This window comes from Streptomyces sp. NPDC024555 (genome assembly GCF_055559335.1).
Genome location: NZ_JBVHKV010000004.1, coordinates 173014 through 230360, shown reverse-complemented (window position 1 = coordinate 230360; position 57347 = coordinate 173014). Strand labels below are relative to the sequence as shown.

The window sequence follows — 57347 nt, the reverse complement described above, 5'->3', positions numbered from 1 at the left end:
GATCGCTCAGCAACGCGTCGTCGGGGAGGCGCAGTTCGAGGCGCGGGGTGCGGATGCGGAGCCCGTACAGGGGCCAGGCGGGATGCGTCATGGACCGACTCTGCCGAGGCGGGGCCGGGGGTGTCGAACGAATTGCGGCGGCGGGGGATCAGTGTGCCGGCGCCACCGGACCGATGAACTCCGCCAGCCGCTCGGCGAGCCAGTCCGGTTCGTCGAGCGACACGAACGCGCGGGAACGCTCAGCGACGACGACCGAGCTGTCGGGGAAGCACGCGGCCAGCCTCTCCCCGTGGCCGAACGGGAACAGCGGGTCCTTCCGCGACCAGACGATCAGCACCGGCCGCTCGAACCGGCCCAGCTCCCCGGCCACCGCGCGGGTGACCTCCGGCCGCAGACCCCGTACGAGCTTCACGAAGTCCCGCTGCACGCCCCGGTCCCGGGGCAGTTCGCCCACCATCGCGTCGATCCGGTCCGCCGGGACCCTGCTGCGCGCCACGAGCGCCATCACCGCCCGCTGGACGGGGCCCAGCCGCAGCAGCGGCGCCACGGCCCGCATCGCGCCCGGCACCGCGAGCAGCGGGCGCATCGGGAGGAGCGGCCGGGGCGGGCAGTTGCCGAAGGCGTCCGACGGCAGCAGCACCAGCCGCGCGAACAGCTCCGGTTCACGCGCCACGGCGATCTGCGCGATCGCCCCGCCCGTGTCGTTCCCCACCAGCACCACGGGACCCTCCAGCCCGCGCGCGATCTCCCGTACGCGCCCCGCGTGCGCCTCCAGCGAGCAGTCGGCGTCCGGCGCGAGCGGGGTCCGGTGCCCGCCCAGCGGCATGTCCGGCATCACCATCCGGCACCGCCCCCGTAACCCCTTCACCAGCGGGTCCCACACCTGTCCGTTGACCATCAGCCCGTGCACGAACAGGACGTTGACGCCCTTCCCTGTCTGTCTGACGTCGATCCGTCCGCCCGTCGTCTCCACCGACCCGGCCTCGATGTGCACGCGGAACCCCCCTCCCCACGGACGGCCCCGGTGGGGCCGCCCTTTCCGGTACTCCGAGAGGTGAACGAACGGGCGGGCGTTCGCGTTCGCACGCACCACACCGAGTACCTCGGACTCCTGCTCCGGCGCCACGGTTCGAAGGAGTCCTGAAGGAAGCTTCGGAACAGCGTCACTCAGCACTTCGCGGGCCGCGGATCGTCTCCACCGACAGAACCGGATCGACAGGTGGTACCAGCTCTCTGTCGGCGATGTCCGCAAGGTGCTTCGGAGGATCGCCGTCGTGGAGAGCGGTCACGTACTCGACGACTTGGGCATGCGTCAGCACCGGAAGGCCCCGGCGCAGGGCGTGCATGGCATGGATCCGTCCGCGCGTTGCCGCGACTGCCCGAACCTCGTCGTGCAGATCGTCGACCGCGGTGCGCACGGCCTGGCCCCGTATGCGCACCCGGTAGTCCACCACCCAGGCCTCCGTCACCGCGGAGACGACCCCGATCCGGTGAAGGCCGCCGTCGCGGCGGTCGACCAAGTACGGTCCGTTCCCGGCGAGCAGGAAGTCGGGATTCCCGGTCCGCAGGTACTCCTCGGACGTCCAGGAGACCACCCAGGCCAGCTCGTGCCGCTCCACATGCGCCACGGCCATGCGGATCGGCTCCAGTCCCGCGGCCAGGTCACGCCGGTAGTCGCGTTCCAGCTCCTGTTCAACGATCCGGACCGCGGTATCTCGCTCAATCACGCGTGCAGCATCCCCTGCGGACCGCGACGGTGACCAGCACCTTGCCCGGGAAGGACTGGAGAGGCCTTCGGCCGGGCGGGCCCGAGGGCGCGCCCGGCCGCGCCGTATCTCAGGCCGGCAGCCCCAGTTCGCGGGCGATCAGCATGCGCTGGACCTCGCTGGTGCCCTCGCCGATTTCGAGGATCTTGGAGTCGCGCCACATGCGGGCGACCGGGTACTCGTTCATGAAGCCGTAGCCGCCGTGGATCTGGGTGGCGTCGCGGGCGTTGTCGACGGCGACGGTGGAGGAGTACAGCTTGGCGATGGCGGCCTCCTTCTTGAAGGGCTCGTCGGCGACGAGGCGGGAGGCGGCGTCGCGCCAGCCGATGCGGGCCATGTGGGCGCGCATCTCCATGTCGGCGATCTTGAACTGGATGGCCTGGTTGGTGCCGATGGGACGGCCGAAGGCGTGGCGTTCGGCGGCGTACTTGACGGACTCGTCGACGCAGCCCTGGGCCAGGCCCGTGGAGAGGGCGGCGATGGCGACGCGGCCCTCGTCGAGGATGCGGAGGAACTGGGCGTAGCCGCGGCCCTCCTCGCCGAGGAGGTTCTCCAGGGGGACGCGGACGTCGGAGAAGGAGAGCTCGCGGGTGTCGGAGGCGTTCCAGCCGACCTTGGAGTAGGGGGCGGCGACGGTGAAGCCGGGGGTGCCGGAGGGGACGATGATCGAGGAGATGCGCGGGGCGCCGTTCTCCTTGCGGCCGGTGACGGCGGTGACGGTGACCAACTCGGTGATGTCCGTGCCGGAGTTGGTGATGAAGCACTTGGAGCCGTTGATGACCCACTCGCCGGTGGCCTCGTCGCGGACGGCCGTCGTACGGGTGCCGCCCGCGTCCGAGCCGCCGTCCGGTTCGGTGAGGCCGAACGCGCCCAGGGCCTCGCCCGAGCAGAGCTTCGGCAGCCACCGCCGCTTCTGCTCCTCCGTGCCGAAGCGGAACACCGGCATCGCGCCGAGCGAGACGCCGGCCTCCAGGGTGATCGCCACCGAGGAGTCGACCCGGGCCAGCTCCTCCAGGGCGATGCCGAGGGCGAGGTAGTCGCCGCCCATCCCGCCGTACTCCTCGGGGAACGGCAGCCCGAACAGGCCCATGCGGCCCATCTCCCGCACGATCTCGTACGGGAACGCGTGGCGCTCGTAGAAGTCGCCGATCTTCGGCGCGACGACGTCGTGGGCGAACTCCTCGACGGTGCGTCGCAGTTCCTCGTGCTCGGCGGTCAGCCGGTGGTCCAGGGACATCGGTGGATCACTGCTCCTCGTGGGACAGGGCGCGGACGGTGCGGGACGGGCTGGGTCGGCCCAGGTGGCCGGCGAGCCACACGCTGGTGGCGGTGAGCTCGCCGAGATCGACGCCGGTCTCGATGCCGAGGCCGTCGAGCATCCAGACCAGGTCTTCGGTGGCCAGGTTCCCCGTCGCGCTCTTCGCGTACGGGCAGCCGCCGAGGCCGCCCGCGGAGGCGTCCACGGTGGTCACCCCGTGCTGGAGCGCGGCGAGGGTGTTGGACAGGGCCTGGCCGTACGTGTCGTGGAAGTGCACCCCGAGGACGTCGGTGGGCACGCCCGCCGCGTTCAGCGCGGACAGCAGGGCGCGGACATGGCCGGGGGTGGCCGTGCCGATCGTGTCGCCCAGCGACAGCTCGTCGCAGCCCAGGTCGCGCAGGGCCCTGGCGACCCGGACGACCTGGGGGACCGGGACCGGGCCCTCCCACGGGTCGCCGAAGCACATCGACAGGTAGCCGCGCACCCGCACGCCGTCCGCCTTGGCGCGGGCCACGACCGGTTCGAACATGGCCAGGGACCCGTCGACCGTGCGGTTCAGATTGCGGGACGCGAAGGTCTCCGTAGCGGAGCCGAACACGGCGATCGAGCGGGCACCGAGCGCCAGCGCCCGGTCGAGCCCGCGCTCGTTGGGCACCAGGACCGGGAGCTCCACGTCGCCCACGTCCGCGATGTCGCCGAGCATCGGGAACAGCCGCTCGGCGTCGGCGAGCTGGGGCACCCACTTCGGGTGGACGAAGCTCGTCGCCTCGATCGTGGTCAGTCCGGCGACCGCGAGCCGGCGGATGAACTCCGCCTTCACCTCGGTCGGGACGACCGCCTTCTCGTTCTGCAGCCCGTCGCGGGCGCCGACCTCGTGGATCCGGACCCGGGCGGGCAGGCCCGGCGCCGCCACGGTCATGGGCAGGGTGCGGCCGGTGTCCGTCATGCTTCCTCCCCGGCGGGGACCACGACCGCCAGTACCTGGTCCATGGCCACCGTGGTCCCGGCGGTCACGTCGAGTTCGGTCACGGTGCCGGCGTGCGGCGCGGAGATGACGTGCTCCATCTTCATCGCCTCCACCACCAGCAGGCTCTGCCCGGCCACGACCTCGTCCCCGACCGCCACCTTCACCACGGTGACCGTCCCGGGCATGGGCGCGGCGAGCGTGTCGGCGCCGGAGCGGGCGGCCCCGGTCAGCGAGGCCTCCACCGGATCGTGGTCGCGCACGTGCCAGGTGTCGCCGTCCCGGCCCAGCCAGTGGCCCTCCGGGGACTCCGCGTACGCGAACACATGGGTGACCCCGGCCAGTTCCAGCGTGATGCGGCCGCCGTCGACGGAAAGGGTCCTGGCCGTCTCCGGGCCCCCGGGCAGCGGGCCCAGCGGGCCGCAGGAGCCCGAGGACGGGGCCGGCGGGGCGGCGCCCTCGCCGACATGGCCGAAGGTCAGCTCCGCGCCCGCCCCGCACGGCCGCAGCCCCACCTGGACGGGCTCGTGGCCCGGGATGTGGAAGGAGCGCACCGTACGCGCCGGGACGCCGCCCATCCGCCAGCCGTCACCGGCCGAGAAGGGGTCGGCCCAGACGGCCGGGTCCGGGGCCTGGGCGGAGTGCTGCCGCAGCAGCGCCGCCGCCGCGTACACCTCCTCCGGCACGCCGTCCGGGACCAGGCCGTCCACCTCGCGCTCCACCAGGCCGGTGTCCAGCTCGCCCGCCGCCACGGCCGGGTGGCCCAGCAGCCGGCGCAGGAAGCCCGCGTTGGTGGGGACGCCGAGGACCACGGTGTCCGCGAGGGCCGTCCGCAGCCGGCGCAGTGCCGTGGCCCGGTCGGGGCCGTACGCGATCACCTTGGAGAGCATCGGGTCGTAGAGGCTGCCGACCTCGCCGCCCTCGGCGAGCCCGGAGTCCGTGCGCACCCCGTCGCCCTGCGGTTCGCGCAGCGCGAGGACCGTGCCGCCGGAGGGCAGGAAGCCGCGCGCGGGGTCCTCGGCGCAGATCCGCGCCTCGACCGCGTGACCGGTGAGGGTGATGTCGCTCTGGTCGTACGGGAGGTGCTCGCCCGCCGCGACCCGCAGCTGCCACTCCACCAGGTCCAGGCCGGTGATCAGCTCGGTCACCGGGTGCTCGACCTGGAGGCGGGTGTTCATCTCCATGAAGTAGTACGAGGACGGGTCGTTGCCCGGGACGATGAACTCCACCGTGCCCGCGCCGACGTAGCCGCAGGAGCGGGCCGCCTGGACGGCCGCCTCGCCCATCGCCGCCCGGGTCTCCTCGTCGAGCAGGACGGACGGCGCCTCCTCGATGATCTTCTGGTGGCGGCGCTGGAGCGAGCACTCGCGCTCGCCCAGGTGCACCACGGTGCCGTGGCCGTCGGCCAGGACCTGGATCTCGATGTGGCGCGGCCGGTCGATCCAGCGCTCCACGAGCAGGGTGTCGTCGCCGAAGGAGGCCCGTGCCTCGCGCCGGGCGGCCGCGATCTCGTCCGTGAGCAGCGCCGCGTCCCGCACCAGGCGCATGCCCTTGCCGCCGCCGCCCGCCGAGGGCTTCAGCAGCACCGGGACGCCGATCTCCCCGGCCGCCGCGGCCAGTTGGGCATCGGTCAGCCCGCCTCCGGTGGAGCCCGGCACCACCGGGACACCGGCCGAGGCCACCGTCTCCTTGGCCCGGATCTTGTCGCCCATCAGCGCGATGGCGTCGGCGGGCGGGCCGATGAAGGCCAGGCCCGCGTCCGCGCACGCCCGCGCGAACGCCGCGTTCTCCGCGAGGAAGCCGTAGCCCGGGTGGACGGCCTGCGCGCCCGTGCGCAGCGCCGCCTCCAGCAGCCGCTCCACGCTCAGATAGCTCTCGGCGGCCGGCGCGGGACCGATCCGGACCGCCGTGTCCGCCTCCCGTACGTGCCGGGCGTCGGCGTCGGCGTCGCTGAAGACGGCGACCGAGCGCACCCCCAGGGTGCGCAGCGTCCGGATCACCCGGACCGCGATCTCGCCGCGGTTGGCGACGAGCACCGTGTCGAACATCGTCATCTCTGCCTCACATCCGGAAGACGCCGAAGCCGGCGTCGCCCAAGGGCGCGTTGGCGCACGCGGTCAGGGCGAGCCCCAGCACCTGCCGGGTCTCCAGCGGGTCGATGACCCCGTCGTCCCAGAGCCGGGCGGTGGCGTAGTACGCGTTGCCCTGGGTCTCGTACTGCTCGCGGATCGGGGCCTTGAAGGCCTCCTCGTCCTCGGTGCTCCAGTCGTCGCCGAGCTGGTCGCGCTTGACGGTGGCGAGCACGGACGCTGCCTGTTCGCCGCCCATGACGGAGATCTTCGCGTTGGGCCACATCCACAGGAAGCGGGGGCTGTAGGCCCGGCCGCACATCGAGTAGTTGCCCGCCCCGTAGGAGCCGCCGACCACCACGGTCAGCTTCGGGACCCGGGCGCAGGCGACGGCGGTGACCATCTTGGCGCCGTGCTTGGCGATGCCGCCGGCCTCGTAGTCCCGGCCGACCATGAAGCCGGAGATGTTCTGGAGGAAGACCAGCGGGATGCCGCGCTGGTCGCACAGCTCGATGAAGTGCGCGCCCTTCTGGGCGGACTCGGAGAACAGGATGCCGTTGTTGGCGACGATGCCGACCGGGTGGCCGTGGACATGGGCGAAGCCGGTGACCAGCGTCGTCCCGTACTCCGCCTTGAACTCGGCGAACCGCGAGCCGTCCACCACCCGGGCGATCACCTCGCGCACGTCGTAGGGCGTGCGCGAGTCGACGGGCACCGCCCCGTACAGCCCGGCGGGGTCCACCTTCGGCTCGTCCACCGGGCGCACGGACCACGGCAGCGCACCGCGCTCCGGCAGTGTGGAGACGATGGTCCGCACGATGCGCAGCGCGTGCGCGTCGTCCTCCGCGAGATGGTCGGTGACGCCCGACGTACGGGAGTGGACCTCGCCGCCGCCCAGCTCCTCGGCGGTGACGACCTCGCCGGTGGCGGCCTTCACCAGCGGCGGGCCGCCGAGGAAGATCGTGCCCTGGTTGCGGACGATCACGGCCTCGTCGCTCATCGCGGGCACATACGCCCCGCCGGCCGTGCAGGAGCCCAGCACCGCGGCGATCTGCGGGATGCCGGCCCCGGACATCCGGGCCTGGTTGTAGAAGATCCGCCCGAAGTGCTCGCGGTCGGGGAACACCTCGTCCTGCATCGGCAGGAAGGCACCGCCCGAGTCCACCAGGTACAGACAGGGGAGCCGGTTCTCCAGCGCCACCTCCTGGGCCCGCAGGTGCTTCTTCACGGTCATCGGGTAGTACGTGCCGCCCTTGACGGTCGCGTCGTTGGCGACGATCACGCACTCCCGGCCGCTGACCCGGCCGATCCCGGCGATCACCCCGGCGGCCGGTGCCGCGCCCCCGTACAGCCCCTCGGCCGCCAGCGGGGCCAGCTCCAGGAACGGGGAGCCCGGGTCGAGCAGGGTGTCCACCCGCTCCCGGGGCAGCAGCTTGCCGCGCGCCACATGCCGGGCGCGGGCCCTCTCACCCCCGCCGAGCCTGGCCGTGGCGAGCCGCCTGCGCAGCTCGTCGGCGAGCGCGTGGTGTCCCGCCTCGTTGGCCTGCCAGGCCTCCGAGGCGGGGTCCGCCGCACTCGCCAGCACCGGTGCCTGCTGCATCCTGTCGAGCCCCCTTGCCCGTACCGCGATGTGACCGGCCTCGTCCGCGATCGGCGGGCGGAGGCTGTTAGTGAGCGTTAACGTTCCTCTCAGGTTAACGACCGCTAACGCGCCTGTCTAGAATGACTCGTCATGAGCACCCATGCCGCCGCCCGCGTCGCGGCCCCCACCCGCCGCGAGCAGATCCTCAGGGAAGCGGCCCGCCTCTTCGCCGAGCGCGGCTTCCACGGAGTCGGCGTCGACGAGATAGGCGCCGCCGTCGGCATCAGCGGCCCCGGCCTCTACCGGCACTTCCCCGGCAAGGACGCGATGCTCGCCGAACTGCTCGTCGGCATCAGCGAGCGGCTGCTGGCCGGCGGACGCCTCCGGGTCTCCGAGGACGCCTCGGGCGACAGGTCCCCCGAGGCGCTGCTGGACGCGCTCATCGAGGGCCACATCGACTTCGCCCTCGACGACCGCCCCCTGATCACCCTGCACGACCGCGAGCTGGACCGCCTGCGGGACAGCGACCGCAAGCGGGTCCGCCGGCTCCAGCGCGAGTACGTCGAGGTGTGGGTGGCCGCCGTCCGCGACCTCTACCCGGACCTCGCGGAGAACGAGGCGCGCGCGGCCGTCCACGCCGTGTTCGGCCTGCTCAACTCGACCCCGCACCTCGGACGCCCCGGCGCCCTGCCCGGCCGCGCAGCGACCGCCGCCCTGCTGCACCGGCTGGCCCGGGGCGCCTTCGCCGCGGCGGCGGAGCCGGGGACGCGACAGGACCCGTCCGGAGCAACGGAGCCGGACGGGTCCTGAGGGACCGCGGGTCAGCGGGGCGACGGCCTCCGGGAGGACGCCGTGACCACGGGTCCTGAGGGGACGCGGGTCAGCGGCCGGTGGCCGCCCGGGACGACACCAGGACCCGGTCCACCCGCATCGCGTGCCCGGCCTCCGTGGCCGGACCCGCCGTGGCGCCGTCGGCGGCCGGCAGCGCGCCGCCCATCGCCACGTTCAGGATCAGGAACTGCCCGCGCTTCAGCGCCCGGTCCCAGGTCGCCGCGTCCATGGCGGACGCCTTCACCCGGTGGTACACCCGCCCGTCCAGATACCAGCGCAGCTCCTCGGCGCCGGGCGCGGTGTCCAGCTCCACGGCGTACGTGTGGAACGCGCCGCGGCAGCCGGGGCAGGCCTGCCGGGGCGAGGTGAGGCCCATCGGCTCGCGGCAGGGGCCGCCCCCGTCCGTACCGCAGTGCAGGGTGCCGAAGACGGCGTCCCGCCCGTTGACCGACTCCATCACGTCGATCTCGCCGGTGCCGGGCCAGCCGGTGTAGCCGTCGCGCAGTCCGGCGCCCAGCGTCCAGAAGGCCGGCCAGTAGCCGCCGGCCGCCGCGCCCGTGACGTCCGGCAGGGCGATCGACGCCTCGATCCGCAGCACCCCGCCGGGCGGGGGAGCGAAGTCGGAACGCCTCGACTCGATGCGGCCCGAGTACCACCGCCCGTCACGGAGCGTCGGCACGATCTCCAGCGCGCCCCTGCCGTCCAGCCGGACGTTGTCCGTCGAGTCGGTCATCGTCTCGATCTCCCCGGTGCCCCACTGGGCGGCCGGGCAGCCCGGATAACAGGTGCCCCGGTCGTACAGCCAGCGGGAGGCGGCGGGGCGGGTGCCCGCCGGGCCGTCGAAATCCTCGCGCAGCAGCTGCGTCCAGCCGTCCCGGGCCGGTGTGCCGGGCCCCGCGAGGAGCCGTTCGATCCTCGGGGCCAGGACCACGGCCGCCACATCGGTGAGATGGGCGTCGTCCCGGTAGAGCAGGACCCGGTCCAGGACCGCCGGGCAGACCGGTCCGGAGGCCGGGCAGAGCACCGCGTTCACCCCGACGGTCCGCACCCCGGGCAGCTTGCCGGCCGCCGCCCGCTCCGCCAGCGGATCGGCCCACCGGGCCTTCGCGCGGTCGAAGGCGCAGGCCTCCGGATCGTCGAGATGGCCAGAGACGCACGCGGGGACGTCCGTGCCCGGCACCGGGGTGTCCTCGATGTACACGATCGGCACCCCGAGCGCCCGCAGCGGCTTCAGGGTCTTCTCCCACGCGGCGAGCAGCAGGTCCCGGTCGTCCGTGTAGCGGTTGAGCGAGGAGATCACGATCATGCGGGGCTTGGGCCCGTCGGCCAGCCGGGCGAGGCTGTCCGCCCGCCAGGTGTCGCACTCGTGGTACGTACGCCCCAGCTGCGGGTTCACCACGGTGAGCCGGGGCAGCGGGCAGCCCTGCTTGACCAGTTCCTGGAGCGCCCAGCCGCGCTTCGCGGCGAAGCTGAGGACGGGGGAGAACCACTGGCCGGCGTGCGAGTCGCCGAGCAGGACGATCCGGTCGGGGCTGTCCACCGCGCCGAACAGGCAGGGCGGGCTGCTCGTGACCGGCGGCGCCACCTCGCACGCCCCGTCCGGCGGGAAGCTCTTCCTCGCCTGGACCGGGCTCGGCACCACCGGGGAGTCCTTCGGCGGGGTCCCGGTCAGCAGCGAGGGCCCCTCGGCCGCGCCGAGCGGGAGCCCCTTCGCGTCGACCGGCGCGGACGGGCCCAGCAGCCGCAGGGTGGTCGTGCCCACCACGAGCGCGAGGACCACCGGGACGACGACGGCGAACACGCCCAGCGACAGTCCCCTGCGCGGGAGTTCGGTGACCGTGCGGCTGTAGCGCAGCGGGCGTTCCACCCAGCGCATGGTCGCCAGCGCGGGCAGCACGGAGGCCAGTGTCAGGGCCGTCCTGGCCGGCCACTCCAGGGTGCCGAGGCGGGCCTCGGCGAGCACGAGGACCGGCCAGTGCCAGAGGTACAGCGTGTAGGAGAGCCGTCCGACCGCCCGGGGGCCGCGCAGTCCCAGCACCCGTCCCACGCCGTAGCGGGCCTGTTCGCGCGGGTGCCGGCCGGGTATCCCGGCCAGGACGACCGCGGCCGTCGCCAGGGTGGGGACGAGCGCCGCGACGCCGGGGTACGGCGTGTCCGCGTCGTACTCCAGGACGCACCACACCAGGGCCGCCGCCCCCGCCCAGCCGCACAGCAGCCGCAGCGCGCGGGGCCCGCGCAGCAGATGCCACGGCAGCAGCGCCAGCAGCGCCCCGACGCCGAACTGCCAGACGCGCGAGGGGGTTCCGAGGTACGCCAGGGAGACGGAGTCGTCCGTCCAGCGCAGCGAGAGGGCGAAGGAGACGAGCGTCAGCACGGCGGTGACGGCCACGGCCACCGGCCGCAGGGCGCGTCCCCGGCGCGCGGCGCGGGCGGCGAGGACCGCGAGCGCGGCGAGCAGCGGGGCCCAGACGAGGTAGAACTGCTCCTCCACGGCCAGCGACCAGAAGTGCAGCAACGGGCTCTCGTCCTGCCCGGCGGCCAGATAGTCGGTCCGCTGCTGTACGAAGCGCCAGTTGGCGACCGAGAGGGCCGCCGCGACGACGTCGTTCTCCAGGTCGGTCCGGCGCAGCGGTACGGTCAGCCAGGCCCCGGCCGCCGCGACGGCGACGAGCACCACGGAGGCCGAGGGCAGCAGCCGGCGGGCCCGCCGGGAGAAGAACTCGCCGAGCCGGACGCGGCCGGTGGTGACGGCCTCCCGCACCAGCAGCCCGGTGATCAGATAGCCGGAGACGACGAAGAAGACGTCCACGCCGACGAATCCGCCGGCCAGGCCCGGTACGGAGGCGTGGAAGGCGAGGACCGCGAGGACGGCGAAGGCGCGCAGTCCCTCGATGTCGGGGCGGAAGGCGGACCGGCGGGTACCCGTGGCACCGGACCCGGACGCGCCGGAGGGCGGCCGGGCGGCGGTGCTGCCTGCGGTCGGGCGACCGGAGGGGGCGAGGGTGGGCATGAAACGGTGACCTTTCAGCTCAGCCAGGGCAGCATGGGGTTGACCCAGCCGGACGCGAGCAGTGCGGTGAGGACGAGCGTGGCCGTGACGGCCAGGGTTTCGGGCCAGCGCCGGGGCAGTACCGAGGGGCGCCGGGCGGCGCGGACCCGGGCGGGGCGGCCGGCGGACGCGGGGCGCAGCCCGGCCACCAGGTCCCTGATCAGCGGGACGTTGATCTGGAGCTGGACCAGCAGATAGAGGCCGAGCCCCCAGGTGGGCTCCCAGCCGCCTCGGGCCACCGCCAGGGCGAGGCCGGCGGCGGCCGCCCCGGTGGAGCCGACCAGCCAGACGAGCGAGACGAGGACCACCCGGTGCGCCATGGTGCCCGGCTTTCCGCCGCCCGCCCCGGTGGGCACCCAGGCCGCGCTGCGGCCGCGCAGGGTGTGCAGGAAGGCGGCCCCGGCGGCCACGCTCGTCAGGACGTTGGCCCGGATCACCTCGATCCGCCAGCGGGTGCGGCTGATGCGCGGCAGCAGCACGTGCCAGAGCCACAGCGGCGCGAGCAGCGGCAGGACGTGCCAGGGCCGGATGTCGTCCGGGTACCAGAACATCATCACCAGCGGCGGCAGCGGGGCCGCGAAGGTGTTCACCACGGTCGTCAGATAGCCGACGATGCCCTCGTAGAAGCAGAGCCGCATCCGCCAGGGGGCGCCCATCCGCTTCAGGACGGGCGTGCCCATCAGATGGAGGTTGCCCATCGCCCAGCGGTACTGCTGGTTGAGGTACGAGGCGAGGTTGTCCGGCGAGGTGCCCTTGGCGACCAGCACCGGGACGTACAGGGTCCGGAACCCCTTCTCGTACAGGGCGAGTCCGGTGTACAGGTCCTCGCTGTGGTCGAGCCGGGCGAAGCCGCCGGCCAGGTCGACGGCGCTGCGGCGGTAGACGGCGTTGCTGCCGCAGCAGATGGCGGCGTCGCTGGCGTCCCGGGACGGCTGGATCCAGCGGAAGAACCACTCCTGGGCCGATCCGGCGGCGCGCTGGATCCAGCTCATCGTCTCGTCGGTGTCGAAGCACTGCGGGCTCTGCACGATGCCGACGCCGGGGTCGGCCAGATACGGCACGAGATGGCGCAGGAAGTCGGGCCGGGGCGCGAAGTCGGCGTCCAGGATGGCGATGTGCTCGGCGCTGCTCAGGGTCAGGGCGTGGTTGAGGTTGCCCGCCTTCTTGAGGTGCCCCCGGTCGGGCCGTACGACGTAGCGGTAGCCGAACGTGCCCGCCAGCGCGGCCACTTCGGCGCGGTCGGCGTCGTCGAGGACCCAGACGGTCAGCTCGCCGGGCCAGTCGATCAGGGCGACGGCGCGGTAGGCGTTCTCCAGGACGGCGAGCGGTTCGCCGCAGGTCGGCAGGTAGAGGTCGACGGAGGGCGGGTCGGTCGGATTCCAGGCGTGCACGAGGACTTCGTGCGAGCGCCGGGTCAGCCGGCGCTGGCGCAGGCTGTTCACCGAGGAGAGGACGAGGGCGACGACGTTCACCGAGAGCACCAGGAGGAAGGCCCAGAGGGCCGGGGTGCGCAGGGCGAAGGTGAGCATCGTCGCCGCGGTGAGGACGAAGGCGAGGGAGGAGCTGATCAGGACCCAGCGGCGCTGCGGTCCGAAGTACCAGTACAGCTCCCGGTCGGACGGAGGTTGCGGCAGGTGATGAACGGTCATATAGCCCCCCACGGCTGTGCATGTCCCGGTATCGGGCGGCCCAGCCTAATGCCAAAGGTATAGACCACTTGTTGCAACACGGTGAACAGGACACGAGTTGGCGTGAAGTCAGTGGTCTGGACCTATTTCACGCGTCCGGCCGGGGTGGAACGAGAAGTTCCAGGTCACGGCCGGGTGAACGGTCCCTCAATATCCGGAGAGTCATTCGACCGGCACACCGCGCACACTCCACGGCACAATGGGCGCATGCCGATACCCAGCCGCGCCGCCCTCGTCGAACACCTGGTCCGCACCCGTATCGCCGGGGACGTCGCGACCCCGCGCGACAACAACCTCTCCCACTACCGCAAGCTCGCCAACGGCGACCGCCACTACTGGCTGGGGCTGGAGCTGGGCGACCGCTGGCGCGACGAGCAGGACGTGCTGGCCGTGATGGCGGAGCGGTGCGGCGTCAGCGACGACCCGGAGCACCGCTTCGGGCAGGACACCATCGACCCCGAACTGACCGTGGACGCGCTGGAGCGGGCCGCGGCCCGGCTGCGCAAGGCCGCCGACGGCGGCGAACGGGTGCTCTTCGCCACCGGGCACCCGGGCGGGCTGCTGGACGTCCACCGGCAGACCGCCGCGGCGCTGCGGGCGGCCGGCTGCGAGATCGTCCGCATCCCCTCCGGGCTGATGGCCGACGAGGGCATGGTCTTCCAGTTCGCGGACGTCGCCGTGCAGGAGCGGGGCGCCACCCTCTGGCACACCCACTCCCCGGCCCCCATGGCCGCGATCCTGGACGGGCTGGAGCGCGAGGGCCGCCCCGCGCCCGACCTGGTCGTCGCCGACCACGGCTGGGCGGGCTGCGCGGCCCAGCGGGGCCTGGACGCCATCGGCTACGCGGACTGCAACGACCCGGCACTCTTCCTCGGCGAGGCCGAGGGCACCCTCCAGGTCGCCGTCCCGCTCGACGACCATGTGCTGGACCCGCGGTTCTACGACCCCATGACGGACTACCTGCTGGACGCGGCGGGACTGCTCTGAGGGGCGTCCCCGTACGGCGGGAGGGCCCGCGGCGGCGGTACGGCCCGGACTCCGCGCCCCGGCCCGGGGAGCGGCCTCAGGACCCCGGCCCCGGCGGCCGGTCCCGGCCCGCCGCACGGGCCCGCCGCCGCTGCTCCAGACCCGGCGTCGGGTCCAGATACACCCGCCGCACGGACGGATACCGCTCCCGCAGCTGCTCCTCCGCCTCCTCGCAGGCCCATTCGACCTGCTCGGCACTGGCCACGTCCCGGAAGTCGATCTTCGCGGCGATCAGGATCTCGTCCGGCCCCTGGATGAGCGTGGTCAGCTCCAGCACGTCGATGATGTGCGGGACGGAGAGCAGCTCCTCGCGGATCCCGGCGCGCATCCGCGCCGACACCGGACGGCCGATCAGCAGCTGGGCGTTGGACCGGCCGAGCACCCAGGCGACGTAGACGAGCAGCAGGCCGATCAGCACGGAGGCGATGCCGTCCCAGACGCCGGAGCCCGTCAGCTGCCCGCCGAGCAGCCCGCCCGCCGCCAGCGCCAGACCCACCAGGGCCGCCGAGTCCTCCATCACCACGGCCTTGACGGCGGTGTCCGGGGTCAGCCGGAAGTAGCGCCGGGCCGGGGTGTCCAGCCGGACCGCCTCCCGGCGCACCTGCCGCAGCCCGGTGCGCAGCGAGAAGCCCTCCAGCAGGAAGGCGACGGCGAGCACCACGTACGAGACGAGCGGGTCGCCCAGCTCCTCGCCGGAGACCAGGGTGTGGACGCCGTCGTAGACGGAGAAGACCGCGCCGCCGACGAAGGTGGCGACGGAGGCGAGCAGCGCCCAGATGTAGCGCTCGGGGCCGTAGCCGAGGGGGTGGTCCTCGTCGGCGGGTTTCGCGCCGCGTTTCAGCGCGGTGAGGAGCAGGATCTCGGTGACGGTGTCGGCGACCGAATGGGCCGCCTCGGCGAGCATCGCGCTCGAACCGCTGATCAGCCCGGCGACGGCCTTCGCCACGGCGATCCCGAGATTGGCGGCCGCCGCGACGACGACGGTGAAGGTGGACTCCCCGCCCCCGCCCGCGGCCTCGGGACCGGTCTCCGATTCCCCTCCGGGGCGTGCGTCGCTCATGGAGGGGAGTCTGCCGGAATCGGGCGGGTACGGCCCGTTCAGTCCTCCCGGGGGACGCGGACCACGCCCTCCTGGATGACGGTGATCGCCAGCCGGCCGTCCCGGGTCCAGATCCGGGCCTGGCCGAGCCCGCGCCCGCCGGACGCGGACGGCGACTCCTGGTCGTACAGCAGCCACTCGTCGGCGCGGAAGGGCCGGTGGAACCACATCGCGTGGTCCAGGCTCGCGCCCACCACGTCGCCCACCGCCCAGCCGCCGCGCCCGTGGGCGAGCAGCACCGAGTCGAGCAGGGTCATGTCGGAGACGTACGTGGCCATGCAGACGTGCAGCAGCGGATCGTCGGCCAGCTTGCCGTTGGTGCGGAACCACACCTGCGAGCGGGGCTCGCGCACCTCGCCGACGGTGCCGAACGGCGGGGCGTCCACGTACCGCAGATCGACCGCGGCCCGCGCCTCGATCAGCTTGTCGACGACCTCGGGGCCGCTGAACCGGTCGGCGTAGCGCGGCAGCAGCTCGGCGGCCGTGGGCAGCGTCTCCGGGTCGGGGGCGGGCGGCATGTCCGCCTGGTGCTCCAGGCCGTCCTCGTACGTCTGGAAGGACGCCGAGAGGTGGAAGATCGGCTGGCCGTGCTGGACGGCGACGACCCGGCGGGTGGTGAAGGAGCGGCCGTCGCGGATCCGGTCGACGCTGTAGACGATCGGTGCCCCGGGGTCGCCCATCCGCAGGAAGTAGGAGTGCAGGGAGTGCGCGGTGCGGTCCGCGGGGACGGTGCGGCCCGCGGCGACGAGCGCCTGGGCCGCGACCTGTCCGCCGAAGACGCGGGGCACGATCGCCGAACGGCTGGTGCCCCGGAAGATGTCCTGCTCGATCTGTTCGAGATCGAGGAGATCCAGCAGATCGAGCAGGGGGTCGGGTGCTGAGCTCATGGAGGAGAACGTAGCCGCTCTACAGGCCCATGGACTTGGCGATGATCGACTTCATGACCTCGCTGGTGCCGCCGTAGATGCGGTTGACCCGGTTGTCCGCGTACAGGCGGGCGATCGGGTACTCGTTCATGAAGCCGTAGCCGCCGTGCAGCTGGAGGCAGCGGTCGATCACGCGGTGCGCGACCTCGGTGCAGAACAGCTTCGCGGAGGCGGCCTCGGCGGCGGACAGCTCACCGGCGTCCAGCGCCTCCAGCGCGCGGTCGGCGACGGCCTGGGCCGCGTCCACCTCGGCCTGGCAGGCGGCCAGCTCGAACTTGGTGTTCTGGAAGGAGGCGACGGTCTTGCCGAAGACCGTGCGGTCCTGCACGTACTCCTTGGCGAAGCGGACGGCCGCCGCGGCCTGGGCGTACGCGCCGAAGGCGATGCCCCAGCGCTCGGAGGCCAGGTTGGTGCCGAGGTAGCCGAAGCCCTTGTTCTCCTCGCCCAGCAGGTCCTCGGCCGGGACCTTGACGTCGACGAAGGCCAGCTCGGCGGTGTCGGAGACCTTCAGGCCCAGCTTGTCGAGCTTGCGGCCGACCGAGTAGCCCTCGGACGTGGTGTCCACGGCGAACAGCGAGATGCCGAAGCGGCGGTCGTCCTCGCGCGGCGCGGAGGTGCGGGCGCAGACGATGACGCGGTCGGCGTGCACACCGCCGGTGATGAAGGTCTTGGCGCCGTTGAGGACGTAGTGCGTGCCGTCCTCGGAGAGCTTGGCGGTGGTCTTCATGCCCGCGACGTCGGAGCCGGTGCCCGGCTCGGTCATCGCGAGGGCCCACATCTCCTCACCGGTCGCGAACTTCGGCAGCCAGCGCTTCTTCTGCTCCTCGGTGGCGAGCATCTTGATGTACGGCAGGCCGAGCAGCGTGTGCACGCCGGAGCCGCCGAAGGACACGCCCGCGCGGGCGGTCTCCTCGTAGATGACCGCCTCGTACTTGTGCGAGTCGATGCCCGCGCCGTCGTACTCCTCGTCGACGTTGATGCCGAAGACGCCCAGCTCGCCGAGCTTCAGATAGAAGTCGCGCGGGGCCTGGCCGGCCGCGAACCAGTCGTCGTAGACCGGTACGACCTCGGCCGCGATGAAGGCGCGGATGGTCTCCCGGAACGCCTCGTGGTCCTCGTTGAATACCGTACGGCGCACGGGGTGCCTCCCTGGTCGGCTTCGCTGGGCTCGGCTAAGCGCTTGCTCAGCCTTGGTTAAAAGTTACCCGGGGGTCACCGGGCTGTCCAGGGTGATGCTCGGCACGCGGCCGGGGCGCCGCGGCACCCCTGTGCCAATAGCGCGGTACGGCAAAGACCGCAAGGGTGCCTCTTCGGCCGCTCCCCCCGGAGGAATCGGTCCATCCGCCCATACGGGGTGGGAAGGACGGGGCCCGGTGCGCAAGCTGGGTGGTGTCCGGTGGCCACGGCAACCGGGGCCACAAGGGTCCCGCCCGAGGCGGGACGCACATCATCAACGGGGGATCACATGAAGGCAGTCATGACACGTTCGCGCGCCCTGGCCGTCGGCGGCGCACTGCTGGCGGGGGTGCTCGCCGCCGGCGCGGGGACCGCTTCGGCGGCGCCCCGGGTGTCCGGGGACACGGCCGTGGGCGCGAGCCGTACGGCGGCCGCCGCCGCGCCGTCGGCCGCCGCGGCGACCTACACCGTGAACATCTGGGCGCAGGTCAACCAGCGTTCCGGCCCGCACACCACGTCCACGAAGATCGGGACGCTGGGGCTGGCCGACAACCCGCACTACGCCCAGTGCTGGACCTACGGCGACAAGGTCGTGGCCGAGGGCTACACGAACAACATCTGGCTCAAGGTGCAGAACAAGGCCAGCGGCAAGTGGGGCTACTCCAGCGCCATCTACTTCAAGGGCAACGAGCGGGGCAACCTCCCCGTCTCCGCGAAGTGCTGACGGTTCACCGTCCGGGCCCGTCCCCGCGGCACTCCGCCGCGGGGGCGGGCCCTCCGCGTGTCCGCCCGTCCCGCCGGAAGCGGAAGCGGAACCGGAACGGAATTGGCTCAAAGAGATCCCCGGGCGGCGTCGCGCCCCAGGGCGAACCACAGCTCCGTCCGGACGTCCATGTCGTCCAGGTCCGCGTCCAGCAGGGCCGCGCAGCGCGCCACGCGCTGGCGGACCGTGTTGCGGTGGACGCCGAGGGCGGTGGCGGTCCGGTCCCAGCCGCCGTGCAGGCTCAGCCAACAGCGCAGGGTCTCGGCGAGCACGGGGGTGAGCGGGGCCAGCAGGGCGCGGGCGTGCGCGTCGGCGGCCCCGGCGTCGACCAGTGAGGCCAGTCCCCGGCCGGTCTCCGCGCCCTGCCGCACCAGAGGGGTGCGGGTGGCCCGCGCCCGGCCCAGCGCACGGGCGGCCTGGGCATCGGCCTCCGCCAGCGCACCGGCCGTCGCGGGCGCCGAGACGCCCAGCGTCCACCCCGGCTGCGGGGAGACCGTGCCGCCGCCGGGGACGAGAACCCTGACCACTCCGCCCGCCGCGGCCGTCCCGGCGCCCGCGTCCACCAGCGCCGAACCCAGCGCCGCGCCGAGCGCGCCCGCCGCGAGCGGGTCCGCCGGGCGGCCGCCGCCGCGGAGCGCGTGCACCACCTCCCAGGACCCGTCCCCGCCCAGCAGCGGGGCGACCGCGGCGGGCTCCGCGCCGAGCAGCAGCCGTACCAGCGCCGCCGAACGGTGTGCCGCGTCGGCGCTCTGGTGCGGGGCCGCCAGCAGGGAGAGCAGGACGACCGCGACCCCGGCGAGGGTGTGATCACCCGCCTCCCGGCCGCCCGCTTCCCGGCCGCCTGCTTCCCGGCCGCCCGCTTCCCCGCCGCCGGTCGCCACCGCGAGGACGAGTCCGTGGCCGCCGCCCAGTCCGTACGCGGACAGCCGCGCGCCGCCCGCCGTGTCGGTGGCCGTCGACGGCGCGCCCCGGTCCGCCGGGGCGACCACGTCCGCGAGGCGGGCCAGGGCGGCGCGGACCGCGGGCGCGGGGAGCCGGCCCGCGGTGTGCAGCTCCTCGCCGCCGGCCGTGCGCAGGACCGCGTACCCGGGCAGCTGGGCCGCCAGCTGGTGCAGCACCGCGGGCACCGGGTCCGGCCGCGCCGCCGCCGTCGCCAGCGCCTGCTGGGCGCGGGCCACCCGGCGCAGCTCACGCAGCCGGGCCTCGGCCATCAGCCGCCACACCGCCCGCGCGATCGCGGTGAACGGGGTCCCGGGCCCCACCTCCACCAGCGGCAGCCCGTGGCGTTCGCAGGCCGCGACCAGCTCCGGCGGCACCGCCTCGTGCACCGGGCGCACCCCGAAGCCGAGCGCCGCCGCGCCCGCCTCCACCAGCCGGGCCGCATAGGCGTCCGGGTCCGTGAGGAGCACCCCGGCCGTCAGCAGCAGCTCCCCGCCGAGCAGATACGGATAGGGGTCCGCCATCTCCGAGGTGTGCACCCATAGCAGCTCGGCGTCGGCGGGCCCCGCGATCCGGCGCAGCCCCAGGTCCTCCAGGGCGAGCAGCGCGGACAGGGCGACGGGCGGGGTGGGCGGTCCGGCCGGGGCGTCGGGCATGGAGGGTTCGTCCATTCGGTGCGGCGGTGCTGTGGGAAACGTACACGCGGGGGCGGTGTCAGTGCCGTCGTGCAGCATCGGGAGGGAACAGAGACGAAGGGGAATCCGCCGTGGCCGTCACCAACGAGCAGCTCGTACAGCACGCCTTCCTGGCCCTGCTGTACGAAGACGAGTACTTCCCGCACCACCTCCTGGACAAGGGCCGGGCGATCCTGGTCCGGCTGTGCGAGCGGATCGAGGCGGAGAACCCCGCCGGACTCCCGGAGCTGTACGCGCTGAGCGCGGTGGCGACCGAGGAGTTCAACGCGCTGGACGAGGAGTTGCAGAAGGCGGGCAGCGAGATCGAGACCGTCGCCCGCGAGGAGATCGCCGAGGACTTCTGGCGCATAGCCCAGGCCTACGGATTCGCGGATGTGGACGTGGAGGAGCTGATCGCCCCGCGCGACTGGTAGGGCGCGCGGGCGGTCCCTCCCGGCTGTGCGGACCGTCCCGGAAGGCCGGTCGATATGGAGGAAACATACACTTCAGGACGGTCCTCCGGCCGCCTAGCGTCGTGGTGGAGCCGTGCCCTGTCCGAGTGGGCGCGGGAGATCCGGCACACTCGCAGGGGCCCGTCCTCCGGTCCGGGCCCGCGCGTCACCGAAGGAAGGCCACCAGCATGAGCAGCAGCGACACCCCGCGCGGCCCCGTCGACTCCTCCCGCGTCCCGCGCTACGCGGGGCCCGCGACCTTCGCCCGGCTGCCCCGGCTGGACGAGGTCGGCACGGCGGACGTCGCCGTCGTCGGGGTGCCCTTCGACGCGGGCGTCTCCTACCGGCCCGGCGCCCGCTTCGGCGGCAACGCGATCCGTGAGGCCTCGCGGCTGCTCCGCCCGTACAACCCGGCGCAGGACGCCTCGCCGTTCGCCCTCGCCCAGGTCGCCGACGCGGGCGACATCGCGGCCAATCCCTTCGACATCAACGAGGCCGTCGAGACGATCGAGGGCGCCGCCGACGAGCTCCTCGCCACCGGCGCCCGGCTGATGACGCTCGGCGGCGACCACACCATCGCGCTGCCGCTGCTGCGGTCCGTCGCCCGGAAGCACGGCCCCGTCGCGCTGCTCCACTTCGACGCCCATCTGGACACCTGGGACACCTACTTCGGCGCCGCCTACACCCACGGCACCCCGTTCCGCCGCGCCGTCGAGGAGGGCATCCTCGACACCTCCGCGCTCTCCCACGTCGGCACCCGGGGCCCGCTCTACGGCAAGCAGGACCTCACCGACGACGCGAAGATGGGCTTCGGCATCGTCACCTCCGCCGACGTCATGCGCCGGGGCGTCGACGAGATCACCGACCAGCTCCGCCAACGCATCGGGGACCGGCCGCTGTACATCTCCATCGACATCGACGTGCTCGACCCGGCGCACGCCCCGGGCACCGGCACCCCCGAGGCCGGCGGCCTCACCTCCCGCGAGCTGCTGGAGATCGTGCGCGGACTCGCCTCCTGCCACCTGGTCTCCGCCGACCTGGTCGAGGTCGCCCCGGCGTACGACCACGCGGAGATCACCTCCGTCGCCGCCTCGCACACCGCCTACGAACTGACGACGATCATGACCCGGCAGATCGCGGAGGCCCGGACGCAGTGAGCCACGACCACGACGAGCGGCCCCCGCTCACCCCCGAGCAGACCGAGGCCGCGCTGAACCCTCCGCCCGGACGCACCGGCGGCGACCTCGTGATCGAGACCCTCCGGGGGCTCGGCGCGACCACCGTCTTCGGGCTGCCCGGACAGCACGCGCTGGGGATCTTCGACGCGCTGCGCCGCTCGCCGCTGAGCTACGTCGGGCTGCGCGTCGAGAACAACGCGGGCTTCGCCGCCGACGCCTACGGACGGATCACCGGCGAGGCCGCCCCGCTGCTGCTGTCCACCGGACCGGGCGCGCTCACCTCGCTCGCCGCCCTCCAGGAGGCGGCCGCCGCCTCCGCGCCGGTGCTCGCGATCTCCAGCCAGGTCCCGGCGGCCGGTCTGGGCGGCGGACGCCACGGCTATCTGCACGAACTGCGCGACCAGCAGGCCTCGTTCCGCGACATCGTGAAGTCCGTGCACCCGGTGCGCACCGCCTCCCAGATCCCGTCCGCGATCGCCGCCGCCTGGGAGTCCGCGCTGACCGCCCCGCACGGCCCGGTCTGGGTCGAGATCCCCGAGGACGTGCTCTCCGCCGAGACCGTGCTGCCGGTGGTCACCGCCCCGGACGCCACCCCGCGCGAGGTGCACGCCCGGCCCGAGCTGATCGCCGTCGCCGCCCATCTGCTCTCCCACGCCCGCCGCCCGGCGATCGTCGCGGGCGGCGGTGTCGTGCGCTCCGACGCCTCCGGCAAGCTGCGCGCCCTCGCCGAGCGGATCGACGCCCCCGTCGTCACCACCTACGGCGGCAAGGGCGCCTTCCCCTGGAACCACCCGCTCTCGCTCCGGTCCTGGATCGAGGACCGGCACACCACCGACTTCCTGGAGGACGCCGACGTCCTGCTCGTCGTCGGCTCCGGACTCGGCGAACTCTCCTCGAACTACTACACGTTCGCCCCGCGCGGCCGGATCGTGCAGATCGAGGCCGACGCCGGGAAGCTGGAGGCCAACCACCCCGCCCTCGGTATCCACGCCGACGCCCGCGACGCCCTCGCCGATCTGCTCGACGCCGTCGCCCCGCGCACCGACCCCACCGCCCCCGCCCGCGTCGCGGAGCTGCTGGACCGGGTCCGCAAGCGGATCGACGCCCAGGGCCGCACCCTGGAACAGCACCTCCTCGCCGAGATCCGCCGCGCGCTGCCCGACAGGTCCCCCAGCTTCTGGGACATGACGATCCTGTCCTACTGGGCCTGGGCCGCCTTCGACGCCCGCCGCCCGAACACCATGCACTCCGCCCAGGGCTCCGGCGGCCTCGGCTACGCCTTCCCCGGCGCGCTCGGCGCGGCCGCCGCCGACCCCGCCACCCCCGTCCTCGCGGTCTCCGGCGACGGCGGCGCGATGTACTCCCTCGCGGAGCTGGCCACCGCCCGCCAGTACGGCCTGCCGGTCACCTGGCTGATCGTGGACGACGGCGGCTACGGCATCCTGCGCGCGTACATGGACGAGTCCTTCGGCGCCACCACCGCGACGGAGCTGGCCCGCCCGGACTTCGTCGCACTGGCCGAGTCCTTCGGCGTCCCCGCCGTCCGCACGGACCCCGACACCCTCGGCGACGACCTGGCCGCCGCGCTCGCGCAGCCCGGCCCCTCGGTCGTCGTCCTGCCCGCCGTCCTGGAGATGTTCGAGCCGACGCATCAGTGACCCGTACAACTTTCGAGCGGTCCAGGAGTCAACTCTGTGGGGCATGCCGGGGGGCGTGCCCGCAGGACCACTCAGGGGACGGGACCGCACACAGATGAAGACACCGCACATACCCCGGCGCGCCCGCGCCGGGCTCGCCGCCGTGCTCGCCGTCGGCGTGATCGCGCCCGTGGCCGCCGGCGCGGCGCCCGCGACGGCCGCCACCTCCACCGTCAGCTGCACCTCCGCCACCTCCGGGCTCGCCGCCCAGCTGACGAAGGACATCACGGCCGCGCTCAAGGGACGCAAGTCGACGACCGCCGTGGCGCTCCACGACCGCACCACCAAGACCACCTGCACACTGCGCGCCACCTCGAAGTACGACTCCGCCAGCGTCGTGAAGGCGACCGTGCTGGCCACCCTGCTCTGGGACAACGCCAAGCGGGGCCGGAGCCTCACCCAGCGCGAGGCGGACCTCAGCACCGCCATGATCACCAAGTCGGACAACGACGCCACCACCGCCCTGTGGAAGCAGCTCGGCGCCGCCAAGGTCAGCGCCTTCCTCAAGGCCGCCGGGATGACCCACACCGTGCCCGGCTCCGGCGGCTACTGGGGCCTCACCCAGATCACCGCCCAGGACGAGCAGCGGCTGCTGACCCTGCTCACCGAGAAGAACTCCGTCCTCACCGACAGCTCCCGCGCCTACGAGCTGGGCCTGATGGCCAAGGTCGTCTCCTCGCAGCGCTGGGGCACCCCCGCCGGAGCCCCGTCCTCCGTCTCGGTCCACGTCAAGAACGGCTGGCTGCAGCGCGCCACCCACGGCTGGCGGGTCCACAGCATCGGCACCTTCAAGGGCAACGGCCACGACTACGTCCTCACGGTCCTCACCCAGGACAACGCGACGATGACCTACGGCGTCGACACCATCCAGGCCGTCGCCAGGGCCGTGCACAAGGACATCAACCGGGCCGCCCCGGCGACGCGCATCCTGCACTCCATGCCCGTCCGCGTCCTGCGCCCGGCCGACGCCCCCGCCGACACCCTCCAGGAAGCGATCCCGCCGGTCCCGGAGGCCCCCGCCGGCCGGATGCTCACCGTGACACCGCAGTAGCGGGAGGCCCCGCCGCAGGTCCTACGACCAACGGCCGGTCTTTGTGAACGGGGGATGAAATCCGCAGCCCGCCGCGTTGGTGCCTTTCGGTAGAGCAGGACGATCGGGAGGCACCGGGTGTCGGACGCAGGAGCGCAGGGGAGCGGGCAGCAGCCGCGCGGCTGGGCGCGGAGGCTGAGCGGCTACGCGTGGCGCTACCGGCGCAACGTACTGCTGGCGCTCGGCTCCTCGCTCGCCGGAATGGCCGTGATGGCCCTCGTCCCGCTCGTCACCAAGGTGATCATCGACGATGTGGTCGTCGGCCACACCCGCTCCCTGGCGGTCTGGACCGGACTGCTGCTCGTCGCCGCCGTCCTCGTCTACGCCTCCACCTACATCCGCCGCTACTACGGCGGCCGGCTCGCCCTGGACGTCCAGCACGACCTGCGGACCGAGATGTACGGGACGATCACCCGGCTCGACGGCCGCCGCCAGGACGAACTCTCCACCGGCCAGGTCGTCGGCCGCGCCACCAGCGACCTCCAGCTGATCCAGAGCCTCCTCTTCATGCTCCCGATGACCATCGGGAACGTCCTGCTCTTCCTGATCTCCCTGGTCGTCATGGCCTGGCTGTCGCCGCCGCTGACCCTGATCGCGGTCGCCGTCGCCCCCGCCCTCTGGTACATCGCCCGCCGCTCCCGCTCCCGGCTCTTCCCCGCCACCTGGTACGCCCAGTCGCAGGCCGCCGCCGTCGCCGGAGTCGTCGACGGGGCCGTCTCCGGCGTCCGCGTCGTCAAGGGCTTCGGCCAGGAGGAGCAGGAGACCGGCAAGCTCCGCGCGGTGAGCCGCCGGCTCTTCGCCGGCCGGCTGCGCACCATCCGGCTGAACTCCCGCTACACCCCCGCCCTCCAGGCCGTCCCCGCCCTCGGCCAGGTCGCGATGCTGGCCCTCGGCGGCTGGCTCGCCACCCGGGGCGAGATCACCCTCGGCACCTTCGTCGCCTTCTCCACCTACCTCGCCCAGCTCGTCGGCCCGGTCCGGATGCTCGCCATGGTCCTCACCGTCGGCCAGCAGGCCCGTGCCGGAGTGGAGCGCGTCCTGGAGCTGATCGACACCGAACCGGCGATCGAGGACGGCACCGAGGTGCTGCCGGCCGGCGTGCCCGTCGGCGTCGAGTTCGACGACGTGCGCTTCGGCTACGGCCCGCAGGACGGCGAGGACCCCGGCCGCGCGGACGGCAGGGCCCCCGCCCGCCCGGTCCTCGACGGCTTCTCGCTGACCATCGAACCCGGCGAGACCGTCGCCCTCGTCGGCGCGTCCGGCAGCGGCAAGTCCACCGTCTCGCTGCTCGTGCCCCGCTTCTACGACGTCTCGCGCGGCGCGGTCCGGGTCGGCGGCCACGACGTCCGCGAGCTGACCTGGGACTCGCTGCGGGCCGCCATCGGACTCGTACCGGAGGACAGCTTCCTGTTCTCCGACAGCATCCGCGCCAACATCGCCTACGGACAGCCCGACGCCACCGACGAGCAGATCCGCGCCGCCGCCCGCTCCGCCCAGGCCGACCGCTTCATCGCGGAGCTGCCCGAGGGCTACGACACCGTCGTCGGCGAACACGGACTCACCCTCTCCGGCGGCCAGCGCCAGCGCGTCGCCCTTGCCCGCGCCATCCTCACCGACCCCCGGCTGCTCCTCCTCGACGACGCCACCTCGGCCGTCGACGCCCGCGTCGAGCACGAGATCCACGACGCCCTGCGGCAGGTCATGGCCGGCCGCACCACCCTGCTGATCGCCCACCGCCGCTCCACCCTCGGCCTCGCCGACCGCATCGCCGTCCTGGAGGACGGCCGGCTCGCCGACATCGGCACCCACGAGGAGCTGGAACGCCGTTCCCCGCTCTACCGCCGGCTGCTCACCGACCCCGACGAACTGGGCGGCACCTCGCCCGGACACCGGCCGGTGGCCGGTGCCGAGGAGCGGGCCGAGGACCGGGCGCTCCAGGAGGAGATCGACGCCCAGTTCGACGCCGAGCGCGGCATCACGCCCGCACTGTGGGTCCGCAAGGAGGAGGAGCGCGAGACGGGCGCGGCCGGGATGCCCGCCACGCCCGAGCTGCTCGCCCAGGTCGAGGCCCTGCCCCCGGCGACCGACACCCCCGCCGTCGACGAGGCCCGCGCGGTGCGCACCGAGGACTCCTACGGGCTGCGCCGGCTGCTGCACGGTTTCGGGCTGCCGCTGCTGGTGAGCCTGCTCCTGGTGGCCACCGACGCCGGGGCCGGGCTGCTGCTGCCGGTGCTGATCCGCAACGGCATCGACGAGGGCGTCACCCAGCTGGCGCTCGGCGCGGTCTGGTCCGCCTCCGCCTTCGCCCTGGTCGTCGTCCTCGTCCAGTGGGCGGCCCAGATCGGCGAGACCCGGATGACCGGCCGCACCGGCGAGCGGGTGCTGTACGCGCTGCGGCTGAAGATCTTCGCCCAGCTCCAGCGGCTCGGCCTGGACTACTACGAGCGCGAGCTGACCGGCCGCATCATGACCCGGATGACCACGGACGTGGACGCGCTGTCCACGTTCCTCCAGACCGGTCTGGTCACGGCGTTCGTCTCCGTGGTCACCTTCCTCGGCATCATGGTCGCGCTGCTGGTCCTCGACGTGGAACTGGCCCTGGTCGTCTTCGCCACCCTGCCCGTCCTCGTCGTCGGCACGGTCCTGTTCCGCCGCCGCAGCGTCAAGGCGTACGAACTGGCCCGGGAGCGCATCGGCGCGGTCAACGCCGACCTCCAGGAGTCCGTCTCCGGGCTCCGGATCGTCCAGGCCTTCCGCCGCGAGCGGGACGGCGCCGAGCGCTTCGCCGACCGCAGCGACCACTACCGCGAGGCCCGGGTGCGCGGCCAGTGGCTGATCTCGGTCTACTTCCCGTTCGTCCAGCTGCTGTCGTCCGCGGCCGCCGCCGCCGTGCTGATCGTCGGCGCGGGGCGGGTGGACAACGGCACGCTGACCGCCGGTGCGCTGGTCGCCTATCTGCTCTACATCGACCTGTTCTTCGCCCCGGTCCAGCAGCTCTCCCAGGTCTTCGACGGCTACCAGCAGGCCACCGTCTCGCTCGGCCGGATCCAGGAGCTGCTGCGCGAACCGGCCTCCACCACCGACCGTGCCGGTGCCCGGGACGTGCCGTCGCTGCGCGGCGAGATCGCGTTCGAGGACGTGTCCTTCGCGTACGGAGGGGAGGAGCCCGCCCTGACCGGTGTGGACCTGCGCATCCCGGCCGGGCAGACGGTCGCCTTCGTCGGCGAGACCGGCGCGGGCAAGTCGACCCTGGTCAAGCTCGTCGCCCGGTTCTACGACCTGACCGGCGGCCGGATCACGGCCGACGGCACCGATCTGCGCGATCTGGGTCTGACCGCCTACCGGCACCGGCTCGGCGTCGTCCCCCAGGAGGCGTACCTCTTCCCGGGTACGGTCCGGGACGCCATCGCCTACGGGCGGCCGGAGGCCACCGACGCCGAGGTGGAGGCGGCGGCCCGCGCGGTCGGCGCGCACGACATGATCGCCACGCTGGAGGGCGGCTACCTCCACGAGGTCGCCGAGCGCGGCCGCAATCTGTCGGCCGGCCAGCGCCAGCTGGTCGCCCTGGCCCGCGCCGAGCTGGTCGACCCCGACATCCTGCTGCTCGACGAGGCGACCGCCTCCCTCGACCTGGCCAGCGAGGCCCTGGTCAACCAGGCCACCGACCGGCTCGCCGGCCGCCGCACCACCCTCGTCGTCGCCCACCGCCTCACCACCGCCGCCCGCGCCGACCGGGTCGTGGTGATGGACCACGGCCGGGTCGTCGAGGACGGGACGCACGACGAACTGCTCGCCCGGGACGGGCGCTACGCCGTGCTGTGGCGCACCTTCATCGGGGAGGACGAGCCGGCGGGCGTCTGACCGCCGGCCGCACGCTCCGGGCGGCCCGGTGCAACCTCCGGACGGGTGGTGCGCGTCGTAGGCACATGGACGTGTGTGCGCTCAGGTGTCGGGCAGGAGCGCTGGTGTTCGACGGAGCGATGGGGCTGCTGTGATCAGAGGGACCGTGAGGAATGGCCGGCGCATACGGGGGAGCGGCGGCCCGAACCGGCTGCTGGTCCTCGCCCTGACGACCGCCCTGGGGTTCGTGGCCGGCGGGGTGGAGGCCACCTCGGCCACCGCCGCGTCGGTCTGCGCCGGGCGGCCCGCCAAGACGGTCCGGTTCGCGACGGGGGAGCTGCGCGTCTACCGGACCCGCGCCTACGCCTGCGCCACGGCGGTCGCCGCCAAGCCCGGGGCGCGCCGCGCGATGGCCGTACGCATCCAGCCGCGCGGCGGGCTCCCGGTCACCGACAGCGGCTCGTTCACCCGGCAGGCCGGGCCGGTGACCGTGCACGCGCTGAACCGGTGCGTGCGGGTCTCGGGCACGATCGCGGGAAAGTCCGGCAGCACGCCGTGGATTCTCTGCTGACCGGGTGACCTGCCCGCATGCCCCCGCCGCAGGGGCTGGTGGTACCGCTGCCGCCCCGCTAGGTTCACGTCGAACTGCTGTGAATCATGGGGAGGGTGCATGCGTAAGGCGTTCAGAGGGATCCTGTCGCTCGCGGTGCTGATCGGCACGGTCGGCGCGACGGGTGCCTCGGCCGGGGCGGCCACCGCCGCCGAACCGGCCGTGAACGGATCCGCCGTCACGGACAGCGGGACCAGCACGGACATCAAGGACCGCATCCTGGCGATCCCGGGAATGAGCCTCATCGAGGAGAAGCCCTACGCCGGATACCGCTACTTCGTCCTCAACTACACGCAGCCGGTCGACCACCGGAACCCCTCCAAGGGGACGTTCCAGCAGCGGATCACCCTGCTGCACAAGGACACCTCCCGGCCGACCGTGTTCTACACCAGCGGCTACAACGTCTCCACCAACCCCAGCCGCTCCGAGCCGACCCGCATCGTCGACGGCAACCAGGTCTCCCTGGAGTATCGGTTCTTCACCCCGTCGCGCCCCGCCCCGGCCGACTGGTCCAAGCTCGACATCTGGCAGGCCGCCAGCGACCAGCACCGCGTCTTCACCGCGCTGAAGCGCATCTACTCCAAGAACTGGCTGGCCACCGGCGGTTCGAAGGGCGGCATGACCGCCACCTACTTCGAGCGCTTCTACCCCAGGGACATGGACGGCGTCGTCGCGTACGTCGCGCCCAACGACGTGGTCAACAAGGAGGACTCGGCCTACGACCGGTTCTTCGCCACCGTCGGCACCAAGGAGTGCCGCGACCGGCTCCAGGGCGTCCAGCGCGAGGCCCTGGTCCGCCGCGAGCCGCTGGAGGAGAAGTACGCCCAGTACGCCGCCGCCAACGGCTACACCTTCACCACCGTCGGCACCCTCGACAAGGCCTACGAGGCCGTCGTCATGGACTACGTCTGGGCCTACTGGCAGTACAGCCTGCTCTCGGACTGCGACACGATCCCGGCCGACGCGAAGAACGCCACCGACCAGGAGATCTGGGACTCGGTCGACGGCATCTCCGGCTTCTCCGCCTACGCCGACCAGGGGCTCGCCAACTACACCCCGTACTACTACCAGGCGGGCACCCAGCTCGGCTCGCCCGACATCAAGCAGCCCTGGCTCGGCAAACTCAGCCGCTACGGCTACCAGCCGCCGCGCACCTTCGTCCCCCGCTCGATCCCGATGAAGTTCCAGCCCTCGGCGATGCGGGACGTCGACACCTGGGTCCGCAACCACGCCGAGAACATGCTGTACGTCTACGGCGAGAACGACCCGTGGGGCGCCGAGCGCTTCCGGCCCGGCCACCGGGCCCGTGACAGCTACGTCTTCACCGTCCCCGGCGGCAACCACGGCTCGAACGTCGCCGGGCTGCCCGCGGCGCAGAACGCCACGGCCACCGCGGCCATCCTGCGCTGGGCCGGTGTCGCCCCGGCCGCCGTCCAGGCGGACCCGGCGAACGCCAAGCCGCTCGCGAAGTTCGACGCGCGGCTCGACAAGAAGGACCTGACGACCGATCACCGGCTCGGCGTCCGGCGCCCGTAGCGCACCCACACGCCGGCGGACGCTCCCCGCGTCCGCCGGCGTTCCCGCGAGGGACCCCCCGTGAACAAGCCACCGTGGCCAGGATCGATCATGGGGAGGTGACATCGCAGAACGGGAAGACCGCACGTGCCGTGGGCGTCGACACGACCGGCACGGCGGCGGGAGGGGGCGCCGTGTTCCGCACCGCGGACATGCGGGCCGCGCGGGGACTGGAGACGTGGAGACGTCTGATCGGGGAGTCCCGCGCCTGTGACGTGAGCGCGGAACGCGCCGACGCGTTCCGGGCCAGCGTGCGCAGCCTGAAGATGGGCCGGGTGACGCTGCTGCGCTCGTCGTTCTCCGGGGTGCGGATCGCCAACGAACCGGCCCTGGCCCGCCCGGAGGACCCGGGCATGTACCACCTGACGCTGGTCCTCAGGGGCGGTCTGGCCCTGACCCGCGGCTCGGAGTCGACGCAGACCTTCCGGCCGGGCGACCTCCATGTGCTCGACGACTCGGTCTCCGTGGAACTCGGGACGTACGGCTCCCGGAGCGTCCCCGCGCACGAACGCTCCGTCGAGGCCATCGGCCTGGACCTGCCGGTGTCGCTGCTGCCCTGGTCGCCGGAGCAGCTGGCCCAGGTGCAGGGGCGCGGCTTCTCCGCCGAGGACGGTGTCGGCGCGGTCCTCGGGGAGTTCCTGCTGTCGGTGGACCGCCGCGCCGCCTCGCTGGGACCGGCGGAGGCCGCCCGGCTGAGCACGGCCGCGGTCGGCCTGGTCGCGGCCTGGCTGGCCCCGAGGGTCGGGGCGGCGGCCGAACCCCCGCAGGAGGCCCGGCTGCGCGAACTGATGGAGGACATCCGCGCGTTCATCGAGCGCAATCTCCACGACCCCGGGCTGACCCCGGCCGTGGTCGCCGAGGCGCACCACATCTCCCTCAGCTACCTCCACCGCGTCTTCGGCCAGCAGTCGAACGGCGCGACCGTCGCGGCCTGGATCCGCGCCCAGCGGCTGGAGCGGGCACGCCTCGATCTGGAGGACCCGGCCCTGCGCTCCCTCCCCGTCCACGCCGTCGCGGCCCGCTGGGGCATCCCGCGCCCCTCCGACTTCAGCCGGGCGTTCCGCGCGGCCCACGGCGTCTCGCCCCAGGAGCACCGGATGCGCCGGCTGAACGGCACGGACGCCCCGCAGGACCGCTCCGGAGCCGCCTGACCGGCGCCGATGCGCAATGCGTCGTCGGGTTCTGAGCGATGCGTACACCGGATCCCGCCGACGGGCCGGAAGCCGGCTCCCCGTTGTTAGGTTGCGGTGGTCCCCATTCGGGAAGGGACGGGGACCACCGGGGGAACGGGGGAACCGGGCGAGCGGCCGCACACGCGGCTGCCCGCCCGGTCGTTCCCCCGTGTTGCTCCGGCTAGTACGAGAGCCCGTACCCGACGGGGTACAGCACCTTCGACGGGTCGTCGGCGCGCTGGACCGGGACCGGGAGCTTGCCCTGTGGTCTCGCCCGCCCGGAGATCACCCGGGCCGCAGCGCGCAGTTCGACATCGGTCCAGGAGTACGCGGCCAGGTTCGCCGCGTATCCGGTCCCGTCCAGCTGGGCGATGTCGTACGGGTTGCGGATGGCGATCGTGATGACGGGGACGCCGGTCGCGGCCAGTTCGCGCACCAGGGTGCGCTGCGAACTGCTCGCCGTGACGTTGTACGTCCCCACCACGACCGCGTCCTTGCCGGCCGCCGCGGCCACCGCCGCGTCGATGGACGCCCGGGTCGGCGCGGTGCCGGTGGACAGGGCCGTGGCCGTGTGGCCCAGTTCGTTGAACGCCTCGGCCAGCGTGGTCGTCGGCGGGCCCGTCGTTCCCGAGGGGGAGGCCGGGTCGGCGCCCACGACCAGCAGGTTCTTGTGCGAGCGCCGCGACAGCGGCAGCACCGCGCCCGGGTTGGCCAGCAGGGTGGTGGTGTGCTCGGCGATCCGGTCGGCGGCGGCGAGGTGCGCCGGGGTGCCGACCGTGCGGTCCACGCCCCGGGCGCTGACGTACGGGTCGTCGAACAGCCCCAGCTTGGCCTTCAGCCGCAGAATGCGCAGGATCGATTCGTCGAGCCGGGCCTCGCTGACCTCACCGCTCTTGACGGCCGCCAGCAGCGCGTTCCAGGACACGTCCAGGCTCGGCGGGTTGAGCAGTTGGTCGACACCCGCCTGGAGCGCGAGCACCGGCACCCGGTCGTCCCCGTACTTGGTCCGCACGCCCTCCATGCCGAGCGAGTCGGTGACCACGACGCCGTCGTAGCCCAGCTCCTCGCGCAGGATGCCGGTGAGGATCGGCTTCGACAGCGTGGCCGGGTCCTCGGCCGGGTCGAGCGCGGGCACCACGATGTGCGCGGTCATGATCGAGTCGATGCCCGCGGCGATGGCCGCCCTGAACGGCGGTGCGTCCAGCTCGGCCCACTGCTCCCGGGTGTGACCGATCACCGGCAGTCCGGTGTGGCTGTCGGTGCTGGTGTCCCCGTGGCCCGGGAAGTGCTTGGCCGTGGAGGCGATCTTGGCGCTCTGATACCCCTTCACCTGCGCGGCGACCATCCCCGCCACGGACTGCGGGTCGGAGCCGAAGGACCGGACGCCGATCACCGGGTTGGCCGGGTTGACGTTGACGTCCGCGTCCGGGGCGTAGTTCTGGCGGATGCCGATGGCGGCCAGCTCCGCGCCCGCGATCTGCCCGGCCCTGCGGGCGTCGGACCGCGATCCGCCCGCGCCCAGCGCCATCGCGCCCGGCATCAGCGTGGCCGGCTCGCCGACCCGGCAGACGATGCCGTGCTCCTGGTCGGTGGAGATGAGCAGGGGGAGCCGGCTGGGACCGGAGAGCCCGGCCCGCTGGATGCCGTTGGAGAGTTCGGCGATCTGCTGCGGGTCGCGGGTGTTGTGCGCCCAGGCGAAGTAGATGATCCCGCCCACGTGGTACTTGGCGATCATCTCCGCCGCGTTGCGCACCCCGATCTCCGCGAGGTTGGCGTCGATGTCCGCCTGGTCGGGGTCCGTGGCGGAGTGCCCGTAGACCCGCATGACGAAGAGCTGGCCGACCTTCTCCTCCAGGCTCATCCGGGAGATGAGCCGCTTCAGCCGCCGGGTGGTGGCGGCGGAGGTGTGGCTGGTGGGCGCGGACTTCTGGGCGGCGAGGGCGCCGGGGGCGGTCGCCATGCCCGCGGCCGCCGCGACGGCGGTGGCCGCGGTGGCGGTGAGAAGGGTCCGTCGGGAGGTGCGGTCGTGCACGTGAGCTCCTTCGGCCGTACTCGGTGACGAGGGGGTGGTGAAAGAAACTGCCAAGGAGCACGGATATCCAGAAAATAACTTCCGGTCAAGAGTGCGAGCCGTTTCCGCGCGTCCCCGGCCCCGGCGGGTGCGAGGTGCGTGGGCATCTGTGTGAACTCGACCACATGTGACCGCGGTTGGGTCCTGGGGCCTATGTGGGGCCCACGGCATTCGCATTAGCGTACGAATATGACTGGTGTGGGTGGGGGAACTGACGGGGCGCCGGTTACGGGGCGCATGCCGTTGCCGAGGCCGTTGCTGTGGGTGCAGGGGCTGCAATGGGTCCAGGCGGGGCTGGCCCTGGTCTATGTGCTGTCCGTGCTGTCGATGGTCACCTACGTCAACGGCGAACTGCTCGGCGTGCTGGTGTACGACTCCCTGCCGAGCGTGGTGGGCGTGGTGCTGGCGCGGCGGGTGATGCGCGGGGGCGTATGGGTGGCCCGGGGGCTCGTGGCCGTCCAGTGCTGGCTGCTGTGGCTGTCGTTCGTCTCGCTGCTGCACCTGGACTTCCGCGGGTTCACCCAGACCGCGCTTCCGATCGCGGTGCTGGTGCTGGTGCGCACGCCGCAGGCCCGTGCCTGGTTCGCCTCGCCCGTGGACCGGCGTGAGCGGCCGAGGGCCTTCCGCATCGAGCGGATGATCCTGTGGCGCCGTGACGCGGGCCAGACGGCGACGGAGTACGTGGGCCTGATCCTGGTGGTCGCGGCCGTCGTCACGGCGCTGGTGGCGACGGGGGTCGGCGGCGAGATCGCGGGGAAGTTCGGCACCCAGGTGTGCCGGATCGTCGGGGGCGGCGACTGCGGCGGCGGTGGCGGCGGCGCGGACACGGAAGCGGGCGATCCGGCGAAGTCCGGGGACGCGGGCGGCGGTTCGGGCGGCACCGGCCGTGAGGGCGGCACCGGCCGTGAGGGAGGCACCGGTGACACCGGCGGCTCCGGGGACCCGGGCGACGTCGTGGTCGTGAGCGGGGACGGCGATACGCACCCGGTCGCGCCCGGCCCCCTGCACCGCGAGGTCGACAACGACGACTTCAAGGAGGACCCCGACGAGCCGCTGATCCCCGACGAGCGCGACGACCGCAGCTGGTGGGACCACACCCGCGGCTTCTTCGTCGCCCCGTTCACCGGGCTCGTGAACGACACGTACGCGCTGGTCACCAACCCCAAGAAGGTGGTCACGGACAGCTGGAACGGGCTGAAGGGCTACACCACCGACTGGTGGAAGAAGAAGGGCGGCAGCGTCTCCGAGAAGTGGAAGAAGGGGGACAAGCTCGGGGCCGTCTGGGACGGCGCGAAGAAGGGCCTGCACTTCGGGTGGGACCTGGGCACGGACATGTTCGTGGACAAGGAGAACTGGAAGAAGGGCAACTACGGGGCGTCCGTCGGGAACACGCTGCTCGGCGTCGTCGGCATCCTCTCGCCCAAGACCTTCAAGAAGTTCACCAAGCTCAACAAGATCAAGAAGCCGAAGTTCCCGGACACCCCGTCGGGGCGCGCGGCCGAAGCCGCCGGCAAGGCCGACGAGGCGGCGAAACGCGGCGATCTCGGCGAGGCCCAGAAGCATGCCGACGAGGCGCGGAAGCACGCGGACGAGGCCGCCGAGAAGGCGCGCAAGAGCCAGAAGGAGGCGTGCAAGAACATCGCGATGGCGCCGGGGCGCGTCGTGGTCGCCCGGACGGTGGGCGCGGCCTCCGGCCCCGCCACCCGGGAGCGGCAGGCCGCGCCCGCCGTGCTCCGCACGGGTGGAACCGGACCGGCCGTCTTCACGAACGCCAGTCAGTGCGGCCCGGACGACGATGCGGTCAAGGCCGCCCGGGAGGCCCGGCAGCAGGCCCTCGACGCGCAGGAGGCCGTGCTGCGCGAGGCGATGAAGCAGGCCAAGGGGGAGGGCGTCCGCATCCAGGACGACGAGCTGAAGCGGCTCCTGGACCGGGCCAAGGACGATCCGGACCCGTCGAAGAAGGAGATCGGCAAGGAGGCGGCGGCGGACGCGCTGAAGGACGTCACGGATCTGCTGCGGCAGAAGAACGTCGACGGGCTGAGCCGCCAGAAGCTCGGCGCCAAGGTCCTCAACGCCAAGAACGCCGACCAGCTGGCCGAGGCCCTGGCCGAGTCCAACACCGTGCGCCGGGTCGCCCGTGACGAGGCGGCCGACGGGACCCTCGTCCACTCGGCGGTCGGCGACAAGTTCAAGCTGACGGAGGTCCCCGACGGGAACGGCGGAACGTTCGACGTCGCGGGCATCGACGACGTCGACGTCGTGTACCGGGGGAAGGACGGCACGGTGAACGTCGTGGAGGTGAAGAACCGCGGCAACGCGACGACCTCCCCGTCCCTGCCCGCCCAGGTGAAGCGCCTCGGCGAGTGGCAGAAGGCGGAGCCCGGCCGGAAGGCCCGTTACGAGATCGAGACCACCGACGGCTGGTACAAGATCTTCGACGGGTTCAACAAGCCGTCCAACAAGAACAAGCCGCGGCCCCCGGGCACCCCCGCGACCGAGATGGCCAAGAACGGCGTCGGGGCCCGCATCGCGGGTCAGGACCTGAGTCCGGACCAGCTCAGGAGAATGGACGAGGCCTGGAACGCCAAGAGCGACAGCGAGAAGTACGAGGCACGCATGACCGGCAAGCTGAAGGACCCCAGGACGGCGATGGAATACCTGGGTGTCTCGTGACGGAGGACGGCGAAACGATGGGTGAGCGGTCGGACCTGGACGCCCTGGCGGCGGGACTCGACGCGTACGGGCCCGCCCCGGCCGGCTGGACGGACGAGCTGTGGGACCTCTACGAGCGCGTGGAGGCCGAGGCGCGGGTGACCCGGGTCCGGCCGGAGGGCTGGTCGGACGAGCTGTGGGAGGGATACCTCCGTGACGAGGTGCCCGAACCGCTTCCGCCGCTCACGGAGGAGCAGCGGGAGCTCTTCGCCCGGGAGCGCGAACGCGAACGCATGGCGTCCGCGCTCCAGCGGCTGCTGGAATCCCTGGCGGAGCGGCGGGAGGCGGCCGGGCTGAGCGACCCCGCGCGCGCCGCCGCCCTGGGCGAGCGCTGGGTGCGCGCGGGTCTGCCCGTCCACGCCGGGGTGCGTTTCCTGTACGAGCTGGGCGCGCCGGACGGCGAGGCGGCGCTGCTGCGCCTCGTGGCCGATGAAGCGCTGGACCGCGAGGACCGCCAGGAGGCCCGCTCCTGGCTCATCGTCCTGCGCCGGCCGCGCAACCGCGCACGGGGCCGGGAACCCCAGGAGGGCGAGACGCCGCTCCTGCCCCCGGCGGTGCGCGCACTCGCGGACGCCTGGGGGACGGACGGCCGCAGGCCGCCCCGGCAACCGGTGGACCGCGAGGACGTCGCGGCGGTCCGCGCCGCCCTGGAGGCGCTGCTGCCGGCGGAGCGACTGCCCGTGCCGGAGCCGCCGCCGGAGCTGCCGGACCAGGAGTACGAGGACGAGGGCGACGACGAGGGCGACGACGAGGAGGCGGAGCCCCGGCCGGACTGGGTCGATGTGCGGATCCTGCTGCGGGACCTCATGCCGCACCCGCGCACCGTCACCCGGGAGCGCATGGCCGAAGTGCGCCGGGAGGCCGAACGCCTGGGCCTGGCGACCGGGGACGGCTTCGCCGGGGAGTGGACGGTGCGCATCGGCGCGTGGATCGCGGGCGCGATGTTCGACTGGCTCGTGGAGGTGAAACGGGAGCCGGACGACCTCGCTCCCTGGGCCGCGGACCTCGCGGAGCGGTACGTCCTGCGTGGATACGCCGCCGAGGACGCCCAGCGCTTCCTGGACCTCTGTCCCTAGGCCGCCTCAGGAGACAGGGGCGCCCCGGCCGGGCGCAGACCCACCCCGGAGCCCCGGTCCTGGAGCGCGGCGACCGCCGCCGTGATCGCCGGGCGGCGGGCCGCCTCGGTGCGCCACAGGGCGTAGAGGCGGCGCTGCGGCACGGGAACGATCCGGACCGCCACGACGCCCTCGGGCAGCGGCCCGCGCCCCAGCCGGGGCATCACGGCCACCCCGAGCCCGGCGGCCAGGAGGGCGAGCTGGGTGTGGTTCTCCTCGGCCTGGTGGCGGATGTCCGGCTCGTACCCGGCGGCGCGCAGCGTCCGTACGAGCCAGTCGTGGCAGACCGTGCCGGGGGGCTGGCAGATCCACCGCTCCCGCGCCAGCTCCTCGCGCCGCACCCCGTCCCGGCCCGCCAGCCGGTGACCGGCCGGGACGAGCAGATCGCACAGGTCGTCACCGATCACCGCCTGCGCCACCCCGTCCGGCGCGGGCAGCGGCGCGATGTCCCAGTCGTGCGCGACGGCGAGGTCGATCACGCCCTTGGCCACCAGGTCCACCGAGAGATGCGGGTCGACCTCGGTCAGCCGCACGTCCAGGTCCGGATGGGCCCGTGCCAGCTCCGCCAGCACCCCGGGCAGCAGCCCGCGCGCCGCCGAGGCGAACGCCCCGATCGACAGCCGCCCCGTCGGCACCCCCCTGCGCTCCTCCAGCGTGGTCTCGGCCTGCTCCACGATCGCCAGCAACCGCTGCGCGGTGGCCGCGAGATGGACCGCCTCCTCGGTCAGCGCCACCCCCCGGCCGCGCCGCTCCAGCAGGGTCGTCCGGGTCTCCCGCTCCAGCTTGGTGATCTGCTGGGAGACGGCCGACGGGGTGTAGCCGAGGGCCGCGGCGGCCCCCGCGACCGAGCCGTGGACGGAGACGGCGTGCAGGGCGCGCAGCCGGGCGAGATCGAGCACCACAACCTCCAGGCCTCGTCGGGTCCGGGAACCACCGACCCATCGATTCATTAGCAGCACTCAATTCCACCATGAAGGAATCCGCGCTGGTGCTACATGGTCGGGCCGGGCGATCCTCGGGGCATGCGTCCTCTCCACATCGCCCTGGCCGCGCTCGTGGCCGCCCTCTGGGGTGTCAACTTCGTCGTCATCGAGGTCGGCCTCGACCACTTCCCGCCTCTGCTCTTCTCCGCCCTGCGCTTCCTGGTCGCGGCCCTGCCCGCGGTCTTCTTCGTCGGCCGGCCCAAGGTGGCGTGGAAGTGGATCGTGGGGGTCGGGCTGGCTCTCGGGGTGGCCAAGTTCGGGCTGCTGTTCATCGGCATGGACCGGGGGATGGGCGCCGGGCTCTCCTCGCTCGTGCTCCAGGGCCAGGCCGTCTTCACCGCCCTGTTCGCCGCCGTCGCGCTGGGCGAGCGCCCCGGCCGGGTGAAGCTCGCCGGGATGGCGGTGGCCGTGGCCGGGATCGGGGTGGCCGCCGTCGACGAGGGCGCGAGCGGCCCGGTGCTCGCCTTCGTCCTGGTGATCGCCGCCGCGGCCTGCTGGGGCGTGTCGAACGTGCTGACCCGCAAGGCCGCTCCGCCCGACTCGCTCAACTTCATGGTCTGGGTCTCGACCGTGCCCGTCCTGCCGCTGCTCGGCCTCTCCCTCCTCTTCGAGGGCTGGGGCCGCGACCGCGCGGCGCTGGCCGCGCTCGACTGGAGCGGCGTCGGCATCATCGTGTACGTCGCCTGGGTCGTCACCGTCTTCGGCTTCGGCGCCTGGGGCTTCCTGCTCAGCCGCTACCCGGCCTCCTCCGTCGCCCCGTTCACCCTCCTCGTCCCGGTCTTCGGCATGTCCTCCGCCGCCCTCCTCCTCGGTGAGCCGGTGAGCCCGCTGCGCTGGTGCGCGGCGGCCCTCCTGGTCGGCGGGGTGGCCCTCACCTCGCTTCCCGGGACACGGCGGACGGCGGCCCCGGCCCCGAAGCCGGAGCCGCAGCCGCAGCCGGTGGAGGCGTGACGGACGGGGCGGGGGAACCTCGTAGGCGGGAGCGCCGGACCGCCCGGGGAGGCGGCCGTACGCGGTCGGTCCCGCCCCGGCCTCCCTACCGGGCCCCCGCCACCAGCCCCAGCAGATGGTCCCGCCCCGCGTCCAGCAGCCCCGGCAGCTCCGCCGCCTCCGGGTGCCAGCGCTTCTCGTACTCCCAGCAGACCCAGCCGTCCGCGACCGGTGTGGCCAGGCAGTCCGCCAGCGGCAGCACCCCCGCGCCGAGCGCCACCGGGGTGGTGTCCTCGGCCGAGGCGATGTCCTTGACCTGGACGTATCCCAGGTACGGGGCGAGCGCCGCATGGCTGGCGGCCGGGTCCTCACCCGCGAGCCAGGTGTGCATGACGTCCCAGAGCGCGCCGACGGCGTCATGGCCCACCGCCCCGGCCACCCGGGCCGCGTCGGCCCCCGCACGGTGCGAGTCGTGGGTCTCCAGCAGCAGCCGCACCCCCAGCCCGGCCGCGTACGGGGCGGCGGCGGCGAGCCGGCGGACGGCGGTCGCGTCGGCGGTGGCCGGGTCCTGACCGCCGCCGCCCGGGAAGACCCGGACATGGGGCGCGCCGAGGTCGTGGGCCAGCCGGGCCAGGGCGGCGATCTCCTCCAGCACGGGGACGTCCTCGCCCTCGGCGGCGACCCGCGCATACCCCGCCACCGTCAGGATCTCGACCCCGCCCCGGGCGAACTCGGCCACCGCGGCGGCCCGTTCGTCCGCCGTGCTCCCCGGGTGCACCGCCTCCTCGGGGTGCGCGCGCAGCTCCACCCCCCGGTAGCCGTGGCCGGCGGCGAGCCGGACGACCTCGGACACCGGCAGGCCCGGCACCCCGAGGGTGGAGAAAGCGAGCTTCACGTGCGTGTTCCTTTCGTCGGTCCGGGCGGCAGCCCAAGGGCAGGTGCGACGGCGCCTGTTCGTGTACGACCCCGTCCCCGTCTCACCGCCGGGGCGCCGCCGTCGACCCCCGGACCATCAGTTCGGCCGCGATCGTCGCGATGCCGCCCGGCGGCGGGGCCTCCTTGCCCGTGGCCAGGCGGCCCGCCCGCGCGCCCGCCTCGACGAGCGGGAGGCGCACGGTCGTCAGGGCGGGGACCGCGTCCACGGAGAACGGCAGATCGTCGAAGCCGGCCACGGAGACGTCCTCCGGGATGCGCAGCCCCTGGTCGCGGACGGCCGCCGCCGCGCCGAGGGCCACGGTGTCGTTGGCGGCGACGACGGCGGTGATCTCCGGTTCGCGGCGCAGGAGTTCGACGGTGGCCTCGTAGCCGGAGCGCCGGTCGTACGAGCCGTGCACGGTCAGCCGGTCCTCGTCCGGGCCGGCCGGGCGGCCGTCCCCGGCCGAACCGTCCCCGTACCGCCGCACGGCCGGACCATCCCCCGCCGAGCCGTCGCCGCCCGGACCGGTGGCCGCCGAGCCGTCGCCGTACAGCCCGGCCGCCGCCAGGGCCTCGCGGTGGCCCTCCAGTCGGTGGCGGGTGGTGGTGCGCTCGGCCGGGCCCGCGACATAGCCGATCGTGCGGTGGCCCAGGGAGAGCAGGTGCTCGGTGAGACGCCGGCCGCCGCCCCGGTTGTCGAAGGCCAGCGCGGCCAGCACCGAGGAGTTGTCGGGCAGCGGCGGACGCCCGCACAGGACGACCCGGGTCCCCGCGTCCGCGAGCTTCGCCAGTTTCGCGGAGACGGCGGCCTGGTGGGCCGGGTCCTCGATCGCGCCGCCGGTGAGGACGACGGCGGCGGCGCGCTGGCGCTGGAGCAGGGTCAGATAGGTCAGTTCGCGCTCCGGGGTGCCGCCGGTGTTGCAGACGATGGCCAGCTTCTCGCCGCCCGCCCGCCCCGAACCGTCGCCCGGACCGCCGATCTCCGTCTGGGCCGCGCCCGCCATGATCCCGAAGAAGGGGTCGGCGATGTCGTTGACCAGGATCCCGATCAGGTCCGAGGTGGACGCGGCCAGCGAACTGGCGGGCCCGTTGAGCACGTAGTCCAGATCGTCCACCGCCCGCAGCACCCGCTCCCTGGTGGACGCGGCCACCGGGTAGTTGCCGTTCAGCACGCGGGAGACGGTGGCGGGGGACACCCGGGCGCGGGCCGCCACGTCCGCCAGGGTGACTGTCATCGCATTCCTCCGAGGAGTGGTGAGGGGGCGGGGGCCGGACCGATCAGCGCGCCCCCTCTTGTCCGGGCCGCTGTCGGCAGGCTAGCGTCATACCGCATAGAAAGCGCTTGCTACGGCTGTATGGAGGAACTTTCGTGACACGCAGGACAGTGCGCATCGCCATGAACGGCGTCACGGGGCGCATGGGTTACCGGCAGCACCTGCTGCGCTCGGTCCTCGCGATCCGCGAGCAGGGGGGCCTCGATCTCGGCGACGGCAACGTGCTGTGGCCCGAGCCGGTCCTCGTCGGCCGCCGCGCCCACGCGCTGGAGGAACTGGCCGCGAAGCACGGGCTGACCGAGTGGTCGACCGACCTGGACGCGGTCCTCGCGGACGACACCGTCGACCTCTACTTCGACGCCCAGGTGACCTCCGCCCGGGTCGACGCGATCAAGAAGGCCATCGCGGCCGGCAAGCACATCTACACCGAGAAGCCGACCGCCACGGACGTCGAGGGCGCCCTGGAGCTGGCCCGTCTCGCCCGGGACGCGGGCGTCAAGCACGGCGTCGTCCAGGACAAGATCTTCCTGCCGGGCCTGCTGAAGCTGAAGCGGCTGATCGACGGCGGCTTCTTCGGCGAGATCCTGTCCGTGCGCGGCGAGTTCGGCTACTGGGTCTTCGAGGGCGACTGGCAGGAGGCCCAGCGCCCCTCGTGGAACTACCGCGCGGAGGACGGCGGCGGCATCGTCGTCGACATGTTCCCGCACTGGGAGTACGTGCTCCACGAGCTGTTCGGCCGGGTCACCACCGTGCAGGCGCACGTCCAGACCCACATCCCCGAGCGCCGCGACGAGCACGGCAAGCCCTACGCGGCGACGGCCGACGACGCCGCCTACGGCATCTTCCAGCTGGAGGGCGGCGCCGTCGCCCAGATCAACTCCTCCTGGGCGGTGCGGGTCAACCGCGACGAGCTGGTGGAGTTCCAGGTCGACGGCACCCACGGCTCCGCCGTCGCGGGCCTGCGCAACTGCCGCGTCCAGCACCGCTCGGCCACCCCCAAGCCGGTGTGGAACCCGGACCTCCCCGTCACCGAGTCCTTCCGCGACCAGTGGCAGGAGGTCCCCGACAACGCGGTCTTCGACAACGGCTTCAAGGCCCAGTGGGAGCTGTTCCTGCGCCACGTCGTGCTCGACGAGCCCTACAGCTGGGACCTGATGGCGGGCGCCCGGGGCGTGCAGCTCGCGGAGCTGGGCCTGAAGTCCCACGCGGAGGGCCGCCGCCTGGACGTCCCCGAGCTGTCGCTGTGACCGGCCGCCTTCCGCTCGGACCCCTGGAGCTCTCGCCGTGACCATCCACCTCCCGCAGGGCCCGTACGAGCCCCGCACCACCCCGCTCGACCTGGCCCCCGGCGGGGCACCGCTCGCCTCCCGCACGGTCTTCTCCGCCGCCCACGTCGTCGCCGACCCGTACGCCGACATCAGCCCCGACTCCCCGGCCGCCGTCGACTGGGACGCCACCCTGGCCTTCCGCCGCCACCTCTGGTCGCACGGCCTGGGCGTCGCCGAGGCCATGGACACCGCGCAGCGCGGCATGGGCCTGGACTGGGCCGGTGCCGCCGAGCTGATCAGCCGCTCGGCCGCCGAGGCCAGGGCCGTCGGCGGCCGGATCGCCTGCGGCGTCGGCACCGACCAGCTCCCGGCCGGACCGGCCACGCTCGCGGAGGTCCGTGCCGCGTACGAGGAGCAGCTGGCCCATGTCGAGGAGAGCGGGGCCCAGGCCATCCTGATGGCCTCCCGCGCGCTCGCCGCCGTCGCGCAGGGCCCGCAGGACTATCTGGAGACGTACGCGCACCTGCTGCGCCAGGCCTCCGAACCGGTCGTCCTGCACTGGCTCGGCCCGATGTTCGACCCGGCGCTGGAGGGCTACTGGGGCTCCGCCGATCTGGACGCGGCCACCGACACCTTCCTCCAGGTCATCGCCGAACACCCCGACAAGGTGGACGGCATCAAGATGTCGCTGCTGGACGCGGAGCGCGAGATCGACGTCCGCCGCCGGCTGCCCTCCGGGGTCCGCTGCTACACGGGCGACGACTTCAACTACCCGGAGCTGATCGCGGGCGACGACCGGGGCTTCAGCCACGCCCTGCTCGGCATCTTCGACCCGCTGGGCCCGCTGGCCGCGCACGCGGTGCGGGTCCTGGACACCGGGGACACCAAGGCGTTCCGCGAACTGCTCGACCCCACGGTCGAGTTGTCGCGCCACCTGTTCCGGGCGCCGACCCGCTACTACAAGACCGGCGTGGTCTTCCTGGCCTGGCTGGCGGGCCACCAGGACCACTTCACGATGGTCGGCGGACTCCAGTCGGCCCGTTCGCTGCCGCATCTGGCGACGGCGTACGAACGCGCGGACCGGCTGGGCCTGTTCCCCGATCCGGAGCTGGCCGAGTCCCGGATGCGCGCCCTCCTCACGGTCAACGGGGGCACCCGATGAGCGACGGACGTCTCTCGGTCAACCAGGAGACCATCAAGCAGTGGTCGCTGCCGGAGCTGGCCGAGGGCTGCGCGAAGGCGGGCATCGACAAGGTGGGCCTGTGGCGGGCCCCGGTCCAGGAGTACGGCGTCGAGCGCACCGCCGCCCTCCTCGCCGACCACGGCCTGTCCGTCACCAGCCTGTGCCGGGGCGGCTTCCTCACCGCCGCCGACCCGGCCGCGCGCACCGCCGCCCTGGACGACAACCGCGTCGCGATCGACGAGGCGGCGGGCGTGGGCACGGACACCCTGGTCCTGGTCTCCGGCGGCCTGCCCGAGGGTGACAAGGATCTGTACGGGGCGCGCGAACGGATCGCGGACGCGCTTGCCGAACTGGCCCCCTACGCGGCCGAACGCGGGGTGCGCCTGGCCATCGAGCCGCTGCACCCGATGTTCGCCTCGGACCGCTGCGTGGTCTCGACGCTCTCCCAGGCCCTGGACCTCGCCGAGCGCTTCCCGGCGGAGCGGGTGGGCGTGGTCGTGGACACGTACCACCTGTGGTGGGACGACCGGGCCCCCGCCCAGATCGCGCGGGCCGGCGCGGGCGGCCGCATCCACTCCTTCCAGCTCGCGGACTGGATCACCCCGCTCCCGGCGGGCGTCCTGCTCGGACGCGGACAGCTGGGCGACGGCAGCGTGGACTTCCGGTTCTTCCGCCGGGCGGTGGAGGCGGCGGGCTTCGACGGGCCGATCGAGGTGGAGATCTTCAACGAGGACCTGTGGGCGCGTGACGGCGCGGAGGTCCTGGCGGAGGTGGCCGCCCGGTACGCCGAGCACGCCTGCTGACGGCGGTTCCCCCGGGGCCCGGCTGTGCGGTCCGGGTCCCGGGGGGAGGGGACTACTGGGGCGGCGCCTCGATCGTGACGGGCTGCCCGAGGTCGTAGAAGTGCTGGACGTAGGTGTCGGACGTCCCGGCCGTGTTCGAGGTGTTCTGGACGCCGACCGGGGTGCCGTCGTCCTCCAGCCACACGATGTACTCGACCACTTCGGAGCCCTGGTGGTCGAAGTGCAGCGCGTTGGTGACGCGCCACGCCTGGACGTCCTTGCCGTTCTCCAGGGAGATCAGGGCCTTCTCGGTGTCGACCTTCCAGGTGGCGAAGGAGCCGACGATCTCCGCGATGCCGGCGGGATCCGAGACGGTCCGGTACTTCTTTCCGAGTTCGGCGTCCACCGCCTCCTTGGAGTCGCTCTTCTCCCAGGCCCCGTCGGACTTGATCCATTCCTCGCCGTCGAGCGAGACGTACGCGTTGGTGCCGGTCTTCCCGTCCGCCCCGTCGACCTCCCCCGCCAGCGCCGTACCGGCGCCGATCCGGAACCGCGTGGTGCCGGACCGGTTGCCGACGAGCAGCGACTCCGTCCCCGTGCCGTAGGCCGCGAACGCCGCGCTCACGCAGGCCGCCAGCTCCTTGCCGCCGAGCTTCGCGTCCGAGGCCAGCCCGAGGCTCTTGCACGCGTCCGGCCGGACGTAGGGGGCGGGCGCACTGGTCCGGGGCGCGGGGGAGGAGGCGGGGGCGGAGCCGGGCGACGAGGACGCCGGCTCCGCCGCGTTCGCCTCCTCGTCGTCGGACGAGCATCCGGCGAGGAGAACCGCGGAGATCGCGGTGATCGCGAAGGTGGTCATGAAATGCTTCGGTCTACCCATGCGGCGGATGGTAACGGGGAGTTGGTCCCGTCGGGCCGCGGGGGACGCCGGAGCCCGGCCGGGCTACATGCCGGCGACGGTGCCGCAGGTGATGCTGCCGTCGACGGTGATCTCCTCGCCCTTCATGTCGGTCGGCCCCAGCTTCAGCCCGGCCACGGTGACCTCCCAGGTGTCGCCCTTCTTCTCGCCGGTGACGCCGGGCGCGGAGGTGGCCAGATAGGTCTTGCCGTCCTGCGTGACCAGCGTGCTCATCGCCTTGCCCTCGCTCAGCACGGCGGTGAAGGACGGCTTCGCCGGGTCGGCGCTCCCGGAGTTGTCCGGCGCGTTGATCGCGGTCAGCTTCCCGGCCAGCACCGCACAGGTCACCTCCGCGATGGACGCCTCGCCGCTGGCGCCCCCGCTGTACGTGAGACGCGCGGAGCCCTTGCCGGAGCCCGACTCGCCGGGGTCCTTCGCGTCCTCCTTGCCGGCACCGGGCGACGCGCTCTCCACGCCCATGCCCGCGCTGTCGGACACGGCGTCCGGTCCGACGCCCCCGTCGTCCGACGAGCAGCCGGTCAGGGCGAACGCGGCTGCGGCGAGCGCGAGGAGGGGAACGGTGAGGACACGGGAGCGGAACACACTCAGCACCTTTCGGGCGGTTTCACGGAACGCACACCGTACAGGCGCGCGATGACCGGAGGACAACGCTCCGGACCGGCACCCGAGCGCGCGCCCCGCGCGCCGATCACCCTGTGCGGAACGGGCACTCCGGCCGCCCCGCGTACGTGTAACAGCCCGGCATCAGCCGGGCGGAGACTTTCCGAAGTGGTTCCACCCGGTAACCCCTGTGCACCAGACTGATCGACTGTTGCATCAAGTCGTCCTGGAACCGGTCACGTTCGGACGGCAAGCGCTCTTCGGGGGTTCGGAGGGCCGGACTCACGGGGAGTGCTCGACCATGACCAGCGTGCACGACGGCGGCAACGGGGACGCCGAGGACGCACCGGGCGGCATCAAGCCGCTGACGTCCGCCGACCCGGTCCGCATCGGCCCCTATCTGCTGCTCGGCCGGCTCGGCGCGGGCGGGATGGGCCGGGTCTACCTCGCCCGTTCCGAGGGCGGCCGCACGGTGGCGGTGAAGGTGGTCCACGCGGAGCACGTGGCCGATCCGCAGTTCCGCGCCCGCTTCCGGCGCGAGGTCGAGGCGGCCCGCCGGGTCGGCGCCCGCTTCACCGCCCCCGTCCTGGACGCCGCGCCCGACGAGGAGTTCCCGTGGGTGGCCACCGGGTACGTCCCCGGCCTCTCCCTCGAACAGATCGTCCGGGGCCACGGCCCGCTCCCGGCCGCCACCGTCCTGGCCCTCGCGGACGGGCTGCTGCGCGCCCTGGTCGACATCCACGCGGCGGGCATCGTGCACCGCGACCTCAAGCCGTCGAACGTGATGGTCACGGTCGACGGCCCCAAGGTCATCGACTTCGGGATCGCCCGCGCCGTCGAGACGGCCGTCGAGTCCCTGACCAGTACGGGCATGGTGATCGGCACCCCCGGCTTCATGGCCCCGGAGCAGATCCGGGGCCAGGAGGCGATCCCGGCCAGCGACGTCTTCACCCTCGGCTGCGTCCTCACGTACGCGGCCACCGGACGCCTGCCGTTCGCCAACGGGGTCAGCAACCAGCACGCCGTGATGTACCAGATCGTCGAGGCCGAACCCGAACTCGACGGCATCGACGATCCGGCCCTCCGTACGCTCATCACCCGCCTCCTCACGAAGTCCGCCGCCGCCCGCCCCACGGTGGACGCCCTGCTGGCCGGGCTGGAACCCGCCTCCGGCACGCCCTCCTGGCTCCCCGCCGAGGTGGTCGGCCACCTCGCCCGCCAGTCCGCCCGCCTCCTGGACGCCGAGGCCGCGCCCGTACGCGAGGAGGGCGACCGGGGCACGCTTCCCCTGGGCCGCCCGGCCCCGGCCCCGACGGCCGCCCCGACCCCGACCGCCGCCCCGGCCGCCGTCCCGGCCCCGGTCCCGGCCGTGCCCGCCGCCGCGTCGACGCATCCGGACACCCCGAAGCCGGCCGCCGAGAAGCGCCGCCGCCGCTGGTTCGTCGCCGTCCCCGTGGTCCTCGTCCTGGGCGGGGGAGGCGGCACGATGATCGCCCTTCAGCCCTTCAGCCACGACACCGACAGCGGCGCCCACGCCTCCCCGCCCTCCGCCACGGCGGGCGTCACCCCCGGCACCCCGTCCTCGGCTCCGCCGGCCACCGGCACCGCCTCTCCGAAGGGCGACAAGAGCCCCCAGGCCGACGCGACCGAGGCCGGCGCCGAGGACGGCAAGGACGGCCGCGACGGCAAGGACGGCCAGGACGCCGCCACGGCCACCGGCGGCACCGCCTCCGGCGGCACGACGTCCGGCGGCGGAGGCACCTCCGGCTCGACCACCACCGGCGGCGGCACCAGCGGCGGCGCCACCGGATCCGGCACCACCACGACCACCGGCGGCTCCGGCAGCGGCTCCGGCTCCGGCTCCGGCTCCGGCTCCACGGGCGGCGGTTCCGGGGGCGGCAGCGGCGGCACCGTGCCCGCGTCCTTCGTCGGCACCTGGAAGTACGGCGAGACGTACAACATCAACCAGCCCGCCACCGTCGTCATCTCCTCCAACGGCACGGTGCGCCTCTCGGAGATCTCCTTCACCGACTGCGTCTACGTCGGCCGCGTCGTCTCCCGGGCCAACGGCGGCAGCCGGATCAACGTCAGCTCCACCGACCTCGTGAGCGGCACCCCCGGCCCCTGCTCGCCCAACCTCGAAGCGTCCTACTTCACCCTCAACGGCAGCGGCATCCAGCACAACGTCGGAGCCGCCGCCGGAGACGGGTACTTCTACAAGCGGGGCTGACGGCGGTGTACGTGTAACAGCCCCGCATCAGCCGTGCGGAGACTTCCCGAAGTGGTTCCACCCGGTAACCCCTGTGCACCAGACTGGTCATTCGCCGCATCAAGTCGCCCTGAATTCAGCCACGTTCGGACGACACATGCTCTTCCGTACGCACGGAGGGCTGGACCCACGGGGAGAGCACGACCATGACCAGCGCGCACCACGGTGACCAGCAGGGCGCCGAGGACAACCTCGACGGCGGCATCAAGCCCCTGGCGGTCGGTGATCCGGCCCGCATCGGCCCCTATCTGCTGCTCGGCCGGCTCGGCTCGGGCGGCATGGGCCGGGTCTACCTCGCCCGTTCCGAAGCCGGCCGCACCGTCGCCGTGAAGGTGGTCCACGCCGAGCACGTGGCCGATCCGCAGTTCCGCGCCCGCTTCCGGCGCGAGGTCGAGGCGGCCCGCCGGGTGGGGGAGCGCTACACGGCTCCCGTCCTGGACGCCGAACCCGACGCGGAGTTCCCCTGGGTGGCCACGGGATACGTTCCCGGCCTCTCCCTGGAACAGATCGTCCGGGGCCACGGCCCACTCCCGGCCGCCACCGTCCTGACCCTGGCCGACGGCCTGCTGCGCGCGCTCGCGGACATCCATGCGGCGGGCATCGTCCACCGCGACCTCAAGCCGTCGAACGTGATGGTCACGGTCGACGGCCCCAAGGTCATCGACTTCGGGATCGCCCGCGCCGCCGAGACGGCCGTCAACTCCCTGACCAGCTCCGGCATGGTGATCGGCACCCCCGGCTTCATGTCCCCCGAGCAGATCCGCAGCGGCGAGGTCGGCCCGGCGAGCGATCTGTTCTCCCTCGGCTGCGTCCTCACGTACGCGGCCACCGGACACCGCCCCTTCGCCGAAGGCGTGGGCAACCACCACGCGGTGATGTACCAGGTCCTTGAGGAGGAACCCGACCTCAAGGGCGTGGACGATCCCGCGCTGCACGCCCTGATCACCCGCCTCCTGGCGAAGCCCGTCGCCGAACGGCCCGAGATCGGCGCACTCCTCGACGAGGAGGACGCACCCCCTGCCGGGGCCTCCTGGCTGCCCTCCGAGGTGATCGCCCACCTGGCCCGTCAGTCGGCCCGGCTGCTCGACGCCGAGGCGGCACCGGTCCGAGAGGAGGGCGAACGGGGGACGCTGCCGCTGGGCCGCGCGCAGAAGCCCCCGGTGCCCGCGACACCTCCGGCAGCGCCGGAGGGCGGGGAGAAGTCCGCGAAGGACGCCAAGGAGAAGCGCCGCCGCCGCTGGTTCGTCGCCGTCCCGGTGGTCCTCGTCCTGGGCGGTGGCGGCGGCACCATGATCGCCCTCCAGCCCTTCAGCCAAGACACCGACAGCGGCGCCCACGCCTCCCCGCCCTCCGCCACGGCGAGCGTCACCCCCGGGACCTCGGCCCCCGCGTCCTCGTCCCCGTCCCCGAACGGCACCGCCTCGCCCAAGCCGCGGACCAAGAGCCCCAAGGCCGACGACGGCAAGGCGGGCGGCACGGACGGCAGCGACGGAACGGACGGCCGCAACGGCACCGACGGCCGCGACGCCACGACCACCTCCGGCACCGGCTCCTCCGGCGGCACGACCTCCTCCGGCGGCACCGGCTCCACCGCCACCACCGGGGGAACCACCAGCACCGGAGGGTCGGGCTCCACCGGCGGCTCCACCACCGGGGGTTCCGCCACGGGCGGCTCCTCCGGCGGTTCCTCCGGCGGCGGGGGCGGGGGAACCGTGCCGTCCTCGTTCGTCGGCACGTGGCAGAACGCCGAGGTCTACAACGGGAATCAGCCCGCCACGATCGCCATCTCCTCCTCGGGAGCGGTCCGCATGACGGGCCTCGTCTCGTCCCCCTGCCCGTACGTCGCCAAGGTGACCTCCACGGCCGACAACGGCAAGCGCATCAACGTCAGCAAGCCCGAACTCGACGGCCCCAACCCCGGCTACTGCTGGGCCGCCTTCAGCCCGTCCAACTTCACCCTCTACAGCGGCGGAATCCTCTACAACGTGGACGCCGGGAGCTACCACTACAAGCGGGGCTGACGGCCTTCCTTGAGCGCGGTGACGAACGACGTCCACCCTGCGGTGGAGAACACGATGACGGGCCCACCGGGGGCGGCCTTGCTGTCGCGGACGGGGACGACGGGGTGGCCTGCGGCGACCTCCAGGCATTCGCCCTGGTTGGCGCCGCTGTAGCTGGACTTGAACCAACCGGTGAAGCTTTGCTCAGCGTTGTACATGTTCGTATTCCTCCGAGATGGCTCGGACCAGAGCCACTGAATCCATATGCGCGAGGGCGTCGCCCAGAGCGAGAGCGTAGTCCGTGCCACAGGCCGCAACCAGCGCTGGATCATCGAGCAGGTTTCCGGTGTATAGGCCCTCGACGTAGGCAACCGGTGCGGCATCGCGGAAGTCGAGCAGATAGAGCATGCCTTCGAGCAGGGCGTGCGCACCGGCGGCGAACGGCAGGACATGGAGGCGCAGGCGCCCGCCCTCTGCCATGTCGGCGATCCTGCGGAGCTGTTCCGCCATCACCTGAGGTCCGCCGATCGGCCGTCGGAGCACGGCTTCGTCGAGCAGCGTCCATGCCACTGGGCCGTCGGGTGTCTGGAGCAGCTTCCCTCGTTCCACTCGATTGGCCACGGCCCTGTCCAGCTCGTCCTGAGTGAAGTTCGTCCGGGCCGCCCGGAAGACGGCGCGGGCATAGGAGGGGGTCTGGAGCAGCCCGGGGACGAGATGGGCCCCGTACTGCCTGATCTCCGAGGCCTCCCGTTCCAGTTCGGCCACGGACCTGAAGTAGTCGGCGTACTTCTGCTCCAGGTCCTCCAGCCACCTGACAAAGAACCCGTCAGTCCCCAACGCCCGGTCAATCCGCTGCGCGTCGTCCGGTTTGGGCAGCCGCCGCCCCGCCTCCCAGTGGCTGATCAGCGTCGGCGAGCACACCACTTGCTCGCTCAACGCCTCCTGCGTCAGCCCGGCCGCGATGCGGCGCAGCCTCAGCTCCTCGCCGTACTTCTGCCGAGGGCTGCGCGGCGTTCGCTTCGTTCCCATGGTGCCCAACTCCCCGTTCCGACGGTCCTGACGCCCGTGCTGTCATCCCCGCCCCCCTGGCAGCGTAGCGACGGCCGACCGCACTCTGTGAGGGATTCACTACAGAAAGCTGTGCCCCCGCTCCGGGGGCCGAACGGGAAGCGGGCGAGGGCATGACGTACGAGAGCCAGGAGATGCGGCTGCTGCCGTGGGAGGGGCAGGACGGGAAGCCGTGCTACGTGCTCGGGGACGGCGACGGGTACGTGTCGCGGATGGCCGACGGGGTGGAGAGCGTGCAGCTCGGGATGGCGGGGGAGTTGTTGCGGCATGCGGCGGACCTGCTGGCGGACCGGAAGGTCACGGAGGCGGAACTGCACTTCCTGGCCTGCCGGTTGAAGGAGTCGCTGGCCGATGTGAAGCGGGTGGCGGAGAGCCGGGGGTCGCGGCTGGGCGGCGGGGCCGTGGTGCCGGACGAGGCGGGGGCGTCAGTGGAGGGCTGAGCCGGGGGCGGCGTCCTCGTAGGCCTCGCGGGCGCCCTCGACCTCCGGGAGGTGTGCGGCGGCCCAGGCGCAGCAGGCGGCCATGGGGGCGAGGAGGGAGCGGCCGAGCGGGGTCAGGGCGTAGTCGACGCGGGGCGGGATTCCGGGGCCGACGGTGCGGGAGAGGAGGCCGTCCCGCTCCATCGAACGCAGGGTCTCCGTCAGCACCTTGGGCGTGATGCCGCGCAGCGGGACCGCGAGTTCGGAGAAGCGGCGGGGGCCGTCCTCCAGACAGCGGACGATCTTCGCGGTCCATTTGCCGCCGAGGCGGAACGGCGATTCGGTGGGGGCGCAGCCGGTGAACATCTCGGCGTCCAGGGGTTCGCTCACACCGTCGAGCGTACGGAACCGCCCTGGTGGATGTCGCTATCGTTGCGGAAACCATGGGGTGCCGTCCTAGCGTCGCGCCATCGGCCTGCGGGGATGCGCGGGCCCTGGTGGAGGGGGTACCCCATGAGCGGGATCGTGGTGTTCGGAGCCGGCGGGCGTGCGGGGCGGCGGGCGGTCGCGGAGGCGGCGGCGCGGGGGCACCGGGTGACGGCGGTGGTGCGGGACCCGGCCGCGCATCCGGGGCTCGGCGGGGACGGGGTGGACGTGGTCGCCGGGGACGTCACCGACGCGGACAGCGTGGCGGCGGTCGCGGCGGGGCACGACGCGGCGGTCCAGGCGGCGGGCCGGATGGACATGCCGTCGACGGAGTTCTTCGTGGGCGCGGCGCACGCGCTGCTGGCAGGGCTGGAGCGGGCGGGCGTGGGCCGGCTGGTGCTGGTCGGGATCGGCTCCACGCTGGAGGCGGAGCCGGGCGTCATGCTCCACGACACCCCGGGCTTCCCGCCGGACGCGCGGACCTTCTCCCTCGGCCACGCGGCCGAACTGGACGTCCTGCGCGCCTCCGATACGGACATCGACTGGCTGGTGCTCGCCCCGCCGGCGGTGATGCTCGACGACGAGGCGGAGCGCACCGGCCACTACCGGACGGGCGGCCACGCCCTGCTCCCGGACGCCGACTCCTTCTCGTACGCGGACCTCGCCGTCGCCCTGATCGACGAGGCCGGGACCCCTAAGCACAGCCGCTGCCTGACGGCGGTCGCGGGCTGAGCGTGCGGTGCGATCAGTTGTAGCGGTACCGGGCCTGCACGACGACGAGTTCGGACTCAGTGGCCTTGTACACCAAGCGGTGCTCGTCATCGATGCGTCTCGACCAGTAGCCGCTGAGGTCGCCACGCAGGGGCTCGGGCTTCCCGATGCCGTCGAAGGGATCGCGCAGGGTGTCGGTGATGAGCCGGTTGATGCGGCGGGTCATGCGGCGGTCGCTCTCCGACCAGAACGTGTAGTCGGCCCACCCACGCAAGCTGAACGTGAGCTTCATTCGCCGTCCTCGGCGTCCTCGCCGTCCGGCACGTCCACCAGTTCGTGGTGCTCCGTCCGGCCTCCTTCGACCTCTGCGATGGACTCCAGGAGCCGGCGGGCGTTGGCCGGCGAGCGCATCAGGTAGATCGTCTCCTGCCAGGAGGCGAAGTCCTCCTCCGACATGAGGACCGCATTCCCCTTGCGCGAGGTGATGTGGACAGGGGCGTGGTCCTCGTTCACCTTCTCGATCAGCGGAAAGAGGTGCTTCCGGGCTTCACTGGCCGTGATCGACATGACGAACCTCTTCCCACGGTGAGCCACTGGTACCAGTCATGGTACCAGTGGCTCTTCGCGCGCGACCTCTCGTGATGTCACCCCCGCCCGATACCGTCGCCCCATGTCCACCGCGTCCACCACGCCGTCCGCCTCCCCCGCTCCCCACCTCGCCGTCCTCGAAGGCGTCCTCGAACGGATCACGTACGCCAACGAGGAGAACGGCTACACGGTCGCGCGGGTCGACACCGGGCGGGGGAGCAACGACCTGCTGACCGTGGTGGGGTCGTTGCTGGGGGCGCAGCCGGGGGAGTCGCTGCGGATGGAGGGGCGGTGGGGGTCGCATCCGCAGTACGGGAAGCAGTTCACCGTGGAGAACTACACGACGATTCTCCCGGCGACGATCCAGGGGATCAGGCGCTATCTCGGCTCGGGGCTCATCAAGGGCATCGGGCCGGTCATGGCGGACCGGATCACCACGCACTTCGGGGTGGACACGCTCGACATCATCGAGCGGGAGCCGAAGCGGCTGGTGGAGGTCCCGGGGCTGGGGCCGAAGCGGACGAAGATGATCGCCGTCGCCTGGGAGGAGCAGAAGGCGATCAAGGAGGTGATGGTCTTCCTCCAGAGCGTCGGGGTGTCGACGTCCATCGCCGTCCGTATCTACAAGAAGTACGAGGACGCGTCGATCTCCGTCGTGAAGAACCAGCCCTACCGGCTGGCCGCCGACGTCTGGGGCATCGGGTTCCTGACCGCCGACCGGATCGCCCAGGCCGTCGGGATTCCGCACGACAGCCCGGAGCGGGTCAAGGCCGGACTGCAGTACGCGCTGTCGCAGTCCAGCGACCAGGGGCACTGCTTCCTGCCCGAGGAGCGGCTGATCGCGGACGGGGTGAAGCTGCTCCAGGTGGACACCGGCCTTGTCATCGAGTGCCTGGCGGAGCTGGCGGAGGAACCGGAGGGGGTCGTCCGGGAGAAGGTGCCCTCGCCGGAAGGGGGCGAGCCGGTGACGGCGGTGTATCTGGTGCCGTTCCACCGGGCGGAGATCTCGCTGGCCGCTCAGGTGCGGCGGCTGCTGCGGACGCCGGAGGAGCGGATGCCGGCCTTCGCGGACGTGGACTGGGACCGGGCGCTGCGCTGGCTGGCCGGGCGGACCGGGGCCGATCTGGCGCCGGAGCAGGAGGCCGCGGTGCGGCTCGCGCTCAGCCGGAAGGTGGCGGTGCTGACCGGCGGGCCCGGCTGCGGGAAGTCGTTCACCGTCCGCTCGATCGTGGAGCTGGCCCGTGCCAAGCAGGCCAAGGTGGTGCTGGCCGCGCCCACCGGCCGGGCTGCGAAACGGCTCTCCGAGCTGACCGGGGCCGAAGCCTCCACCGTGCACCGGCTGCTGGAGCTGAAGCCGGGCGGCGACGCGGCGTACGACCGCGACCGCCCGCTCGACGCGGACCTCGTCGTCGTGGACGAGGCCTCCATGCTCGATCTGCTGCTCGCCAACAAACTCGTCAAGGCCGTGGCACCCGGTGCCCATCTGCTGCTCGTCGGGGACGTGGACCAGCTGCCATCCGTCGGCGCGGGCGAGGTGCTGCGGGATCTGCTCGCCGAGGGCGGGCCGGTCCCCTCGGTCCGGCTGACCACCATCTTCCGGCAGGCCCAGAAGTCGGGCGTGGTCACCAACGCCCACCGGATCAACCAGGGCATACCGCCCGTTACCGATGGGCTCAAGGACTTCTTCCTCTTCGTCGCCGACGAGACGGAGGACGCCGGGGTCCTCGCGGTGGACGTCGCGGCCCGCCGGATTCCGGCCAAGTTCGGACTCGACCCGCGCCGCGACGTGCAGGTCCTCGCCCCGATGCACCGGGGGCCGGCCGGGGCGGGCCATCTCAACGGACTGCTCCAGCAGGCCATCACCCCGGGCCGCCCCGGCCTCCCCGAGAAGCGGTTCGGCGGCCGGGTCTTCCGGGTCGGCGACAAGGTCACCCAGATCCGCAACAACTACGACAAGGGCGAGAACGGCGTCTTCAACGGCACGGTCGGCGTCGTCACCGCCCTCGACCAGGACGAACAGCGGCTGACCGTCCTCACCGACGAGGACGAGGAGATCGGCTACGACTTCGACGAGCTGGACGAGCTGTCCCACGCGTACGCCATGACGATCCACCGCTCCCAGGGCAGCGAGTATCCGGCGGTGGTCGTCCCGGTCACGAAGAGTGCCTGGATGATGCTCCAGCGCAACCTGCTGTACACCGCCGTGACCCGGGCCAAGAAGCTCGTCGTCCTGGTCGGCTCGCGGCAGGCGATCGGGCAGGCGGTCCGCACGGTTTCCGCAGGCAGACGCTGTAGCGCGCTCGATTTCCGGCTGCGCGGGGGGCCGGAAGGAGGACTCTCGGAAAAAATGATCGATCAAAACGGTGGGAAACATCACGGAGGTCTTCCGCAACCGCAGTCAAGGGGGCAGGATGAATAAGTTCGCGGCACTCAGTGCCGCGAGTAGGTCCAATGGACGACCCCGAGTGCACTCTCCTGAGCCAAATGGGGGAGGGTGGAGACAGTCAGGGAACCTCGAAGAAGAGGCACTACGTCGGTGAGGGATGACGTGAGCGAGCACACCAACAACGCTGTAGTACTCCGGTACGGCGATGGCGAGTACACCTACCCGGTGATCGACAGCACCGTCGGCGACAAGGGCTTCGACATCGGGAAGCTCCGGGCGAACACCGGCCTGGTGACGCTGGACAGCGGATACGGCAACACCGCTGCCTATAAATCCGCCATCACGTACCTCGACGGCGAGCAGGGCATCCTGCGCTACCGCGGGTACCCGATCGAGCAGCTCGCCGAGCGTTCGACGTTCCTCGAAGTGGCGTACACGCTCATCAACGGTGAGCTTCCCAAGGTCGACGAGCTGGCGACCTTCAAGAACGAGATCACCCAGCACACGCTGCTGCACGAGGACGTCAAGCGCTTCTTCGACGGCTTCCCGCGCGACGCCCACCCGATGGCCATGCTGTCCTCGGTCGTCAGCGCGCTGTCCACGTTCTACCAGGACAGCCACAACCCGTTCGACGAGGAGCAGCGCCACCTCTCCACGATCCGGCTGCTCGCCAAGCTCCCGACGATCGCCGCGTACGCGTACAAGAAGTCGATCGGTCACCCGTTCGTCTACCCGCGCAACGACCTCGGCTACGTCGAGAACTTCCTGCGGATGACCTTCTCGGTCCCCGCCCAGGAGTACGAGCTGGACCCGGTTGTCGTCTCCGCCCTGGACAAGCTGCTCATCCTGCACGCGGACCACGAGCAGAACTGTTCGACCTCCACCGTGCGTCTGGTCGGCTCCTCGCAGGCCAACATGTTCGCCTCCATCTCCGCCGGCATCTCGGCGCTGTGGGGCCCCCTGCACGGCGGTGCCAACCAGTCCGTGCTGGAGATGCTGGAAGGCATCCAGGCCAACGGCGGCGATGTCGACTCCTTCATCCGCAAGGTGAAGAACAAGGAGGACGGCGTCCGCCTGATGGGCTTCGGCCACCGGGTGTACAAGTCCTTCGACCCCCGCGCCAAGATCATCAAGGCCGCGGCCCACGACGTGCTGTCCGCGCTCGGCAAGTCCGACGAGCTGCTCGACATCGCGCTCAAGCTGGAGGAGCACGCGCTCTCCGACGAGTACTTCGTCTCGCGCAACCTCTACCCGAACGTGGACTTCTACACGGGCCTCATCTACCGCGCGATGGGCTTCCCGACGGA

47 protein-coding genes (2 of these 47 only partly in view) are annotated in these 57347 nt (G+C 72.8%); 23 read left to right on the top strand and 24 right to left on the bottom strand.

What is annotated here, in order from left to right:
- From ACZ4FH_RS08660 to ACZ4FH_RS08630, 7 genes are all read right to left on the bottom strand, one after another.
- Positions 1-91, bottom strand: the beginning of a protein-coding gene (locus ACZ4FH_RS08660) for a GNAT family N-acetyltransferase (RefSeq protein WP_467303317.1). The gene continues 548 nt to the left of window position 1, outside the view; only the first 91 of its 639 coding nucleotides appear in the window; its start codon is at positions 89-91; its stop codon lies off the left edge, out of view.
- Between the two features lie 57 nt (positions 92-148).
- On the bottom strand, positions 149-994 hold the full coding sequence (locus ACZ4FH_RS08655; protein WP_467303316.1) for an alpha/beta fold hydrolase: 846 nt from the start codon (positions 992-994) through the stop codon (positions 149-151).
- Between the two features lie 169 nt (positions 995-1163).
- On the bottom strand, positions 1164-1727 hold the full coding sequence (locus tag ACZ4FH_RS08650; RefSeq protein WP_467303315.1) for a YrhB domain-containing protein: 564 nt from the start codon (positions 1725-1727) through the stop codon (positions 1164-1166).
- 109 nt (positions 1728-1836) lie between these two features.
- A complete protein-coding gene (locus tag ACZ4FH_RS08645) occupies positions 1837-3003 on the bottom strand; it encodes an acyl-CoA dehydrogenase family protein (RefSeq protein WP_467303313.1) in 1167 nt (388 codons plus the stop codon).
- Between the two features lie 7 nt (positions 3004-3010).
- Positions 3011-3970 (bottom strand): hydroxymethylglutaryl-CoA lyase, encoded by a 960-nt coding sequence (locus ACZ4FH_RS08640; RefSeq protein ID WP_467303312.1) that lies wholly within the window; start codon positions 3968-3970, stop codon positions 3011-3013.
- The gene (locus ACZ4FH_RS08635) at positions 3967-6036 is read right to left on the bottom strand and encodes an acetyl/propionyl/methylcrotonyl-CoA carboxylase subunit alpha (RefSeq protein WP_467303548.1); all 2070 of its coding nucleotides are present in this window, start codon (positions 6034-6036) and stop codon (positions 3967-3969) included. Before ACZ4FH_RS08635 ends, ACZ4FH_RS08640 begins: the two co-directional genes overlap by 4 nt.
- Before the next feature lie 13 nt (positions 6037-6049).
- On the bottom strand, positions 6050-7657 hold the full coding sequence (locus ACZ4FH_RS08630) for a carboxyl transferase domain-containing protein (protein WP_383640382.1): 1608 nt from the start codon (positions 7655-7657) through the stop codon (positions 6050-6052).
- Between the two features lie 132 nt (positions 7658-7789).
- Here ACZ4FH_RS08630 and ACZ4FH_RS08625 point away from each other — a divergent pair, with 132 nt between their 5' ends.
- Positions 7790-8449 carry an SACE_7040 family transcriptional regulator gene (locus tag ACZ4FH_RS08625; protein ID WP_467303311.1) on the top strand — a complete coding sequence of 220 codons (660 nt, stop codon included), beginning with the start codon at positions 7790-7792 and terminating at the stop codon, positions 8447-8449.
- 70 nt (positions 8450-8519) lie between these two features.
- On the opposite strand, the gene ACZ4FH_RS08620 is transcribed toward ACZ4FH_RS08625, so the two are convergent.
- Both ACZ4FH_RS08620 and ACZ4FH_RS08615 read right to left on the bottom strand, forming a co-directional pair.
- Positions 8520-11480, bottom strand: a complete 2961-nt coding sequence (locus ACZ4FH_RS08620; RefSeq protein ID WP_467303310.1) for an acyltransferase family protein — start codon at positions 11478-11480, stop codon at positions 8520-8522.
- A 14-nt stretch (positions 11481-11494) separates the two neighbouring features.
- Positions 11495-13168, bottom strand: a complete 1674-nt coding sequence (locus ACZ4FH_RS08615; RefSeq protein ID WP_467303309.1) for a glycosyltransferase family 2 protein — start codon at positions 13166-13168, stop codon at positions 11495-11497.
- 246 nt (positions 13169-13414) lie between these two features.
- Here ACZ4FH_RS08615 and ACZ4FH_RS08610 point away from each other — a divergent pair, with 246 nt between their 5' ends.
- Positions 13415-14194 carry a phosphatase gene (locus ACZ4FH_RS08610; protein WP_383640370.1) on the top strand — a complete coding sequence of 260 codons (780 nt, stop codon included), beginning with the start codon at positions 13415-13417 and terminating at the stop codon, positions 14192-14194.
- Positions 14195-14270: 76 nt separating this feature from the next.
- Here ACZ4FH_RS08610 and ACZ4FH_RS08605 read toward each other — a convergent pair whose 3' ends face one another.
- The 3 genes from ACZ4FH_RS08605 to ACZ4FH_RS08595 are packed head-to-tail and all read right to left on the bottom strand — an operon-like array spanning position 14271 to position 17396.
- Positions 14271-15293: a cation diffusion facilitator family transporter gene (locus tag ACZ4FH_RS08605; RefSeq protein ID WP_467303308.1), complete on the bottom strand. Its 1023-nt coding sequence runs from the start codon at positions 15291-15293 to the stop codon at positions 14271-14273.
- A 38-nt stretch (positions 15294-15331) separates the two neighbouring features.
- The gene (gene tesB, locus ACZ4FH_RS08600; RefSeq protein ID WP_467303307.1) at positions 15332-16219 is read right to left on the bottom strand and encodes an acyl-CoA thioesterase II; all 888 of its coding nucleotides are present in this window, start codon (positions 16217-16219) and stop codon (positions 15332-15334) included.
- Positions 16220-16238: 19 nt separating this feature from the next.
- A complete protein-coding gene (locus tag ACZ4FH_RS08595) occupies positions 16239-17396 on the bottom strand; it encodes an acyl-CoA dehydrogenase family protein (protein ID WP_467303306.1) in 1158 nt (385 codons plus the stop codon).
- Positions 17397-17735: 339 nt separating this feature from the next.
- On the opposite strand from ACZ4FH_RS08595, the gene ACZ4FH_RS08590 reads away from it, so the two are divergent.
- Positions 17736-18158: an SH3 domain-containing protein gene (locus tag ACZ4FH_RS08590; RefSeq protein WP_467303304.1), complete on the top strand. Its 423-nt coding sequence runs from the start codon at positions 17736-17738 to the stop codon at positions 18156-18158.
- A gap of 107 nt (positions 18159-18265) precedes the next feature.
- Here the strand turns inward: ACZ4FH_RS08590 and ACZ4FH_RS08585 are convergent, their stop codons facing one another.
- Positions 18266-19792: a PucR family transcriptional regulator gene (locus ACZ4FH_RS08585; protein WP_467303303.1), complete on the bottom strand. Its 1527-nt coding sequence runs from the start codon at positions 19790-19792 to the stop codon at positions 18266-18268.
- Between the two features lie 110 nt (positions 19793-19902).
- Here ACZ4FH_RS08585 and ACZ4FH_RS08580 point away from each other — a divergent pair, with 110 nt between their 5' ends.
- The 8 genes from ACZ4FH_RS08580 (at position 19903) to ACZ4FH_RS08545 (ending at position 31403) form a co-directional block, all read left to right on the top strand.
- Positions 19903-20244, top strand: coding sequence for a DUF5713 family protein (locus ACZ4FH_RS08580; RefSeq protein WP_467303302.1), 342 nt, complete (start codon positions 19903-19905; stop codon positions 20242-20244).
- A gap of 206 nt (positions 20245-20450) precedes the next feature.
- A complete protein-coding gene (speB, locus tag ACZ4FH_RS08575) occupies positions 20451-21419 on the top strand; it encodes an agmatinase (protein ID WP_467303300.1) in 969 nt (322 codons plus the stop codon).
- Positions 21416-23098 (top strand): thiamine pyrophosphate-binding protein, encoded by a 1683-nt coding sequence (locus ACZ4FH_RS08570; protein ID WP_467303299.1) that lies wholly within the window; start codon positions 21416-21418, stop codon positions 23096-23098. The genes speB and ACZ4FH_RS08570 overlap by 4 nt, the downstream gene beginning before the upstream one ends.
- Positions 23099-23192: 94 nt before the next feature.
- Entirely contained in the window at positions 23193-24188 is a 996-nt protein-coding gene (locus tag ACZ4FH_RS08565; protein ID WP_467303298.1) for a serine hydrolase, read from the top strand.
- 117 nt (positions 24189-24305) lie between these two features.
- Positions 24306-28088 carry an ABC transporter ATP-binding protein gene (locus ACZ4FH_RS08560; protein WP_467303297.1) on the top strand — a complete coding sequence of 1261 codons (3783 nt, stop codon included), beginning with the start codon at positions 24306-24308 and terminating at the stop codon, positions 28086-28088.
- A gap of 145 nt (positions 28089-28233) precedes the next feature.
- Positions 28234-28638 carry a hypothetical protein gene (locus ACZ4FH_RS08555; RefSeq protein ID WP_467303295.1) on the top strand — a complete coding sequence of 135 codons (405 nt, stop codon included), beginning with the start codon at positions 28234-28236 and terminating at the stop codon, positions 28636-28638.
- Between the two features lie 99 nt (positions 28639-28737).
- Positions 28738-30213 carry a S28 family serine protease gene (locus ACZ4FH_RS08550; protein WP_467303293.1) on the top strand — a complete coding sequence of 492 codons (1476 nt, stop codon included), beginning with the start codon at positions 28738-28740 and terminating at the stop codon, positions 30211-30213.
- Positions 30214-30311: 98 nt separating this feature from the next.
- Positions 30312-31403 (top strand): AraC family transcriptional regulator, encoded by a 1092-nt coding sequence (locus tag ACZ4FH_RS08545; RefSeq protein WP_467303291.1) that lies wholly within the window; start codon positions 30312-30314, stop codon positions 31401-31403.
- Between the two features lie 202 nt (positions 31404-31605).
- Here the strand turns inward: ACZ4FH_RS08545 and ACZ4FH_RS08540 are convergent, their stop codons facing one another.
- Positions 31606-33456 (bottom strand): glycoside hydrolase family 3 protein, encoded by a 1851-nt coding sequence (locus ACZ4FH_RS08540; protein ID WP_467303290.1) that lies wholly within the window; start codon positions 33454-33456, stop codon positions 31606-31608.
- 276 nt (positions 33457-33732) lie between these two features.
- Between ACZ4FH_RS08540 and ACZ4FH_RS08535 the strand changes: the two genes are divergently transcribed.
- Together ACZ4FH_RS08535 and ACZ4FH_RS08530 are read left to right on the top strand one after the other, a co-directional pair.
- Complete coding sequence (locus ACZ4FH_RS08535; protein ID WP_467303289.1) at positions 33733-36168, top strand: hypothetical protein; 2436 nt, start codon at positions 33733-33735, stop codon at positions 36166-36168.
- A 17-nt stretch (positions 36169-36185) separates the two neighbouring features.
- Entirely contained in the window at positions 36186-37283 is a 1098-nt protein-coding gene (locus ACZ4FH_RS08530) for a hypothetical protein (RefSeq protein ID WP_467303287.1), read from the top strand.
- Here the strand turns inward: ACZ4FH_RS08530 and ACZ4FH_RS08525 are convergent.
- Positions 37280-38221 (bottom strand): LysR family transcriptional regulator, encoded by a 942-nt coding sequence (locus ACZ4FH_RS08525; RefSeq protein ID WP_467303285.1) that lies wholly within the window; start codon positions 38219-38221, stop codon positions 37280-37282. The genes ACZ4FH_RS08530 and ACZ4FH_RS08525 overlap by 4 nt on opposite strands.
- 123 nt (positions 38222-38344) lie before the next feature.
- Between ACZ4FH_RS08525 and ACZ4FH_RS08520 the strand changes: the two genes are divergently transcribed.
- Positions 38345-39256 carry an EamA family transporter gene (locus ACZ4FH_RS08520; RefSeq protein ID WP_467303283.1) on the top strand — a complete coding sequence of 304 codons (912 nt, stop codon included), beginning with the start codon at positions 38345-38347 and terminating at the stop codon, positions 39254-39256.
- A gap of 85 nt (positions 39257-39341) precedes the next feature.
- Here ACZ4FH_RS08520 and ACZ4FH_RS08515 read toward each other — a convergent pair whose 3' ends face one another.
- Both ACZ4FH_RS08515 and ACZ4FH_RS08510 read right to left on the bottom strand, forming a co-directional pair.
- The gene (locus ACZ4FH_RS08515; RefSeq protein WP_467303281.1) at positions 39342-40130 is read right to left on the bottom strand and encodes a sugar phosphate isomerase/epimerase family protein; all 789 of its coding nucleotides are present in this window, start codon (positions 40128-40130) and stop codon (positions 39342-39344) included.
- 82 nt (positions 40131-40212) lie between these two features.
- Positions 40213-41385: a LacI family DNA-binding transcriptional regulator gene (locus ACZ4FH_RS08510; protein ID WP_383640312.1), complete on the bottom strand. Its 1173-nt coding sequence runs from the start codon at positions 41383-41385 to the stop codon at positions 40213-40215.
- Positions 41386-41519: 134 nt separating this feature from the next.
- Here ACZ4FH_RS08510 and ACZ4FH_RS08505 point away from each other — a divergent pair, with 134 nt between their 5' ends.
- From ACZ4FH_RS08505 to ACZ4FH_RS08495, 3 genes are read left to right on the top strand one after another with little or no spacing between them, the layout of a single operon-like run.
- The gene (locus ACZ4FH_RS08505; RefSeq protein ID WP_467303280.1) at positions 41520-42671 is read left to right on the top strand and encodes a Gfo/Idh/MocA family protein; all 1152 of its coding nucleotides are present in this window, start codon (positions 41520-41522) and stop codon (positions 42669-42671) included.
- A 37-nt stretch (positions 42672-42708) separates the two neighbouring features.
- Positions 42709-43854 (top strand): dihydrodipicolinate synthase family protein, encoded by a 1146-nt coding sequence (locus tag ACZ4FH_RS08500; protein ID WP_467303279.1) that lies wholly within the window; start codon positions 42709-42711, stop codon positions 43852-43854.
- On the top strand, positions 43851-44678 hold the full coding sequence (locus tag ACZ4FH_RS08495; protein ID WP_467303277.1) for a sugar phosphate isomerase/epimerase family protein: 828 nt from the start codon (positions 43851-43853) through the stop codon (positions 44676-44678). The genes ACZ4FH_RS08500 and ACZ4FH_RS08495 overlap by 4 nt, the downstream gene beginning before the upstream one ends.
- Before the next feature lie 52 nt (positions 44679-44730).
- On the opposite strand, the gene ACZ4FH_RS08490 is transcribed toward ACZ4FH_RS08495, so the two are convergent.
- Together ACZ4FH_RS08490 and ACZ4FH_RS08485 are read right to left on the bottom strand one after the other, a co-directional pair.
- Positions 44731-45534, bottom strand: coding sequence for a hypothetical protein (locus tag ACZ4FH_RS08490; RefSeq protein ID WP_467303275.1), 804 nt, complete (start codon positions 45532-45534; stop codon positions 44731-44733).
- 63 nt (positions 45535-45597) lie between these two features.
- Positions 45598-46155, bottom strand: coding sequence for a hypothetical protein (locus ACZ4FH_RS08485; RefSeq protein ID WP_467303273.1), 558 nt, complete (start codon positions 46153-46155; stop codon positions 45598-45600).
- A 319-nt stretch (positions 46156-46474) separates the two neighbouring features.
- Here ACZ4FH_RS08485 and ACZ4FH_RS08480 point away from each other — a divergent pair, with 319 nt between their 5' ends.
- Positions 46475-48403, top strand: coding sequence for a serine/threonine-protein kinase (locus ACZ4FH_RS08480; protein WP_467303272.1), 1929 nt, complete (start codon positions 46475-46477; stop codon positions 48401-48403).
- A gap of 185 nt (positions 48404-48588) precedes the next feature.
- Positions 48589-50463: a serine/threonine-protein kinase gene (locus tag ACZ4FH_RS08475; protein ID WP_467303271.1), complete on the top strand. Its 1875-nt coding sequence runs from the start codon at positions 48589-48591 to the stop codon at positions 50461-50463.
- Here the strand turns inward: ACZ4FH_RS08475 and ACZ4FH_RS08470 are convergent.
- Together ACZ4FH_RS08470 and ACZ4FH_RS08465 are read right to left on the bottom strand one after the other, a co-directional pair.
- Entirely contained in the window at positions 50448-50660 is a 213-nt protein-coding gene (locus tag ACZ4FH_RS08470) for a DUF397 domain-containing protein (protein WP_467303270.1), read from the bottom strand. The genes ACZ4FH_RS08475 and ACZ4FH_RS08470 overlap by 16 nt on opposite strands.
- Positions 50647-51471 carry a helix-turn-helix domain-containing protein gene (locus ACZ4FH_RS08465; protein ID WP_467303269.1) on the bottom strand — a complete coding sequence of 275 codons (825 nt, stop codon included), beginning with the start codon at positions 51469-51471 and terminating at the stop codon, positions 50647-50649. Before ACZ4FH_RS08465 ends, ACZ4FH_RS08470 begins: the two co-directional genes overlap by 14 nt.
- A 152-nt stretch (positions 51472-51623) precedes the next feature.
- On the opposite strand from ACZ4FH_RS08465, the gene ACZ4FH_RS08460 reads away from it, so the two are divergent.
- Positions 51624-51950, top strand: a complete 327-nt coding sequence (locus tag ACZ4FH_RS08460; protein WP_467303268.1) for a hypothetical protein — start codon at positions 51624-51626, stop codon at positions 51948-51950.
- On the opposite strand, the gene ACZ4FH_RS08455 is transcribed toward ACZ4FH_RS08460, so the two are convergent.
- Positions 51936-52295, bottom strand: coding sequence for a winged helix-turn-helix transcriptional regulator (locus ACZ4FH_RS08455; protein WP_467303546.1), 360 nt, complete (start codon positions 52293-52295; stop codon positions 51936-51938). The two genes, ACZ4FH_RS08460 and ACZ4FH_RS08455, sit on opposite strands and share 15 nt — an antisense overlap.
- Before the next feature lie 147 nt (positions 52296-52442).
- Here ACZ4FH_RS08455 and ACZ4FH_RS08450 point away from each other — a divergent pair, with 147 nt between their 5' ends.
- Positions 52443-53087 carry an NAD(P)-dependent oxidoreductase gene (locus tag ACZ4FH_RS08450; RefSeq protein ID WP_467303267.1) on the top strand — a complete coding sequence of 215 codons (645 nt, stop codon included), beginning with the start codon at positions 52443-52445 and terminating at the stop codon, positions 53085-53087.
- A 13-nt stretch (positions 53088-53100) separates the two neighbouring features.
- Here ACZ4FH_RS08450 and ACZ4FH_RS08445 read toward each other — a convergent pair whose 3' ends face one another.
- Both ACZ4FH_RS08445 and ACZ4FH_RS08440 read right to left on the bottom strand, forming a co-directional pair.
- Positions 53101-53358 carry a Txe/YoeB family addiction module toxin gene (locus ACZ4FH_RS08445; protein WP_467303265.1) on the bottom strand — a complete coding sequence of 86 codons (258 nt, stop codon included), beginning with the start codon at positions 53356-53358 and terminating at the stop codon, positions 53101-53103.
- Positions 53355-53633, bottom strand: coding sequence for a type II toxin-antitoxin system Phd/YefM family antitoxin (locus ACZ4FH_RS08440; protein WP_467303264.1), 279 nt, complete (start codon positions 53631-53633; stop codon positions 53355-53357). The genes ACZ4FH_RS08445 and ACZ4FH_RS08440 overlap by 4 nt, the downstream gene beginning before the upstream one ends.
- A 103-nt stretch (positions 53634-53736) precedes the next feature.
- Between ACZ4FH_RS08440 and recD2 the strand changes: the two genes are divergently transcribed.
- Both recD2 and ACZ4FH_RS08430 read left to right on the top strand, forming a co-directional pair.
- Positions 53737-56073 (top strand): SF1B family DNA helicase RecD2, encoded by a 2337-nt coding sequence (gene recD2, locus ACZ4FH_RS08435; protein WP_467303263.1) that lies wholly within the window; start codon positions 53737-53739, stop codon positions 56071-56073.
- 129 nt (positions 56074-56202) lie between these two features.
- Positions 56203-57347, top strand: partial view of a citrate synthase gene (locus ACZ4FH_RS08430; protein WP_383640265.1) — the 5' portion only. 154 nt of this gene lie beyond the right edge of the window; the window shows 1145 of its 1299 coding nt (coding positions 1-1145); the start codon lies at positions 56203-56205; its stop codon lies off the right edge, out of view.

Excerpts from the sequence above, each read along its gene's own strand:
- ACZ4FH_RS08615 (WP_467303309.1), bottom strand. The coding sequence starts at position 13,168 with ATGACCGTTCATCACCTGCCGCAACCTCCGTCCGACCGGGAGCTGTAC.
- ACZ4FH_RS08635 (WP_467303548.1), bottom strand. The coding sequence starts at position 6,036 with ATGTTCGACACGGTGCTCGTCGCCAACCGCGGCGAGATCGCGGTCCGG.
- ACZ4FH_RS08470 (WP_467303270.1), bottom strand. The coding sequence starts at position 50,660 with ATGTACAACGCTGAGCAAAGCTTCACCGGTTGGTTCAAGTCCAGCTAC.
- ACZ4FH_RS08645 (WP_467303313.1), bottom strand. The coding sequence starts at position 3,003 with ATGTCCCTGGACCACCGGCTGACCGCCGAGCACGAGGAACTGCGACGC.
- ACZ4FH_RS08480 (WP_467303272.1), top strand. The coding sequence starts at position 46,475 with ATGACCAGCGTGCACGACGGCGGCAACGGGGACGCCGAGGACGCACCG.
- ACZ4FH_RS08460 (WP_467303268.1), top strand. The coding sequence starts at position 51,624 with ATGACGTACGAGAGCCAGGAGATGCGGCTGCTGCCGTGGGAGGGGCAG.
- ACZ4FH_RS08550 (WP_467303293.1), top strand. The coding sequence starts at position 28,738 with ATGCGTAAGGCGTTCAGAGGGATCCTGTCGCTCGCGGTGCTGATCGGC.
- ACZ4FH_RS08495 (WP_467303277.1), top strand. The coding sequence starts at position 43,851 with ATGAGCGACGGACGTCTCTCGGTCAACCAGGAGACCATCAAGCAGTGG.
- ACZ4FH_RS08605 (WP_467303308.1), bottom strand. The coding sequence starts at position 15,293 with ATGAGCGACGCACGCCCCGGAGGGGAATCGGAGACCGGTCCCGAGGCC.
- ACZ4FH_RS08585 (WP_467303303.1), bottom strand. The coding sequence starts at position 19,792 with ATGCCCGACGCCCCGGCCGGACCGCCCACCCCGCCCGTCGCCCTGTCC.
- ACZ4FH_RS08510 (WP_383640312.1), bottom strand. The coding sequence starts at position 41,385 with ATGACAGTCACCCTGGCGGACGTGGCGGCCCGCGCCCGGGTGTCCCCC.
- ACZ4FH_RS08475 (WP_467303271.1), top strand. The coding sequence starts at position 48,589 with ATGACCAGCGCGCACCACGGTGACCAGCAGGGCGCCGAGGACAACCTC.
- ACZ4FH_RS08490 (WP_467303275.1), bottom strand. The coding sequence starts at position 45,534 with ATGGGTAGACCGAAGCATTTCATGACCACCTTCGCGATCACCGCGATC.
- ACZ4FH_RS08440 (WP_467303264.1), bottom strand. The coding sequence starts at position 53,633 with ATGTCGATCACGGCCAGTGAAGCCCGGAAGCACCTCTTTCCGCTGATC.
- ACZ4FH_RS08565 (WP_467303298.1), top strand. The coding sequence starts at position 23,193 with ATGAAGACACCGCACATACCCCGGCGCGCCCGCGCCGGGCTCGCCGCC.
- ACZ4FH_RS08465 (WP_467303269.1), bottom strand. The coding sequence starts at position 51,471 with ATGGGAACGAAGCGAACGCCGCGCAGCCCTCGGCAGAAGTACGGCGAG.
- ACZ4FH_RS08625 (WP_467303311.1), top strand. The coding sequence starts at position 7,790 with ATGAGCACCCATGCCGCCGCCCGCGTCGCGGCCCCCACCCGCCGCGAG.
- ACZ4FH_RS08450 (WP_467303267.1), top strand. The coding sequence starts at position 52,443 with ATGAGCGGGATCGTGGTGTTCGGAGCCGGCGGGCGTGCGGGGCGGCGG.
- ACZ4FH_RS08620 (WP_467303310.1), bottom strand. The coding sequence starts at position 11,480 with ATGCCCACCCTCGCCCCCTCCGGTCGCCCGACCGCAGGCAGCACCGCC.
- ACZ4FH_RS08630 (WP_383640382.1), bottom strand. The coding sequence starts at position 7,657 with ATGCAGCAGGCACCGGTGCTGGCGAGTGCGGCGGACCCCGCCTCGGAG.
- ACZ4FH_RS08610 (WP_383640370.1), top strand. The coding sequence starts at position 13,415 with ATGCCGATACCCAGCCGCGCCGCCCTCGTCGAACACCTGGTCCGCACC.
- ACZ4FH_RS08520 (WP_467303283.1), top strand. The coding sequence starts at position 38,345 with ATGCGTCCTCTCCACATCGCCCTGGCCGCGCTCGTGGCCGCCCTCTGG.
- speB (WP_467303300.1), top strand. The coding sequence starts at position 20,451 with ATGAGCAGCAGCGACACCCCGCGCGGCCCCGTCGACTCCTCCCGCGTC.
- ACZ4FH_RS08590 (WP_467303304.1), top strand. The coding sequence starts at position 17,736 with ATGACACGTTCGCGCGCCCTGGCCGTCGGCGGCGCACTGCTGGCGGGG.
- ACZ4FH_RS08455 (WP_467303546.1), bottom strand. The coding sequence starts at position 52,295 with ATGTTCACCGGCTGCGCCCCCACCGAATCGCCGTTCCGCCTCGGCGGC.
- ACZ4FH_RS08530 (WP_467303287.1), top strand. The coding sequence starts at position 36,186 with ATGGGTGAGCGGTCGGACCTGGACGCCCTGGCGGCGGGACTCGACGCG.
- recD2 (WP_467303263.1), top strand. The coding sequence starts at position 53,737 with ATGTCCACCGCGTCCACCACGCCGTCCGCCTCCCCCGCTCCCCACCTC.
- ACZ4FH_RS08535 (WP_467303289.1), top strand. The coding sequence starts at position 33,733 with ATGCCGTTGCCGAGGCCGTTGCTGTGGGTGCAGGGGCTGCAATGGGTC.
- ACZ4FH_RS08640 (WP_467303312.1), bottom strand. The coding sequence starts at position 3,970 with ATGACGGACACCGGCCGCACCCTGCCCATGACCGTGGCGGCGCCGGGC.
- ACZ4FH_RS08445 (WP_467303265.1), bottom strand. The coding sequence starts at position 53,358 with ATGAAGCTCACGTTCAGCTTGCGTGGGTGGGCCGACTACACGTTCTGG.
- tesB (WP_467303307.1), bottom strand. The coding sequence starts at position 16,219 with ATGAGCTCAGCACCCGACCCCCTGCTCGATCTGCTGGATCTCCTCGAT.